Origin of the sequence: Aquiflexum lacus, from assembly GCF_015476655.1 — a bacterium.
In the GTDB taxonomy this organism is placed as follows: domain Bacteria; phylum Bacteroidota; class Bacteroidia; order Cytophagales; family Cyclobacteriaceae; genus Aquiflexum; species Aquiflexum lacus.
Genome location: NZ_JABFHF010000032.1, coordinates 1 through 57,671 on the forward strand (window position 1 = coordinate 1; position 57,671 = coordinate 57,671).

Sequence of the window (57,671 nt, forward strand, 5' to 3'; positions counted from 1 at the left end):
GAAACACTGACTATATTTGAAAAACAAAAGTGTCAACCATTTTCAGGACGAGACAAGAACTAAGAGCCAAGATGCGAGAACCAAGAACTAAGAACCAAAGCCTGTCTCGTACCGGTAGCTATCGTCACGGGAAACCAATAACCAAGACAAAATGAAAACTAGAACAACCACCAACATCCTCCCATGAAAGGAAAACCGGTACTAGAAGCCAAAGGAGTCAATAAATATTTTTACAGTCCTGTCAAAACCCAGGTGCTGAAGGAAGTGACCTTTCAGGTTACAAGAGGAGAGTTTGTGTCGGTGATGGGGAAATCCGGCTGCGGGAAGTCAACCTTACTCTATATTTTGTCCACCATGGATACTGATTATGAAGGTAAATTGTGGGTAGATGAAGAATTGGTGACAGATAAAAGTCCCAATTACCTTTCCAAGATCAGAAATGAAAAAATCGGTTTTGTTTTCCAGTTTCATTACCTGCTCAATGAGTTCTCTGTTTTGGAAAATGTAATGATTCCGGGACTCAAACTTGATCAGAAAACCAGACAGGAACTGGAGCATATTGCCATGGAAAAACTCAGGATATTTGACATGCAGGATCATGCATTGAAAAAAGCCTATCAGCTCTCCGGCGGACAAAAGCAAAGAGTAGCCGTGGCAAGGGCTTTGATGAATGATCCGCTGATTATCATGGGAGATGAACCTACAGGCAATTTAGATAAAAAGAATTCTGATATTGTATTCAATATTTTCAAGGAATTGGCTGAGGAATTTCATCAGACCATGTTGATTGTAACCCATGATCCTGAATTTGCAGAAGGTACTGACAGAATCATTGAAATGGAGGATGGATATATCATCAATCAATAAGGATGCGTTATTGATTAGGAATTTGTTGTTAGAATTAAAAAATGCTTTAATATATTTTATGAGGAAATTCACTTTTGTTTTGCTCGTTATTTTTTTCTCCTGTTCAGAAAAGCATGAACCGATTTCCGGAATTCCGGAAATCTATTTCCCACCCGTTTCGGGTAATACATGGGAAAGTATTTCACCATCTTCATTGGGTTGGAATATTTCCGAAATAGGAAATCTCAAAACTTTGTTGGAGGACAATGGAACCCGTGCTTTCATTCTCCTCAAAGATGGGAAAATTGTCATGGAAGAATATTTCGGAACCCGATTGTCGGGAAGTCAAGCATTTGACCAAAACTCAATTTGGTATTGGGCTTCTGCAGGTAAAACACTGACGGCAACATTGATTGGAATCGCACAAGAGGAAGGGAAATTAAATATTCAACAGCCAAGTTCAGATTATCTGGGTAAAGGGTGGACTTCCCTGACAGCATCCCAAGAGCATGAAATAAGCGTTTGGCATCAGTTGACCATGACCACAGGTTTGGATGATGGTGCGGGTAATTTAGATGATTTTTCTTCGGAAAATTTAAGGTTTCTCGCCGAACCGGGGACCCGATGGGCGTATCACAATGCCCCATACACCTTATTGGATAAGGTCATTGAAGGAAGTACAGGAAGTACGTTTCCCCAGTTTTTTAAGGATAAACTAGCCTCAAAAATTGGAATGACTGGCTCATGGCAAAGGGTTAATTTCAATAATGTTTTTTTTAGTGATGCCCGGTCAATGGCCAGGTTCGGATTATTGATTTTGGCCAATGGAGATTGGGATGGGGTATCAGTCATCAAAGACAAATCATACCTAGCGCAAATGCTCAGTAAGTCTCAAAACTTGAATCAGGGCTATGGATACCTTTGGTGGCTCAATGATTCGGATACTTTCATGATACCGCAGGTTACGGTTCAATTGCCTGGTTCTTATGCTCCAAATGCCCCTGCAGATATGGTCTGTGGCTTGGGTAGAGATGGTCAATATGTCTGTATTATTCCTTCCCAAAATCTTGTTTTGGTAAGAATGGGTTCCAATCCGGATCAGGCTTTGGTGCCTTTCATGTTTTTGAACGATATGTGGCAGATTCTTCGAAATATCATTCCTTCTGCTTAAGACTTCTCTCAATGATTTGTATCTTCGTAAATAAACCTAAATAATTATTTTATGGCCAAAAAGACAAATTACAGCTTATTTGATGATGTATGTGCTTTTGTCGATGATGCAGCAAAACATCTTGATTTACATCCAGGGTTATTGGATCAGATCAAACAATGTAACAGCATTTACAAATTTAATTTTCCGCTAAGAAATGACGATGGAACTTATGAAACCCTGACAGGTTATAGAATTCAGCATTCACACCATAAGTTACCAGTCAAAGGTGGTATTAGGTACAGCGAGCATGTGGATGAAGAGGAAGTCAAAGGATTGGCAGCACTGATGACTTACAAATGTGCCTTGGTCAACATTCCTTTTGGAGGGGCAAAAGGTGGCATCAGTATAGATCCTACCAAGTACAATATCAATCAATTGGAAAGAATCACAAGGAGATATACAGCAGAGTTGATCAAGAAAAAATTCATAGGTCCTGCCATTGATGTCCCCGCACCGGATTATGGCACCGGAGCAAGAGAAATGGCATGGATAGTGGATACTTTTGAGGCATTTAGTCCAGAATTGATCAATGCCAAAGGCTGTGTTACCGGTAAGCCGCTATCTCAGCATGGGATCGATGGAAGAACCGAAGCCACAGGACAAGGTGTGTTTTATGGGATCAGAGAGGCTGTCAACGTTGATGAGGACATGAAATCACTTGGACTTACCAAAGGTTTGAGAGGAAAGAAAGTGATTGTTCAAGGCCTTGGAAATGTTGGGTATTATTCAGCTAAATACCTGAGTGAAGCAGGTGCAAAGATTATTGGAGTTGCGGAATGGAATGGAGGTATTTGGGATGAAGCAGGTATTCATATTGAAGACCTAAAAAATTATCAGTTGAAAAACAAGGGATACAAAGGATATCCACGTGGCGAATTTATAAAAAACGGCAAAGAAATGCTGACCTATGAATGTGATATTTTAATTCCTGCTGCTTTAGAAAATCAGATTACAATTGAAAATGCAGCTCTAATTAAAGCTAAGATCATTGGCGAGGCAGCTAATGGGCCCGTCACAGAGGAAGCTGAAAAAATATTATTGGATAAAGGTGTCATGATAATTCCTGACATGTATCTGAATGCGGGTGGTGTTACAGTTTCTTATTTTGAGTGGCTCAAAAATCTCTCACGGGTTTCTTTTGGGAAGCTTGAAAAAAGATATGATATGGAAAAATATAGAAAATTGATGAGCACCATAGAAAATGCCACCGGAGAGGAATTTACTGAAGAGGAAAGAGATGCCCTTATCAAAGGTGCCTCTGAAAGGGATTTGGTCTTGTCAGGCTTGGAGGAAACCATGGTCACGGCCTATCAGGATATGAACCGTATTAGAAAGGAAAAAGGTATAGAAAGTCTGCGAACTGCAGGTTTTATCCTAGCTTTGGAAAGAATAGCAGTCAGTTATATGGATTTGGGAATTTTCCCTTGATAAAAGTGGTTGGATTACGAACAAACCCTTCAAGGTTCTTCGAGTTTAAATGTCGAACCTTGAAGGGTTTTTGCAAAATACTTCAGTGAATGTTAACAAAAAGAATAATTCCCTGTCTTGATATCAAAGAGGGCAGGACAGTAAAAGGTGTGAACTTTGTGGATTTGAGGGATGCCGGTGATCCTGTAGAACTCGCAAAAATCTATTCAGATGAAGGTGCTGATGAGCTTGTATTTTTGGATATTACTGCGACAGTTGATAAGAGAAAGACTCTTGCAGAGCTCGTCGGAAAAGTGGCAAGGACGATTAATATCCCATTTACAGTAGGAGGAGGGATTTCTACCATAGAAGATGTCAAAGTTCTGCTCAATGCAGGGGCTGATAAAATATCCATCAATTCATCAGCGGTTAAAAACCCGAAAATCATCAACGAAATGGCAAAAGAGTTTGGTTCCCAATGCGTGGTTGTTGCCATTGATACCCGAAATGTGGATGGGATTGATTTTGTCCATACGCACGGAGGCAGAAAACCTACTATTTTAAATACACAATCCTGGGCCAAGGAAGTCTGTGACAGGGGTGCTGGTGAAATACTGCTTACTTCCATGGACCATGATGGTACCAAGGCGGGCTTTGCCAATGAAATTACATCAGAAATTTCATCCATGTTAACCATTCCGGTAATTGCTTCAGGTGGTGCGGGAAATATGGAGCATTTCAAAGATGTCTTTACCTTTGGAAAAGCCGATGCGGCTTTGGCAGCAAGTATTTTCCATTTCAAAGAAATCCCTATCCCCAATTTGAAAACCTATTTGGAAAAGGAGGGGGTTTTTGTTAGGAAATAAATTTGGTAAGAGCCAAGAGACAAGAACCAAGAGGCAAGAGAAAAGAAGCGAGAAACGAGAGACTAGAAACAAGAGACAAGAAGCAAGAGACAAGAAGCGAGAAACGAGAGACAAGATGCTAAGCCTACCCCGAGTATCGGGGAGCTAAGAGACAAGAACCAAGAGGTAGGATATAAGAACCGAGATGCGAGAGAAAGCTTGTCCCGAAGAATTCGTTGGAATACTGGGCACTGGAGCAGCGTTAATTTTGATGCTCAGTAAGTGTATCGACAATCTAAACAATTAGTGTCAAGTTTAACCAGAAAGTGACATTGTGATGTGGGACTTCCGTCTTCCAACCATTGAAAAAGGGAGCAAATACATCAAAAAATATGCAATAAATTATTAGTCACCATCAAGAAAAAATGAACAACTTAAATATAGATTTTGAAAAAGTAAATGGACTGGTACCTGCGATCATTCAGGATGTGGATACGAATGTTGTCCTCATGTTGGGTTATATGAATCAGGAAGCATTGGACAAAACCTTGGAGACCAAACAAGTAACTTTTTTCAGCAGAACCAAACAACGTCTATGGACCAAAGGAGAGACTTCAGGGAATTTCATGCTTGTCGATCACATCACGGTTGATTGTGACAATGATACACTTTTGGTCAAAGTCAAGCCATTAGGTCATGTATGCCATACCGGTGAAGATACTTGTTTTGGAGAGTCCAACAAATCCAAAACCATGTTTATTGATCACCTGAGAGAAATCATTAAAGACCGAAAAAATAATCCCTCAGACCAATCCTACACTGCATCACTTTTTGCCAAAGGCATTAATAAAATTGCCCAAAAAGTAGGGGAGGAGGCTGTGGAAATAGTTATTGAAGCAAAAGATGATAATAAAGACTTATTTATGGGTGAAGCAGCAGATTTGCTTTATCATTACTTAGTCCTTTTAGAAGCAAAAAAGTATGAATTAGATGAAGTAATGGATGTATTGATTGATAGGCATAAAAATAAATAGTTTTGTCCTTTCAAAAAACATTATCGGAACATGTCTTAAACTTTTTGGAGAAAACATCTTTTTATAAATCAAAAAAGTAAATCAAGCAGGCCGATTTCAATAAAGGATTGAATTATATAAGATTTTTGTAGTCTATCAGAAAGTTTATATCTTCCAAAAAAAATATAAGCAATTTTATGAAAACCTTTATTTTAAGTTTATCATTTGTTTTGGTTGCATTTGGAATCAATGCACAATCAATGAGTGTATCAACCAACGTTTCTTCAATCGAAGCAGAAGGTTGTTACGGGGAATACTTCCAGATTTTTTCTGAAAGAGGAGCAAAGGCAATCCCCAATGGAAACCATGATGTAGTCATCAGCATCATTTACAATGGTGAAAGTCAATGTTATTTTGGGAAAGCGAAAATCGAAAATGGAAAATTGATACCACCGGTTCAGATACAAAAAGAAGATTTGAGCTATGCACCGGTGTCTTCCCTCTACAGAAATCTTGATCAGGAATGGTTGAGCAAACAAAATCCAGAAACCATGTATGACGTTGTGGATGGAATGAGTAAAACCTTTTATTCGGAAGACCAACAAGCAGGAAGGGTATTTTTCTACACCTTTATCAATGACAAACCCAAATCAAACCGGAAAGCCCCTTCAGCTTCAACACTGATTAAAAATTAAATAAAAAGGATTTTGAATATGTGTCTAATATCAAATGATTTGTCAAACAACCGCTGAAAGCGACATATATTCCATAATTTGAAAATGAATCTCCCGCAAAAAAGGGAGATTTTTTTTTTTAACTATCCCAATCCCAAACCACTATACTCCAATGTTCCCCTGTTGGATCTACATATTGATGGATTTCCTTAAAACCAATCCGAGAATGAGCCCTGATGGACCTTGGGTTACGGGTAGATATTTCGGTAATGGCAAAATCAAATGCATCTTTGAAAGTTTCCCGGTAGGTAGCATAAATATTATCAAACACCCCCAATCCGCGGTGATTTTGACCAACACAGACCTGACCTACTACCATGTAATTGAATTCTGAAACCTTCTTCCCCTTAAAACTTATCTGGTCAAAAACATCAAACATCGGAATCAATGCAGGAACATCTCCTTTACAATCAACGGTCATTGACAGGGTAAATGCCACTACTTCCTCTCCATCTTTACAGATAACCTGTGGTGCAAAGGATTGCATTTTTATCAAGGTCTCGAGGTCATGTTTTACAAATAAAAAACCATTTTCTATGGCGCTAATGGTACTGAGGTGGTTTTGTTGCTGAAGGTCAAGGATACCTTGTAGATCTTCTGTGGTCTTGGCGGTTTGGAAAGAAAGCGAATCCATGTTTTTGTTTTTTGATAGATAAAAATAAGCACCAATCTGAATATAATTGCTTGGATCAGATTTTCATTTTTTAACCCATTAACATCTTTTCACAAAATATAATTTTTCCACCGGCAACGTCTGTTTAAATTTTAAGGTTCCAACTTTTGAAAACCACAAAATCATTTGGAAGAGCAAGATGTAATAGCAGGTTGCAGACAGAACAACCAAAATCCACAGAGGAACCTCTTCGACAAGTATTACTGGCGCAGCTATCACGTGGTCATGAGGTACCTGTCCAATCATCATGATACCGAAGATGTCCTCTCCATCTCTTTTACCAAAATTTTTAAAAATATAAGTCAATTTGAAAATAGAGGTGACAGTAGTTTTCAAAAATGGATAAATACCATCTTTATCAATGAATCCATTCGTTTCTTTAAAGCCAAAAAAGAACTCCTTTCACTGCAATCTTTTGTGAACGAAAACATTTATAAAAATGGATTAAACTATGAAAAGGTTCTCCCTGAAAAGGAAGATATCATTGATAAGAAACCAATGATCATTGAAGAAACCACTCCAATTGTAAAAAGTGCATTAGCCCATTACAGTCACTTTCGTTTGCAAAGCAAAATTATAATTCCTGCTGTAATTGAGTTTCTCACAAATCTCCTCCTATACTTTATCGAAATTTTGAATCAGAACCTTATATTGGGAGGGTGGATGTTCGATATTGTATCATATGATTCAAATTAATAGGAAAACTATTACCAAAACAATATGAAAACATAGACCAAAACCAAAAAAAAATGGATGCAAAAGAACAACAAGCAGATTTGATAAAGACTGCAAGGATGGCCGGTATCTGGTATCTGGCCCTGGCAATTACTGGGGTATTGGGGTTTTTGGTATTTCATCCGCAGTTATATATTTCAGGGGATCCGGAGCAAACACTTAAAAACCTAGCTGAAAAAGAATCCTTTGCGAGGGTAAGGCTTTTATTGGAAATTGGCGTGGTCGGCTCGCAGGCAATGGCTGCGCTTTGGTTCTACAAGCTTTTTAGAAATATCAATCCTGTGGCAGCTTTGGCGACCGGACTTTGGGGTACGGTGAATGCTGTTGTTATTTTGATCAGTGCGATTTCTATGGGAGTTGCCATTAAGATTGCAAATGGAACCCTTTTGACCCTCGACTTTAAAGTTGCGTCCATTCATCTTTTGGAGCAGTTCAGTTCAAATGCTTGGGGAGTAGGAGGACTGTTTTTCGGGCTTTGGTTGATTCCAATGGGTTATACAATTACGAGTTCGCAACGAATGCCTATCTGGCTTGGCAGGTTATTAATTCTTGGCGGCATTGGATATATCCTGAACACTTTGATTGGTTACTCAGGCATTTCTTCCATTTGGGTGAATATGCTAACAATACCTGCCACAATCGGGGAATTTTGGATGATTGGATATTTATTGGTTTTTGGAATGCGTCCTTCAAAATGAAAGAATTTTGTTTTAGTATTCATTAGTTAAACCTACCTTTTTCAATCCTTTATCCCTAAAGAGATTGCCACGTCGCACGAAGGACTATTCAAAATATCAAAGTTTCTCAAGTGCTCCCTACCAAAATCGGCAGGCAGGTCTACAATCTAAAATCTAAAATCTTCCTTCATCTCTTATCCTTCATCCTTCAATCTAAAATTTTCTCATCCCTCATCCCTTCCCCCAATCTAAAATCATCAATCTAAAATCCCTTCTCACCCAAACCTCAACGTAAACACTGTCTTATCCCCAACCACTGACTCCGCTTCAAGACTACCTTTGTGGAGGTGCATGATTTGTCTGGAGATGGCAAGTCCAATACCGCTGCCTGATTTTTTGGTGGTATAAAAGGGAACAAAAATCCTTTCGATTGCTTCGGGAACTATACCTTCGCCATGGTCAATTACTTGGATGTATGGAATCGATTGGCTGTCAGTACCTGCGGATAATATGATTGTCCTATTTTTTGCCAAGACCATTGCCTCTTTAGCATTTTTGATCAGATTGATCAATATCATTTGGATAAGATCAGGATCAGCAAGAATTCCCAGATCCCTGGGCTGCAATTTGGGGATAAGTTTAATTTCAACTTTGGTGAGTTCCTCTTTGAGCAAGACACAGATGTTTTCAAACATCTCTGCTACAGGAAATCTCCTGATGACCGGTTGCGGAATATTGGTATAATCCCGGTAAGCATTGACAAATTCCACCAATCCGGCACTACGTTTACTGATGGTCTCCAAACCTTCGGAAAGGTCCATAAAACAGTCTCTTTGCATGACTAGGATTCCGTCATCTTTCTCCTCAACATCTTCCTCCAAAATTGTCCCAAGGGAATTGGCCAAACTCGCAATTGGTGTCATGGAATTCATGATTTCATGTCTCAGTACCTTGGTAAGGTTCTGCCAAGCCTCTAACTCATTTTTCTGTAATTCTGATTTGATGTTCTGAAAAGATAATAAGGTCCAGCTATGTCCCTCCATTTTAAAAGATGCTGATTGCACATTCAGGTGGAGGTCTGAATTGATTTTGATGGAAAAAGAGCCCCCTGGTTTTAACTGCAGCACATTACGTAGCAACTCTATAGACAACTTTCCTAAGTCATTGATGTCTTTGAATTGAGGGATTTGCAGCAATTGCTTGGCAGCCCCGTTGATAACACCGATTTTGCCGTCATTGTCAAATGATAAAATCCCGGTATTGATATGCTGAATCATTATTTGGAGAAACAGCATCTGTTCTTCCTTTTCTGCCCTGGTTTTTTTAAAGGCATCAATGACTTCGTTAAATGACATGTTCATTTCACGGAAGGATGCTCCCAATTTACTGTCCTTGGTAAAGGAAGAAGAAAAATCCGAGTATCTTATGGATTCCAGAAAACGGGTAATCTTTCTATTGGTGGTATTGACAAATGAAATCAGGTTTACCGTCAAAACCAACACAATGATTGAAAACATAATACCCTGTAGGAATGATTGTTCTTTTTGAAAAAAGAAAACACCTACATAGGCCACTGCTACTATCAGTATGACACGGAAAATAATTCCGACAGCAAATGATTTAAAGCCCATATCTCTCCAGTCTTCTGTAAAGGGATGATCGTGTCAAGCCCAATTCCTCAGCAGCACGGGTTATATGTCCATTATGCTTTTGAAGGGCTTTTCGGATCAGGATTTTTTCCACATCTTCTATATTCAGATGGTCTAAGCTGACCATTTCCTCCTGTTTCTCTGGTGCAAGTTGCTTTTGCATAAAGAGATCTTCCGGTTGAAGTACACTGTGGGAAGTCATGATAACAGCCCTTTCGATACTGTGCTGAAGTTCACGGATATTGCCCGGCCAATGGTATTTCTGCATTCTTTTGATCAGGGCTTCACCGGCTTTACGGATTTCCTTGTTGTATTTTTTGGAGTAAATTTCAATGAAATGGTTAGCCAGCAAAGGAATATCATCCAGCCTTTCTCTTAAAGGAGGTAGTGTGATTTCAATGGTATTGATCCTGTAAAGTAAGTCCTGTCGGAAGGTGTTTTCATACACCATGTTATGAATATTCATGTTGGTTGCCGAAATCAACCTGATATTTACAGGAATCACTTTATTGGAACCTACCCGCGTGACTTCTCTATTTTGAATAGCTGCCAATAATTTTGCCTGAAGGGGAAGCGGAAGGTTACCTATTTCATCCAAAAATAAGGTGCCTTTGTTGGCCTGTTCAAATCGCCCGGCCCTGTCCTCTTTGGCATCTGTAAATGATCCTCTTTTGTGCCCAAAAAGCTCACTTTCAAATAATGTACCGGTAATTGATCCCAGATCTACCCCCACAAAAGCCTCCCGGTGTCTCTTAGAATATCGATGGATGGCACGGGCAATCAGTTCCTTCCCTGTTCCGTTTTCTCCCAAAATCAGCACATTTGCATCGGTGGCCGCTACGCGATCTATGGTTTCAAAAACCTTGACCATGGGGCCACTTTGCCCAATGATATCCTTGAATTTGCTGTCTATATCCTGATAAAGCTGTTGCTGTTGGTCTTTAAGTTGGGTTATCTCCAATTTGGATTGGCGGAGTTGAAGAGCCGAGTTGAGGGTTGCCAGTAATTTTTCGTTTTCCCATGGCTTCAAAACAAAATCTGTTGCACCTTCCTTGATGGCCTTGACAGCGGTGTTGACATCTCCATAAGCAGTGATCAAAACCACCACAGCCGAAGAATCTAACTCTAATATCCTATCCAACCAATAAAAACCTTCCTGACCACTGCTGACATCTTTGGTGAAGTTCATGTCCAACATGATCACATCATACTGTTCGTTGACGATCAGGATCGGCAGCAAACTTGGGTTGGTTTCAGTATCTACCTGACCAAAATGCCGCTTTAAAAATATTTTGGCCGCTTTGAGCAAATCTTCATTGTCATCGACAATCAGAATTTTTCCAGTTTTTTGTTCTTTCATTTATAGAGGTGAGATGTTAGACGTAAGACATGAGATTTAAGAAACAAGAAACAAGAGCCAAGAACCAAAGCCTGCCCCGAGTATCGGGGAATCAAGATTCAATAAGCAGAGGCGAGAAGCGAGAACCGAGATGATTTTAAACTAATACCAGTTTCGAATGCGGCTTTAAATCTAAAATCTACCTTCCTACCTCTTCCATTAAAACCCACCTACTTCCGACAACTAACCTCGTACTTGGTACATTGTACTTCGTACTTTGTTCATTCTTCTCACATCCTTTTACCAAACTTGTACCGAAATGATACAAACGGACAATGTTTTTTCAAAATCGGGCATTGGATTAAAATTACGCTATTTTTTCACTTAAATCCGAATTTAAAAATGAACTAGCATTGCACCGTTCGCTGTGGATTTTGGTCGCTGGCGGACAATTTTGTTCGATAAAAAAACGATTCTAACTGCCAAGATGCCTTTTTTAGGTTTTTTTGGCGGTTTTGTTCGTGGCATATTAATTGGCAATAACAGATCAATCGAATAAATGGAAATTACCACAATGGATAGAAAGATTGAAAAAAAGACCTGGACCCCTAAGTTTATCGCTATGATAGCAGGAGGTACCTTATTGGTAGGATTTATTGTGTACCAATTGGTATTTGCTGATTCCAGATCTTCCATGAATGTCAACATGGAACGCATCACTATAGCCACTGTCAGAGAAGGTGAGTTTACAGATTATATTCCTGTAAGTGGTACTATAGAACCGGGAGAGGTCTTCTTCCTTGATGCATTGGAAGGCGGTAATATCCAAAGAATTGTCCGTGAATCAGGGGCTTTTGTCAATGCTGGGGATACTATCTTATTGCTCTCCAATTCCAAACTTCAGCTCGAGGTAATGGAAAGAGAGTCAGGACTGTATTTTCAGATAAACAACCTCAGACAGGTCCGGCTCCAATTGGATCAAAATGACCTCAGTCAGCAAGGTCAGCTGGCAGAGATCGATTATCAGATCAGCTTGTTGAAGCCACAATACGAAAGATTTCGAGAGCTGCATGAAAAGAAATTGGTTTCGGACAGGGAGTTTGAAGAAGTCAAAGAACAATATGAATACAATGTCAAAAGAAGGAAATTGACTTATACAGCATATCGAAATGATTCTATGTCCCGTGTAGCGCAGAAACGACAGCTTCAGGATTCTGAAAGTAGGATGAATCAGTCGCTAGATGGGGTGGGACACATACTAGATAACCTGGCTGTAAGGGCGCCGATTACAGGTCAACTATCGACCGAACAAATTGAAATTGGACAATCCATCAGTGCCGGAGAGAGATATGGACAGATTGATATCCTTGATAAGTTTAAAGTACGGGTGCCGATAGATGAACTGTACCTTCCAAGGATTTACACAGGATTGAAAGGAACCTTTTCATTTTCAGGTGATGATTATGAACTTGAGATAGGGAAAATCTATCCAAATGTGACTGCGGGCAGGTTCGAGGTTGATATGTTTTTCCCTGATGAAGTTCCGACAGGAATTCGCCGGGGTCAAACCGTAAGAATCAGGTTGGAATTGGGTGAAAGCAATCAGGCCACTTTGCTGCCAACAGGTGGCTTTTACAAGGATACCGGTGGTAATTGGGTTTTTGTGGTCGATCAACAGACCGGCAAAGCGGAAAAAAGAAATATACGCCTCGGTCGTAAAAATCCAGAATTCTACGAAGTGATTGAAGGCCTTAATATCGGAGAAAAAGTAATCGTGAGTGGTTATGAGAATTTTGGGAAGAATGAGGTGTTGAATTTGAAATAGTATTTGTCAGATGTCGGATGACAGATGACCGATGTTAGGTTTAAATAAATTAAAGAAGTTAGATTATAAAATAAACGATTAAGTTTCAATGTATTTTATTTTCAATGATTTGGTTTTGGTATTTTGACTTGTAAATCTAAATCTAGACCCTGGAAATCATGAAATTTAAATTTGAAAAACTGACCATTTGGCAAAAAGCCATGGATTTTGGAGAAGAGCTATTTGAAATGAGCTCGAGATTTCCAAAAGAGGAAAAGTATAACCTTATTTCTCAGATCAGGAAAGCTTCAGATTCTATTGCCTTAAACATTTCTGAAGGTTCGATTGGACAATCAAATCTGGAATTCAAAAGATTCTTAGGATATGCTATAAGGTCTCTTGCAGAAGTAGTCACCTGCCTGCATAAGTCAAAAAGAAGAAAATATATAAATGAAAGTGATTTCAAAATATTGTATGACGAAGCCTTTTATTTAATGAACATGATGAATTCCTTCAAATCAAAAATCAAATAATTATTCTATAATTTACAATGAAATCATCTGTCATTCGACCCCTGTCATGATTATCAGAAACCCAACATCGGTCATCGGTCATCTGACATCGGTCAAGAAGCAACCAAAACACAAAAAACAACATCTAATAAACAAAACAACTTAACTACCTCAATACAAACCTCAATCCCATGCAAAACATCATCAAAACCGTCAATCTCAAAAAACTCTACACCACTGAAGAAGTAGAGACTACTGCCTTGGATGATATCAATATAGAAATCAAAAAAGGAGAATTTGTGGCAATTATGGGCCCATCAGGTTGTGGCAAATCTACTTTGCTCAATATTATAGGGCTATTAGATAATCCTGATGCAGGTGAATACCATTTTATTGAAAGTGAAGTGGCCAGATTCTCTGAAAGACAAAGATCCCAACTTAGAAAAGGTAACATTGGATTTGTTTTCCAAAGCTTTAACCTGATCGATGAACTCACAGTATTTGAAAATGTAGAATTACCCCTTTTGTACTTAAAGACTCCGTCTGATGAAAGAAAAAGAAGGGTTGAGGAAGTGCTGACCCGAATGGGAATCATGCACAGAAAAGACCATTTCCCGCAGCAACTTTCCGGGGGACAGCAACAAAGGGTAGCCATAGCCCGGGCTATTGTGGCTAAACCCTCCGTGATACTTGCCGATGAACCTACAGGTAACCTTGATTCAGCAAACGGCGAAGAAGTAATGAGATTGTTGGAAGAACTTAACAATGAAGGAACCACCATTGTGATGGTAACCCACTCTCCCCATGATGCTAACTATGCCCACAGAATCATCAACCTGTTTGATGGCAAAGTGGTGACTGAAAATATCAGAGAGCAGTTTCATGTTTAGAGGCAAGAGTTAAAGCCTGCCCCGAGTATCGGGGAACCAAGAACCAAGATGGAGATGCGAGAGACGAGAACCGAGACCTGAGAGATGAGTTGAGAAAGTCGAAAGAATAGAATCTCGCATCAAAGCCTACCCTGAGTATTTCGGGCCAAGAAGAGAAATCCGGGGAGATATGTCCTAACCAAACCCCGATACTGAGGTTAAATCTAAAATCTAAAATTTAAAATCTACCTTCTACCTTCATCCCTCATCCCTTATCCTTCATCCTTTACAACTTCCCACTCCCCAGCTTCCTACCATGTTATCCATCTATCTCAAAACCGCCCTAAGAAGTTTTAAGAAGCACAGAATGACCTTCGGGATCAATCTTCTGGGGCTTACTTTGGGGCTTACCACTGTGATTTTGATCATGTTGTGGGTTAAGGATGAAATGTGTATCAATAGGTATCATGCACTTGGGGATAGGATTTATGCCGTTTTCACCAATCATGATAATTCAGCTGGTATGGTAACCATAGGAGTTACTCCTGCTGAAATGGCTGAAGCCATGGAGGCTGATCTTGCCCAGGTGGAAATGGCAGCAGCTTATTCCCCTTTTATAGAAGGTGTGTCTTTTGATAAGGGTGGAGAAATACAGATTGCGGATGGCTTGTTTGTAGATCAGCAATACTTGGATATCTTCAGTATAGAGTTTCTGGAAGGAGATAAAAACCAAGCTTTGATTGACATCAATGCAGTTGTATTGTCAGAATCAACTGCCAATAAGATTTTTGGCTCCACAAAAGAGGCCTTGGGAAAATCCCTGAAGTGGTCTGTTTTTGAATTTGGGAATGATGTTCTGGTAAGTGGGGTTTATAAGGATTTTGGGTCCAAAGATGTGGATAAGCCGGAATTTCTGATGTCATTTCCCTATTTCAGGAAAATGCTCGGTGATCGTGCTCATTGGGATAATTTCAACGCTGGTACATATCTGTTGTTAAGAGAGGGAACAGATATAGATGGCTTCAATTTTCAGATAAAAGATTATATCAAAGGAAAAAAAGCAGACAGCAATGTAACACCTTTTGTTCAGTCCTTTGAAGATACCTACTTGTATGGAACCTATGAAGATGGAAAAGTGGTCGGTGGTAGGATCAATTACGTTTGGATTTTTTCAGCCATAGCTTTCTTTATTTTGATGATTGCCTGTATCAATTTTATGAACCTAACCACGGCTAGGACCATGAATAGGATCAAAGAAATAGGTGTCAAGAAATCTATGGGTGCAAGTCGTGGCGGGCTATTCAGTCAATTTATGGTTGAAACCATGCTGCTCAGTTTTTTTGCGATGATTTCTGCACTGGTTTTAGCCAAATTATTACAGCCGTTTTTCAATCAGGTGTCGATGAAAGAAATGGTTCTGGATTTAAATTTAAGCTTGGTCCTGTTGCTTGGTTCTATTTGGGTGTTGACAGCTTTGATGGCGGGAATATACCCATCCCTATATTTATCTAAGTTTAGACCCATTCAGATCCTCAAAAGCAATGTTAAAGGAAGTTTCGGAGAGCTTATGGCAAGAAAGGGTCTGGTCGTTTTTCAGTTCTCCATTTCCTTGTTATTGATTATCGGGATTGTAGTGATAGGAAAACAGATGTCTTTTATCCAAAATCAAAATCTTGGCTATAACCAATCCAACTTGCTTCAAGTGAATTCTTCTTCGATTTCTGACGCCCAGCTAGAACTGTTTTTAAATCAGGTAAGAGGATTGCCCGGTGTTGAAAATGCATCAAGTATAGCTCACCCATTGATTGGGTTGATGAGCTCAACTATTGGATTGCATTGGGAAGGAAAAAATCCTGATGAACAGGTCAAATTTGAGAATATTAGCGTGAATATGGATTTGATCGAAACTATGGAATTTGAGATTTTGGAGGGGAGGTCATTTTCAAGAGAGTTTGGAGACGAAAAAAGTAAAATTATCCTAAATGAGGAAGCTGTCAGCGTGATCGGGCTGAAAGAACCAATTGGTACCATAGTCAATCTTTGGGGAAATGATATGGAAGTGATTGGGATTTTGAAAAATTTCCATTTCGAGTCATTGAAAGAAACTGTAAAGCCAGCTTTTTTAAAGTATGGCGATTCATTTATGCAAAAAATTATCCTAAGGATAAACATCGAAAATCAAACTAATTCAATTGCTGCTCTTTCGGGATTATATCAGGATCTTTTTGATCAAAAGATGGATTTCAGCTTTATGGATGAAGATTTTCAGAGCTTGTACAGTCAGGAGCAACGTGTTTCCAAACTGGCTAAGTATTTTGGGGTAGTTGCTGTTTTCCTTTCATGTTTAGGCTTGTTTGGATTGGCAGCTTTTACAGTTGAAAACCGGAAAAAAGAAATAGGTATTAGAAAAGTATTGGGTGCCTCAATCAATTCCATTTTATATATGATCGTGAGGGACTTTGTATTACTTGTTCTGATATCAATTTTATTAATAATGCCTTTGGCATGGTATCTATCCAATTCCTGGCTTCAGGTATATGCATATAAAACAAGTCTTAGCTGGTGGATTTTTGCAGGAGGAGCTACCATAGTCCTGATGATTGCTTTGATTACAGTCAGTTTTCAGGCTTTAAAAGCAGCTAGCAATAATCCGGTCAATTCCCTGAGTTCTGAGTAATTTATTAACCGTATTTCGACAATATTAAAAGTTTGTTCTATCACTATTAATATTTAACTTCCATGTACTCCAACTATTTCAAAATCGCACTTCGTGGCTTTGCCAAGCATAAGCTAACTTTCTTTATCAACCTCTTTGGATTGGCGCTTGGCTTATGGGCAGCCATCCTGATAGGGCTTTGGGTCAAATCAGAGCTAAACACCAATAAGAATTTGGCTGAGATTGATCAGGTTTATAGGATTATGGAACATCAGCGCTATGGCGCTGAGATATTTACCACTTCTTCTACTCCTGGGATATTGGCAAATGAACTTAAGGAAGTCTACCCGGAAATAGAGGCAGCTGCTACCTATTCATGGAATCAAGACAATCTTTTTGTTGTCGAGGATACCAGGATCAAACTAAATGGGTTTTATGCTGGGGAAGATTTTTTGAAAATCATTCAGCATGAAATTCTTCACGGTGATCGTAATAAATCTTTGGCGGAAATAACAAATATTGTACTTACTGCGGAAGCAGCTGTAAAACTATTTGGGAAGACAGATGTAATCGGGGAAACAGTAGTCATGAAAGAAACTGAAGGTGAAAATTCATTTATTGTCCAAGCAGTTTTGGCACCTTTTTCAGATAACTCCGATGCCCAATTTGAATATATTCTTCCTTTCAGATTTATGTTTGATAAACCATATAATGATTGGTTAAAGGATTGGGGAAATAACGGTCCGAGTACAGTAGTAAGGCTGAACAAAGAGTCGAACTGGCAGGCATTTTCGGCGAGTATCGAGGATTTTATATTGGAAAGGAATGAAGGCAGTAACGTAAAACTTTTTGCCTATCCGCAAACTGAACTGTATCTCCATGGTAAATTCAAAGATGGCATTCAGCAAGGTGGCAAGATTGAATATGTTAAGTTGTTTTCGATTATAGGATTGTTTGTTTTGTTGATAGCTTGTATCAATTTCATGAACCTGTCCACAGCCAAATCTCAGAAAAGAGCCAAAGAAGTCGGTGTAAGGAAAGTTGTGGGCGCAGAAAAAGGTGCCTTGGTCAATCAATTCCTGAGTGAATCTCTTTTAATGACACTCTTTGCAACTGTATTTTCTCTTTTGCTGGTGGAGTTGACTTTACCTGTATTCAATACTTTGACAGGAAAAACCATGTCAGTTCCATACTCAGATGGGGTTTTCTGGCTTCAGTTGGTTGGTGTGATGTTGTTCACGGGTTTGATTGCGGGAAGTTATCCGGCATTTTATCTTTCTGCAACAAAGGTGGTTTCTGTTTTCAGAAGTCATACCAAAGCAGGTAGGGGAGTGGTCCTTGCAAGAAAGGGACTTGTAACTTTTCAGTTTATTCTTGCTACGATCTTGATTGTTTCGACGGTAGTGGTTTATCAGCAGATAAATTACGCACTCAACCAAAATCTGGGATATGACAAGGATCAATTGTTAGTGATACCCTTGGAAGGAAAGTTAATGGACAATTATGAAGTATTCAAAAACCGAATTGACCAAAACAATGAAGTAAAATCCATTAGCAGAACAACACATTCTTTATTGGGAAGAAACTCCAACACAGGAGGTGTCAATTGGGAGGGAAAGGATCCTGATTTCAATGCCTTGTTTGAAATCATGAGGGTTGATTATGGATTTTTGGAAACTATGGGTTTCCATTTGATTAAGGGGGAAGATTTCTCCAGAGAGAAAGGTGCAGACTCCATTCAAGGTGCCATCATCAATAGAAGAGCCTATGAACTGATCGTTGAAAATAACCCTGGAGCAACTTCCTTCAACCTTTGGGGAGATGACAGAACTATCACAGGCGTAGTGGACGATTTTCATTTTCAGAGTTTCCATCAGGCAATGGAACCTGTCATTATCTTACTTGACCCATCTTTTGCATCAACTTGTTTTATCAAAGTCGGTACTGATGATATTCAAAATACCATTGCGTCTATTCAGAATCTTGCTGAGGAAATCAACCCTGATTTCCCGTTCCAGTATACCTTTATGGATGAGAACTATGCAAGAATGTACAGTGAAGATGTTAAGGTCAGAGAATTGGCTAAGTATTTCAGCATACTGACAATATTGATTTCCTGTCTGGGACTTTTGGGATTGTCAGCCCATGTGGCAGAGCAGAAAACAAAGGAAATAGGCATCAGGAAAGTTTTGGGCGCTACCACTTTTTCCATATTGAACGTGATCAATAAAGAGTTTATCGCAATTGTGGCCGTTTCGATTCTTTTAGGTTCAGGATTGTCATATTGGGCCATGCAGGAATGGCTTGCAGGATATGCCTATAGGATTGATTTTGAATGGTGGTTTATCCCACTGGCAGCAGGAGTCATATTATCCATTGCTTATCTGACGGTGACCCTACAAGCCCTTAAAGCTGCGCAAGTGAATCCTGCCTCTACTTTAAAAAGTGAGTGATATAAAGGATGAAGGATGACCGTGGTGCGTCATTGCGAGGAGCACTTTGGAAACTTTGGTATTTTGAATAATCCTTCGTGCGACGTGGCAATCTTTTTAGGGAGGAAGGAGAAAGGATGATGGATGAGGGCTGAAGGTGATGCGTCATTGCGATCCTGCCTGCCGGTTTAGGTAGGGAGCACTTGGGAAACTTTGATATTTTAAATAGTTCTTCTGCGACGTGGCAATCTCGTTAGGGATGAGGGAAGAAGTTGTACAATGAACAAAGTACTAAGTACCAAGAGGCAAGCACCAAGAGACAAGCACCAAGAGACAAGACATGCTTCTTCCTTGAAGGTTGGGGAGTTAGGGCAATGACTTTCAATCTCATACTTCCTTGCATTCTACTTCTAACCTAATACTTGGTACATTGTACTTGGTACATCCAACCCTACATCAAAAACCCATTTTCAACCGGATAAGGTGCGGGAATATTTTCATCTTCAAGCATTTCCCTAAGGTCGATTTCTACACTTCGCGCAATTGACGAGATGGGAACATCATTGTAGGCTGCTTCAAAGGGATTTTCGGAATAATCGCCGATCCGGTCCATTAAGAAGAATATCCAGATGATCAATCCACCAAAAGGTATCGTCAGCCAGACATGCAACACTCTAGAGGCTTCAAAAATATTCAAAAGGCCAAAGGGAATCAACGCACAAAAGACGTAATTCATCCAAAGTGCGGTGGAGGCGTACTGTCTGGGTAAAGGAAAGTTTTTGATTCTTTCGCACATTCCTTGGTTGTCATAAAGCTTACCAATGATCTGATGTAACCAAACCTGTTTAAAATCAGAGATATAACCTCCGGATTTTAGTTCCTGGATTACTTCTGTCTGTTTTTTTAGGATATGTGAAGGAATATTGCTTTTGACTTTTAAAGTATCCCATTCTGAACTGCTGATAAAATATTTAATTTCATCTACCAATTCGTTTGTGTAGGTTTCCTTGAAAGTCGGAGTAAAAACCAATCTAGTAGGGTCCTCATCGTGTTCCCAGGTTTTCTTTTGTCGCAATTGGTATTTAAGGGCATGCATCCAGGCAAGGTGACGATAGATGATAGACTTTTTAAGCCGTTTATCTTCATCCTCATCTTTAGCATCTAACAAAGTCAGAATGGCAGTAGTAAATGTTCTGCTGTCGTTGACAATGGCGCCCCAGATTTTTCTTGCTTCCCAGGTCCTGTCATAGGAACTGTTATTTTTAAAACCAAGATAGAAAGCCACTGCAATACCGATAACGCTTATTGGTTCCCAGGGCAGGGTGAATTCCCAATCAGAGAGTTCGTATAGAATGACAATTAAGGTTGAGTACAATAGCCCGTAATACACTGATTTTCGAGACCACCTTAAAGTCATATAAAAACTATAATGTCTTTTTACATACATATCAAATATATCTTTTAAACAATCTTCTGAATCTTTCCCATCATTCCAGAAAATTGAATGTAATGAAAAATTAACGGTTTTATACGGGTCATTCTAAAATTCTATCAAAGAGATACCTACATTTCTCAACCACCTTGTGTGTATGGGACTTTTTATTTGTCTGAAGTCGAGAAAGGAGGTCAAGGTATTTTTTAGCGATATTTTCTTTGTCGGTCAGGTAGAATGATAAATGCTGAATAAAAAGATGGTTTTGGTACCAGTCCAAAAGCGATTGTCTTAATCCTCCCATATGTCCATGAACCTCCTCCACGAAAATTGAGTTGAAACCGGATTCTATCCTTAAATTTTCCAAAGCAATAATGACCCGAAGACCTTCATAGATATCTTTCAAAGCTTTGCTATCCATTTTGTTTTTGTGCTCAAGGTTGAAAAATTCAAGTTCTTCATTGATGATTTGGGTTGTTGCGGTATTGATCATCAAAGGCTTTAATCCTTTGCTATATTCATAAGCCTCTTCATACAATTTATCCCAAATCTGAAAAGGAGTGCTGACAATGAGATCATATACTTCTGCATAAAGCTTCTTTTTGTCGGATTCCAGCGATTTGATATAAGTATTGAAAGCCATGTTTTGGTCTATATTATGCAATCTCACTTGGTCCAATACCATCTTGATGTGCTTAACTTTTTTCAGCCCTTTAAATAAATCCTTGAAAGGCGAAAATAGTTGGAATTTAAGATTTTCTTCTTTGAAATAGATTCTTGAAATCAGATCAATATATATCTCCAAAAAAATAAGTTTTTGCTCCAGTTCAATGGCTTTTTTTCCTTTGAATTGTTTACCCAATGAAGAGAAGGCCGATTTCGCTTCTTCAAATTGAATATGAAAATGTCTGAAAATCGGGGAGATTTTTCCTTGCATGTTTAGGATATTCTGACCAAAGTTGCACCATAGCCAAAGCGGCTTTTTTGTGTGTCCTGAAAATACTTAATATTTCCCAATTGACTCAAATACTTGTGGATTTCTTTTTTGAGTACCCCATTTCCGATACCATGGATAAAAGAAATTTCATCCATTCCAGAGGCCATTGCATAATTGAGATTTTTTTCAAAAGTATCCATTTGAAGCTTTAACATTTCACTGTTGCTCATCAGGAAGTGGTCTTTGGTCAGTTGTTCAATATGAAGGTCTATTTCTTTCGGAGGTCTTTGGAAAGTGATCTTTGCTTCCTTGGTTTGTGGATTAAGTTCCTCATTGAGTTGCTTGATGTCTATCTCTTTGACCTGATCTGAAACCTTAAAAACATATCCTGATTTATCCAACACGGGAACTATACCTTTGCTTTTGAAAAAAGCTGAAGCTTTAAATTTAAGGCGACGTTCAAAAGACGGCTGGGTTTTTTCGATCTTGGGATGTATTGGAAAAAATTGGATCAATAAGGGAGGCCATTCCTCAAAATCCCGAATTGATTTTTCTCCTAACTTCTTACTGGACCTTGTCTGTATTCTTTCAGCAATGATGGTTTGACTGTTGCCGCCATATACTTCTGAGGCCAAGACCATATACTCCCTTCCGGAATTGTTGCACAAGTAAATGCTGTGGTCTTTGTCATTGATAGGGAGATAGGCCAAAAACAATCCTTCTTCTTTAGCACTTTTTGGGGTTTGCTTGCTGTCGATCTTATCTATAACAGGGGCTTTTTCTCCTCCGAAGTATTGTCCTTCCACTGCGGAAATAATCGCAATTTCATTTTTCATCACGGGAATTCTGAAACCGTCCTCAATTTCTACTTCCACTCTACCACCTGATGATATTTTGGTAATAACTCCCTCTTCGTTGCCATGCAGCAACCTTACCCTGTCTCCTATGTTCATGTGTTCAATGCTTTTTTATAAGTTTCTATCGCCCTTTCCCTGGCAAATTTGTGATCAACCATAGGTTTGGGATAATCTGTGGTCCCATATTCAGGAACCCATTTTTTAATATATTTCAGTTCTTTATCAAACTTCTCTGTCTGGGATTCCGGATTGAAAACCCTGAAATAAGGCTGGGCATCTGTCCCCGTTCCCGCAGCCCATTGCCATCCTCCGTTATTTGATGAAAGTTCAAAGTCCAGTAATTTCTTCGCAAAGTACGCTTCTCCCCATCGCCAATCAATCAAAAGATGTTTTGTCAAAAAACTTGCCACAATCATCCGTACCCTATTGTGCATGTAGCCTGTGGAATTCAATTCCCGCATTCCTGCATCCACGATAGGGTATCCTGTCTTTCCTTCACACCATTTTGTGAAATCTTCCTCTGAATTTCTCCAGGGAATTTGATCGTATTGTGGTTTAAACGCCCTGTCCACAACTTTCGGATTGTGGTACAAAATCATCATATAAAACTCCCTCCAGATCAATTCATTCAGAAAGGTGCTGTTTAATTGGACGGCTTCCAATGCAAGTTTTCGCACGCTTATAGTTCCGAATCTTAAATGAATTCCAAGTCTACTTGTGCCTTTTTGTGCGGGAAAGTTTCTCAGTGCGTCATATTTTTTGATCAAAGGCTTATCTATTTCCAAGGGGGGGATTTCTATATCGGATTTTTCAAACCCCATTTCTTCTAACGTTGGAATCGGAATAGGGTCTGACTTGAAAAAATTGTTTTTCTTTTTATCCAACAGCAATAGTTGGATAGATGACTTATTGAACTTGTCTAACCATACCCTGCTATATGGAGTGAATACTTTATAGAACTCACCGCTTCCATTGACTATTTCTTCTTTTTCAAAAATGACTTGATCTTTGAAATCCAAAAGCTGTATTTTATTTTCTTTCAGAAGATTTTTTAATTCAGCATCTCTTTCTTTTGCATAAGGTTCATAATCCCTGTTGGTGTATACATTTTGAATGTCATAGTTTGACATCAGATCCTTGTAGATTTCCAAGGGTCTGCCATATTTGACCATTATGGCGCTTCCAAATTCTTTCAGTTGATCACTCAGATTTTTGATCTGCGCATGTATAAAACCAACCCTAGCATCATGCTTCTCTTCCAGTTTTTCAAGGATGTTTTGATCAAAAATGAATAACGGTAAAACATTTTTTTCTTGGGAATAGGCATAATATAGCCCGGTGTTATCCTCTAACCTTAAATCACGTCTAAACCAAAATATGCTAACTTTTTCCATTTTCTTTTACATGTTTTTAGGCGGATTTGTCATCCGCAATCCAAATCATATTTAGGATGATTAAATCAAATATGGTTTAATTAATCAATTTGCATCGGATGTAGGCAAATGCATGTCAATTTACTATCCATAAATATCCAACCCGACTGATGGGCAGGTATCCAAAAATATCAGATGTATTAGGATTGGATAAAATTGATCAATTTCATGATTTTGGATAACCACTTTATTAATTACCCAAGCAGTGGAATTGTTTCAATCTTCATCCTCTTTTCTTAAATTTTTATTGGGCTGATCCATTTGGTAATCCAAATTACTAATTCGCTTATCAAGGTCATTTAAGGGTATAGATTTCCAGTCCATTTCTTCCTCAAACTGATATCTTAAAAAGTCATCAGTGTCATTTATTCTCAGTTTTTCACGTTCTTTACTTTTTATTTTATCCCACAATTCGCCAAAGGAATTAAAGGCTAAATTTTGGGATACAGAAACACCGTATGTGGCGACATTTCTAGCCAAGGAAAGGGACGTAAAGGTATTGAAGTTATTGCGGTTATAAATCCGCATTCTGTAGCGACCATCCTCTGTCAGCAGGTATTCTGCCTGCCAATCACCTGCGATACTGTTCAGGTCGGCATTGCCCTGAAGATCCGTAAAACCGCCATCACGGGTGACCCTCAACCTACCATCCAGAAATGTATATGCTACCCGTAATTGGAATGTTTCAAGGGCATTTTGATCTAGATTTGCAAGGTCAATATCCACCTCTAGGTTTTGGTCTACCTGGGCTATGAAACTGTTCAGCTGAGATGATAATAGTTGACTGAGGTTGGAAGTGGCAATATTGCTGACACCACTGAATTGGCCTTCAGGTGAAAGTGAACGCATCATGATGACTGAAAAAACCTGACGGTTTTTCTCCTGCTCGTCATTGGCAATCCTATTTTGAAATGCTGAAATATAAGTCTGCACATTACCTTCAGAAGGGAACTCTCCGAAGTCAAAATTGAAAGTAATATCTGGGGAAAGCAATTTGCCCTTCAAGTCCATATTTACTTTTAGTGGCCATCTCCTTCTCATTTGAGGATCTTCAAGTGAGGCATTTTGGTTCGTTTGTAGGTTCTGCAAAGAAACACTTTCCTGATAATAAGCCCTGAGGTCCATTATTCCTTCATAAGGATCCCCAAACCAGGAAATCCGACCACCCGGCTGTACAATAAACTCTCTTCTGATTATGTTGTAAAGTGAAAAATTATATTTGGCTTCGGTGATTTCATAATTGCCTTGCATGGAAAAATTACCTTGGGTATCTATGTTCATAGTCAGCACTCCTCTGCCCCGACCTTGGATATTTTCACCTGTTCTTGGGTCAATTTGGATTTCTGTATAGGCATCAGGAGTAATGTCAAAAACAAAGTTCATGCGTACATTCTGAATGGCAAGCTTTTCAACAGTCTCCTGGGGTTCGACCATCTTGACAGTATCCCTTACATTGATAATCGTGATAAAGTCTTCTTGTGCTTGCACACTGGTAGAACCAAAAGGAATAAATATTCTGGTGCTCGGCTGTGATGTCGCTCTTGCAGTGATGTCTAGGTTGTTGGCAGCTCCAAAAATATCAAGACTACCCGTTACATAGGCTGTTCCATAGAAAACCTCGTTGTCCCGGGCGCCTGTGTTTAGCACTTGGAAATTTTCAAGGTTAGTGCTGATATCCAAAATTAAATCAGAAAAGTAATCATGTGAAATGCCACCTCGCATCCTCGCCCTGTTTCCATTGGTATCCAAAATATTGAGCTCTCTGAAATTGATCTCGCTGGGATTGAATACCAAATTGCCATCAATGGTGTAGAATGTGTTGAGGTAGTTGACCCTAAGTCTGCCGGCATTTACTTTACCAGTTCCCGTTACAATTGGAAACTGTAAAGAACCTTCTATATCGAAAACCCCGGTGACAGTCCCTCCCAAATTGGTAATATAGTCTGACAGGAAAGGTTCAAGAATAGTAAGATTAGCTTCATTCAAATTGGCCTTTAATTCCAATTGATCATCTTCACTTCCCAAATAGCCTTTGATGGAAATGACATCTTTACCCTCTCTTGTATTTGTCAATTCCAAGTTGACCAGCTTATCTGCAAAATATGTTGCTGCTTCAATATTCCCTACAAGAAAACTATTGATATAAAGATCATCTATATTCAGCTGACCATTGATTCCGAAGGTTTCATAAAAATCTGTCAACCCAAAATTACCATTAGCAGTTCCTTCAAATTCCTTTACACTTAGGGTATTGAAAAAGTCCAGGTTTACATCTTTTATTTCTAGTCCAAGAACATCTTCAGGGTCTGGACTGACTGTTCCGTTGAGTGCAATGAATTGTTGATTGTTATAAAGTTTTATATTGTCAAATAGAAAAGATTTATTGGCAATGTAGATACTGTTTTCCGGATCAAAACTCCAGCTTTTATCCAAAATTTTCAATTCGGAAGGTTCAAAAATGATAGTGGTATGGTCGGGATAAATTTTAATTTCATTTTTGATCCTGACGTAGCTGCCTGTGGCCAATTGATCCTGCGAATAGCTGAAATCTATATTTGATTCATCCCAAATCGCCTCTATGGCCAAGTCGTTGAAGGTTAGACCCGTATTCAGTTCCTGTTTTTTAGAAAAAATATAAAATGACGCCAATACTTCATTGCTATTGTTGATTTTGGAAGTGTTGAAATCAAGGTTGGTGTTAAAAAGAAAATTTCCATCAAAATAAATACTGTCAATGCTTGAAAAGAAATTGAGTACGGCATTGTCAGGAGTCTGGTAAAATGCACCCTCTATCAAGGTGTTTTTGGAAATAGTTGCCCTTGGTTCCAATAGGTTAATTATAGGATTGATGTCCAGGAAATTAAGGTTGATGTCTATGCTGTAGGGTTCAGGACTCTTATAAGTTCTAAGAGAAGCTTTTTCTTCTGAATTGGTCAAAATGGAAAAATATTCCATGCTGAGATTTTGGACATCAGTCAGTAATTGTTGGACTTTGAAATTTCCTGAAATCCCTGCCACCAACAAATCTGAATTAAAGGAAATCACCCTTGACTCATCGGTAAATAATGATTGGAAAAAGAAATTGTCTACATACAAATTCCTGCCTTCATAGCTGAGCTTCACATCGCTGAAACGTGCTATTCCTTCTATATCATCCAAAGTAATGCCTTTGGTATCGATGTCTATATTGCCACTTACAAAACCATCATTTTCAATATATTTAAGTTCTTTTAGAAAGGCGGTATCCAATTTGACATTTAACCGGATAGAATCCTTGCCATCCCTGACATCAAGGACTCCTCTTGCCTCACCCTTTAAATTGGGATCATTGACAACAATCTGTCCTCTGAACAGGTCCCTGCCATAGGTAGCGTCGGTTTGGATATTTACATAATTGTAGCCTTTGATGCCGGCACTTTTGATACTTGCATCCACTTCAAGAATGAATGTTTCAAGGTTAAGTCCTGTACCTTTTATCCTGCCTGTCATGGTGACTTTTTGGAATCTTTCTCTATCATCTAGAAGGATTCCCAAATCAAGATTTTTGGTTTCCAATCGGCCATTGAATGTCGGTTCGCCCTGATCTGATCTGAAATTCAATCGGCCAATAACATCTCCAATACCTGTTCTGAAGTTTCCATTCGCAGTGAAAAAATGTAAGTATCCAGAAAAATCTGAATCAAATCGGATGTCCCTGAATTTGTTCAGGTCCTGCTTTGCTTCCTCACTGATATAAGGTGCCAGGTCATTGCTGTTCAATACTGAATTCAACAGAGACATTTGAAAAAAAGTATTGTCAATATCAGGTAATCCTTCAATTTGGAATTTCCCAAACAATGCGCTCCTTTGTCCAAATCTTATCAACAATTCTTCTGATGAAAGATCTTGAACAGTACCTTCAATGTCTCCACTTAGAAAAATCCTGTCCTCAAAATCCGGAATCTGATCCGTGAAATATTTAAGATCCTGAATATCCAAAACGGATTCATCCAACCGGGCCAAGATCATCACCTCTTCATTGAAATTGGACAAAGATCCCGCTGAATCATAGCTAAACTTGAGATAATTCTTGATTTCCGTCTTATTTGAACGCAAAAATAACTTGTCAAACTCCATATAGGTGGGAGCGTAGGTAAAATCTGTTTTCAGTTGTTGAAATACTAACCCTGAGGTAGATTCTAAGCCCCTTAGATAATTCACCTTCATGCCAATGGTGGATCCCTCGGTATAAAAATCATCTGCGTCTGCCACTAGATCTCGGAATAAAAGATTGTTATAATCAAACCCTTCTATGATTGGTACAGCGTTGTAATTGATGATATCCAAGGATGTATTTTTGAAATAAATGTTGCTAATGGAGAATTTACCTGACTTTTTGGTAGGATCTTTTTTGGCAGGAAGCAGATCATTGATCTTACTGAAGAATTCGGCAATATTGAGATATGATTCATCGGTATGGAAAAGTAAGCGAACATTCCCATTTTCCATTTTTATCTGATCGAGAGAGGGGTTTTCACGATCAAAAAGACCTCCAATAGAAAAATCAATATATACTTCTTCCAAATCTACCATCAGACTATCTCGATGGTCGTAAATGACCACATCATTGAGGCTGATAGCATCCCACCATCTGATTCTTACTTTTGATATGCTGGTTTCAAAGCCGGTGTTTTTACTGATATAGCCAGTCAAAGCCTTGCTTACTTGTGTTTGTACATAGGGGATTTGAAGGGAAGCCGCTATTAACAATATTCCAAGCAAAATGAAAAGAACCAACCTGAAGATGACCCTTAAGGCTTTCAGTATTTTTTCCGTAACTTTCGGGTTCTTTTCCAAGGAATAATTGAAATGAGGATAAATATTCTGGCCATTGAATCATCCTGTGATGAAACGTCGGCAGCGGTAATTTCTGATGGCAAAATACTTAATAATATTATCGCCACGCAATCTGTACACGAAAAATATGGGGGGGTAGTTCCTGAACTTGCTTCCCGTGCCCATCAGCAACACCTGATTCCCGTTATCCATGAAGCCATCCAATCTTCTGGTATAGACAAATCCCAACTTTCAGCCATTGCCTTTACCAAGGGACCCGGATTATTAGGCTCTTTATTAGTTGGTGTTTCATTTGCTAAGTCTTTTGCCTATGCATTGGGATTGCCTTTGATTGAAGTCAACCACATGCAAGCCCATATCCTTGCTCATTTTATTGATGACCCAAAACCTAATTTTCCATTTATCTGCTTGACAGTAAGTGGTGGCCATACGCAATTGGTGCTGGTAAAGGATTTTCTCAATATGGAAATCATAGGAGAAACCACCGATGACGCTGTTGGAGAGGCCTTTGATAAAACTGCTAAGTTATTGGGCTTACCGTATCCCGGTGGCCCTTTGATAGACAAATATGCCAAGGAAGGCAATCCCGAAGCTTTCAGGTTTCCGGTATCTGATATGTCGGGATTAAACTTTTCCTTCAGTGGAATTAAAACTGCCGTATTGTACTTTCTTAGAGATAGGATCAAAGAAAACCCTTCCTTTATAGAAGATAATTTAGCGGATATCTGTGCTTCGATTCAATTTACACTTATAAAAATGCTGATGCAGAAACTGAAAAAAGCTTCAAAAGAATATCAGATCATAGAAATAGCCATAGCAGGGGGTGTTTCGGCCAATTCAGGTTTGAGGAATGAGTTAGCCAATGTAGCCAAAAAATCTGGATGGAACATTTATATCCCAAAATTCGAATATTGCACAGATAATGCCGCAATGATAGCCATGGCTGCTCATTACAAGTTTCTGAAGGGAGAGTTCAGCGATTTGGAAGTGGTACCTGAAGCGAGGATGAAGCTGTAGCGTTCAGTTTGAAGTGTTCAGTTCTCAGTAGCGGGTAGAGTTCAGTTTGAAGGAGGAAGTTTCAGTAGACAGTCAGTGTGGGCAGTGTTCAGTTGCGGTGGGCAGGGTTAGAGAAGCAATTAGAAGAGAATCGAGTTAACTAGATCATGACAGTGAAAAAAAATAAATTTGATAAGATCATCAATATCCGAAATAAAAAGGCAAGCCATGAATTTGAGTTTGTCGATACTTATGTAGCGGGATTGATGCTGACAGGAACCGAAATAAAATCAGTCAGAGAAGCAAAGGTCTCTTTGACAGAAGCCTATTGTTACTTTAGAAGGGGCGAACTGTATATAAAGCAAATGCATATCGCTCCGTATTCCATGGCGGCAAGTTACAACCATGATTCAGTCAGAGAAAGAAAGCTCTTGCTAAACAAAAAAGAACTCGATAAATTGGAATCCAAGTTTTCTGAAAAAGGTCTATCTATCATTCCTGTCAGGATTTTTATCAATAACAAAGGTTTGGCAAAATTGGAGATAGCACTTGCTAAGGGTAAGAAACTGCACGATAAAAGACAAGACATAAAGGAAAAAGACGTAAAAAGGGAAATGAACCGAATTGAATTCTAAAACAATCCCTTTACACAGCTCGTTTTTCCGTTCAAAGAGAGAATAAATCAATTATGGAGAAACGTGTTTTGGTATTGAATTTAGACCATAGCCCAGTTGCCGTAGTCACCGTGCAAAAGGCGCTCGTTTTGACTTTTATGGATAAAGTAAGCTGCCTGAGTTTTTATGAATCTTTGGTAGTAAGGACTGTTTCAAGGGAATTCAGGTATCCAGCAGTTATCCGTCTCAACCAATACAAAAACATACCCTACAAAGGTGTGTTACTCAACAGGACCAATCTTTTCAGACGTGATAGCAACGAATGTCAATATTGCGGTTCCAAAAAGCAATTGACAATTGATCATATCATTCCCCGATCAAAAGGTGGAAAAACTAATTGGACCAATCTTATCACTGCCTGTCATCGCTGCAATGTGATAAAAGGGGACAAAACCCCAGATCAGGCAGGGATGCTTTTGAAAACAGAACCTTTTCGACCCACTTTAGGATTTTTTTTGGCAGAGTATGCAGAAAGACATGCTGAGGAATGGATGCCGTTTTTGGAGCTCAGGACAGTTTAGGTTTTGGACAATTTGTTTTGTTTGATAATATGATTTGAATTTCATTCTTTAGGAATGGTTATTGTCTTGATTCTCAGTAAAAAAAAATAGGTTTTGATCAGATCCAAAAGTAAATATCAGGTTGGGAGTAAGGTCATCATGGGCTTCGTTCTTGCAGCCTTCTTGGTCATTGGTGTCAGTTTGGTGACTTATTTCAGTATCAGTAAATTATTGAACACGGTCGAAAACTTATCAGAGCCAAATGAAAAACTCCGTCAAATCAATGGCCTCATGGCTGATGTATATCTTTTGGATATGTCCAAAACGGAGAGAACTTCCGACAAAGATTCTGTTTTGGAGGAAACCTTGGATAGGGTAAAAAAAAGACTGGATTGGTTGAATCAAAATTCTAAAGATTCCGAGGAGGTGCAAACTTTTGAAAGAATTGGGTTGAACATCAGTGAATTGATGGTAGTATATGCCGGTTTGGAAGAATTGAGGTATAATCTCACCAACAGAAATTTCAGTGAGGAAGCTCTTATCAATATTGAAAGAAGAATTCAGCGACAGGATGAGTTGAATGAAATGCAATTTTTAGGAAAAATAAAAGACAGGGATTTCCTTTCTGAAATATCACCAAGAAGTCAACAGGAAAATAGAAATGCAGTAAATGAGAATAGATCTGTATCACCATCTGTTAAATCTGAAATAGAAGAAAGCCTCATTGAAATCGTAAGGGATTTTGAAGAATCCAGAAATTTGGATTCAATTTCGAAAATAGCAAATACTGAGTCGACGCTTCTCGCACTGCGTAGTTTTGTTGCAGGAATGTATCAAGACGAGCAAAAGCTTCAGGAGAATTTTGTCCAGATTGAAAGTAGGCTTTTGGATAAAAACAAAGAGGTTTTTTCCCAGATTCAGGATCTGATCTCCAAAATGCAAGGTGATTTGCTGATAGAATATAAAAGTCAAAATCAATCAGCATATGATCTTACCTATAGAGTTTCTTTTATTTTGGCACTGTTGGTATTTTTAGGAGTTGTAGGTTCCCTTGGTTTGGTTTATAGTATTCTGAATGAAGTCAAAAAAGCAAATACATACAGAGAAAAGCTTGAAGAAGCCAAAAAACAATCAGATAATCTCGCCAAAGCAAAACAGGATTTTTTGGCCAATATGAGCCATGAGATTAGAAATCCACTACATGCTATCCAAGGATATCAAAATGCATTGGAGCAATCGGACATTTCCGATCAGCAAAAGGAATTTGTAAAAATGATAGGCTTTGCTTCGGATACTTTGATTTCAATCGTCAACGACATTCTGGATTTTTCTAAACTTGAGGCAGGTAAAATACAAATTGAACAACAGCCTTTTGACCCTTTCAAGCTTTTTTTATCCATCAAAAGTTTTTTTGCTTTTAAAGCCGAAGAGAAGAAATTGTATTTTGACTGGACAATTGATTTGCCCAAAGACAAATGGCTTATTGGAGATCAGTTACGGATCAATCAGATCATGAGTAATCTTTTGAGCAATGCCATCAAATTCACCCAGGAAGGGGGGATTGAGGTAAATGTCAGATTCGATTCAGCAAAAAAACTTCTGATTCTGATCAAGGATACAGGAATGGGAATGACCCAGGAAGTCAAGGAAAATATTTTTCAGGAATTTAAGCAGGGTGATACTTCTATCACCAGAAAATTCGGTGGAACCGGTTTAGGATTGTCAATTATCAAAAAACTGATTGATCTGCAAAAAGGTAAAGTGGAAGTTGAAAGTAAATTGGGAGTTGGCACAATCATTACAGTTGAGTTGCCAATACAATTGACAGAAGTAGGATTAAAGGTACTTGATAAGGAAGATGCTTTGGTATATACTTTGGTAGATAAAAAGATTTTAGTGGTTGATGATGATGCTATTGGATTAAAACTCATCAAATTACTTTTGGAGTCAAAAGGTGCCAAAGTGGAGGAATATCTTGGGGGGTTGAATTTCAAAAATAACTATCCTAACACTGATTTTGACCTTGCCATTCTTGATATTCAGATGCCCGAGATAAGTGGTTTCGAAGTCTTAAAAATTTTGAAATCTAATTTTACAAACTCCCCAAAACCTGTATTAGCCATGTCCGCCAATGTATTTGCGGATGAAAAGAAAGCACTGACCGAAGCAGGTTTTAATGCTTTACTATTGAAACCCTTCAATGAAAAACAGCTCTTATCTAGTATTGGAAAATTGGTGACTCTTGTTGGGAGCAAATCAGGACAAGATGAGATTATCAAAACTGTTGGAGAAAATGAATCAGATAGTTCCTATGATCTTTCTGATTTAATGAAGTTTTGTATGGGAGATGAAGAAATGCTTCGGGAGGTTCTTTTGGATTTGATCAACATAACCGAAGCAGATTTAAAGCAATTAGAAACCGCAACTTCTTTACAGAACCTTAACAAAGTAAGGGAAATTACCCATCAGCTTTCAAGTCGATTGGCTCAGATTAGAATTGGTGCATGGTCTAAAGCAAAAAATATAGAGATGTCACTCAAAAATGGGAATTCTGAGGGGATTGAAAATCAGGTCAATGATTTGATAGTTGAAATTACATTGGCCATGGAAAAAATTAAATCTGATTTAAACCAACCTGTCAAGAGTTAATTGGTCGAATAGCATACTTTTCCATTTTATTATAGAGAGTCTTTCTGTCTATACCCAAAAGTTTTGCTGCTTTGGTTTTATTGAATTTCACTTTTTCCAAGGTTTTTATGATCAATTCCTTTTCATGGCTGTTCAAGGAATTTTTTATTTCCAGTTCATCCGGAAGCAAATGATCAATTTTACTTACTCTCGTTAATTCTTCCGGTAATATATCCTGATCAATGAATTCAGCTTGGCAAAGCAATACTGATCTACGGATAATATTTTTCAATTCCCTCAGATTTCCAGGCCAAGGATATTTTTTAAAAATCTTTTCCACACCAGGAGAAAATCCCTTTACATTCTTCCCAAGTTTGAGATTGCTTTGAGTCAAAAAATTTTGAGCAAAAATCATCAAGTCCTCTCCGCGTTCCCTTAGAGGAAGTGCAGTAATGCTGAATTCATTGAGGCGGTGGTACAAGTCTTCTCTAAATTCGCCTTCCTTTACCTGAATCTGAAGGTCTTCATTGGTAGCGGCGATGACCCGGACATCAATTGGAATTTCAGTGTTACTACCAGTCTTTTTGATTGTTTTTTCTTGGAGTGCTCTCAATAATTTGATTTGAATGTCATAGCTGAGGTTGCCAATCTCGTCCAATAAAATGGTCCCGCCTTTCGCAGTTTCGAAATGTCCGGTTCTTGTGTCTGTAGCTCCGGTAAATGCACCCTTGATATGCCCAAATAGCTCACTTCCAGCCAGTTCATTGGACAATGCGCCACAATCTACAGCGATGAATGGACCGGCATTTCTATTGGATAGGAGGTGGATTTTTTTGGATATGTATTCTTTTCCCGTGCCTGTTTCACCAAGTACAATTACACTGAGGTCCGTAGGCGCTACCAATGAAATATACGCTTCAAGTTTCTGAGAGGCTTCAATATTGCCAATGATGTAATCATCCTTTGTAGTTTCAGGTGAAGTCATTGACCTCGGTCTAGGATCCTCCGAAAGTGTTTCCTTCACAGTGGCCAATAATTCATCGGGGTTGATGGGTTTGGTAATGTATTCTACAGCACCGATCTTCATTGCTTTGACAGCAATCCTGATATCAGAATAATTGGTAATCAGGATAACAGGAATGGGTTTGGACAGGGAATTACTAAAGTTCAAAATATCCAAACCTGTACCATCAGGAAGCCTATAATCAGTGATAATCAGATTGACTTGGTTGGTATTTAGGAAAGAAATGCTTTCAGCAATCTTTTCTTTTGAGACGATTTCAAAACCATTTTTATCCAGAAAATTCTTAATGATTCTGGAATAGCTGATATCATCTTCTACCAATAAAATTTTTCGCATGCGAGAATAAAAATTTTAACTAAAAGTAGACAAAAATAAAGCACCGGGAAAGGACCCGGTGCTTTTAAGTAATCAATAGGGCAAAAGATTATACTTGGGTATCTTCTATTACATTACCCTGAGTATCGTATTTTCTAACAAAATCCTCACCACCCATGTCAAAAGTGACTTTGTAATGGACTTCTCCTTCTTCTTCAATATGCCATGCCTCTTTGATGGTCAAGGCAGCAGCAGTGTCGTCTTTTTCAATTGCATTTTTCAACACCTCAGGAAGATTCTCAAGATCCAATTTGGTTTTTTCACCAGCTACTATCTCAGTTGTGCACAGTTGGATTTCTGAACTGTTTGCAACGAAAGGCGAAAATGCCAAAGCACAGGCAAACATTGCGGGAATCATGATTTTAGTTTTCATTTTTAAATTGGTTTAGTTTAATATAATTGGTTTTTAATTTTATGGTCAGTGTATTTTTTTCTGATTAATCTGTGAAATATTAACCTTATCTATTGTCACGGGTTTTTGTTGACTTGATGTAACTTATTCCTATGGCTAAGATGAATATTTATCCTAGAGAACTAGAATTATTATACACATTGCATATTTCTTACATTGACAGAATCTATACCACTACGAAAAAGGCCCAATGAGCCATTTAAACAAAGTATTCTGAATTTAATGATGTGGAATTTTTGCCCACTTGGGTATAAAATCCTCATAAATCCCCAATTCTGACAGCATGAAATATTTGATGGGTTTCTTGAATTGAAAAAATCATCTCGTGAAATTTGTGAGTTTTGATTGAACCACTGAATTAGAAAAATTTTGTAATAAACGGAAAAATAGACTATTTCATTTAAAGCGCAGGTAGGAGGGGGAGGTACGCAAAATAAAAATTAAATAGAACTTTTTTTACTTCTATTACCTTCTAAAAAAGAGTTAACTTTGTTGACTTAATGAAACCCCCTGTACTGACCCAATGAGTGACCAAATCAAACATGAGTGTGGTATTGCAATGCTAAGGCTAAGAAAAGAGCCGCAGTATTACATTGAAAAATATGGATCTCCCCTGTATGCTCCCAATAGATTGTATGTGCTGATGCAAAAGCAGATCAATAGAGGGCAGGATGGTGCTGGATTGGCAAATATAAAAATCAATACCAAGCCGGGGACACGCTACATCAGTCGTTACAGGTCAATTGAACCACAAGCTGTAAATTATATTTTTGATAAAATTTACAAAAAGTATAAAAAGGCAAAGAAGCAAGGTGGTGAAAAGGGATTGTTTGATGCGGAATGGCTAAAGGAAAATATCGCTTTTTCAGGAGAAGTTTGGTTGGGCCACCTGAGGTATGGTACCCATGGGGAAAACAGCATTGAAACCTGCCACCCATTTTTGAAGCAAAATAACTGGAGAAGCAGGAATCTGGTCATGGCAGGAAATTTCAACATGACAAATGTAGAGGAGCTTTTTGACAGACTTGTCGAATTGGGTCAGCATCCAAAAGAAAAGACGGATACAGTTACTGTCATGGAAAAAATAGGACATTTTTTGGATGAAGAAAACCAACGCATTTTTGATAAATACAAACATCAATACTCCAATGAACAGATCACAGCAGTAATTGAAGACGAACTGGACGTCGCAAGAATCCTTAGGAGATCCTGCAGGGATTTGGATGGAGGATATGCGATGGCAGGTTTGATAGGTAATGGATCAAGTTTTGTGGTAAGGGATCCGACCGGAATAAGACCGGCATATTATTATGCAGATGATGAAATTGTAGTCGTAGCGTCAGAAAAACCTGCGATTAAATCCGCCTTCAACATAGATTACAAGGAGATCAGGGAAATTCAACCTGGTCATGCATTGGTCATCAACAAAGACGGGTCATATGCAGAGCATGAGATCATGCCGGCAAGGGAAAAGAAATCATGTAGCTTTGAAAGGATATATTTTTCAAGAGGTACAGATCCCGATATATATAGAGAAAGAAAATTATTGGGAAAAGCATTGATTCCTCAGGTACTTCAGGCCATAGATTTCGACTTAAAGAATACTGTATTTTCATATATTCCCAATACTGCGGAAACTGCTTTTTTGGGGATGATAGAAGGCTTGGAAGATTACCTCAGTGCCAAAAGAAGAGAAGTGCTTTTAGAGGGGAAACCACACCTTGAAGACTTGGAGGAGCTATTGAATTTCAGGCCCAGGGTTGAAAAATTGGTCAGTAAAGATGTCAAATTAAGAACCTTCATCACCAATGACTCTGACCGGGATGCCATGGTGGCTAATGTTTATGATACCACTTATGAAGTGGTCAGGGCAGGGATAGATACTTTGGTTGTCATAGATGACAGTATTGTACGAGGGACCACTTTGGAAAAGAGTATCCTCACCACATTGGACAAATTGAATCCAAAAAGAATCATCATTGTTTCTTCAGCACCGCAGATCAGGTATCCGGATTGTTATGGAATTGACATGTCCAAACTTAAGGATTTTATTGCTTTTAGAGCAACAATCCAACTGCTTCAAGACCAAGGTTTATCTAATCTTCTAGACGATACCTATGATAAATGCGTAGCCAAACAGGTTTTGACTGAAAATTATGTCAAGGATATTTATGCGCCATTTACTGATCAGGAGATCTCTGATAAAATCGCCGAAATTATCACATCAAAAGAGATCAATGCGCAGGTAAAGGTGATTTATCAGACTGTAGAAAACCTGAATAAATGTATTCCCGACCATCAAGGAGATTGGTATTTTACGGGAGATTTCCCTACAACAGGGGGAATGAGGGTTGTGAATAGAGCTTTTGCCAATTATATGGAAGGAAAAGTAGTCAGAGCTTATTAGTCGTACAAAGTACCGTCCGTTCCGGCAGACAGGTTGTACCGAGCACTATCTATCCCATACGTGGCTTAATCTTTGGGGTATCATACTTTGTACTTTGTACATTAATTCAGATTTTTGATTACTTCTAACAACTCATCGGGATTGATAGGTTTTGAAATAAACGCATCTGCTCCGGCGGCTATGGCTTTGCTTGCTACTTCTTGATCCCCGTATCTGGTAATCAATACTACCTTGGATTCTGGCTGTTTTTCCTTTAGCGTACGAAGTATTTCTATTCCGGTCATGTCAGGAAGTCTGTAATCCAAAACAGCCAGTTTAAAGACGTTTAGCTCCATGAGTTCAAAAGCATCTTTTCCGTTTTGGGCATCCATAACTTCAAACCCATTTTTGGACAAAAATTTGGTCAGCAGTTTGCAGAAAATTACATCATCCTCAACTATCAATATCTTTACATTCATGTTCACAGCTTTGATTTGGTAAATTAAAACAATGTGTTTAAAGTTTGCTTTTTATTTTAGGAAAAAATTCCTCAAGTTAGGGAGTCATACAATGGTTAAATTATGGAATTAGATATAAAACTACTTAAAAAGATTTGTGAAATACCTGGTGCCCCGGGTTTTGAAAAAAGGATTCGGGATTTAGTGATAAATATAGTGACTTCACTTGCTGATGAGGTGAAAATAGACAATCTAGGTAATGTCATTGCCATTAAAAAAGCCAAAAATAACTCTGATGGCAAAAAAGTGATGGTAGCCGCCCATATGGATGAGATTGGTTTCATTGTTACCCATATAGATGATAAGGGATTTGTCCGCTTCCACACGCTTGGTGGATTTGATCCAAAGACCCTAACCGCACAAAGGGTAATTGTCCATGGGAACAAGGATCTGATCGGTGTCATGGGCAGTAAACCCATCCATGTGATGACTGCCGATGAAAAGAAAAAGCTTCCAGAGATTACAGATTTTTTTATCGATTTGGGGATGTCCAAAGAGGAGGTAGAAAAATACATCAAAGTAGGTGATCCGATTACGCGGGATAGGGAATTAATAGAAATGGGTAATTGTGTCAATTGTAAATCAATTGACAATAGGGTGGCGGTTTTTATTCTGATTGAAGCGCTTAGGATTTTGGAAAATCCAGCTTATGATGTATATGCCACATTTACGGTTCAGGAAGAAGTCGGAATCCGCGGTGCCAATGTGGCTGCCCATGGCATCAATCCTGATTTTGGAATTGCTTTGGATACTACGATAGCTTTTGATGTGCCCGGGGCACAGCCTCATGAAAGGGTCACCGAGTTGGGTAAAGGCACGGCCATCAAAATCATGGATGCCTCTACCATCTGTGACTACAGGATGGTGTCATTCATGAAGCAAACTGCGGAGAAATATAATATAGCCTGGCAACCGGAAATCCTGACAGCAGGAGGTACGGATACTGCAGGTGTACAGCGAATGGGCAAGCAGGGAGCAATTGCGGGTGCAATTTCCATTCCCACAAGACATTTGCATCAGGTCATTGAAATGGCTGATAAATCCGATATTTCAAACAGCATACTTTTATTGAAGGCCTGTCTGGAAGATATGCATAGCTATGATTGGAGTCATTGAAAAGATTTAGCGAAAAAAACCATAATTAGGTCTGATTATTCAGGCCTTTTTTTTCTATTGACGTTAGTCTTTCATTCAAAAAGAAAATCCAATGGTTTAAATTAATTTATATCGCAAGAGATATAAATTAATCCCTATATTTGTATCGTGCACGATATAATGAAAATTAATACTTAGATTTATGAAAAACAGGTTTTATGATTTCTCCGCCAATAACCTTCAAGGCAAAGAAGTACCCATGTCAGAATTCAAAGGAAAGACGGTTTTGGTAGTGAATACGGCAAGCCAATGTGGACTTACACCGCAATATGAAGGATTGGAGAAACTCAATCAAAAATACAAAGACAAAGGCTTGGTCATCCTTGGATTTCCCTGCAACCAATTCGGCAATCAGGAGCCCGGGGATTCCAAAGACATTGCAGAAGGATGCCTACTGAACTATGGTGTTACCTTTCCCATGTTTTCCAAAATCGAAGTCAACGGAAAAAATGCCCATCCCGTATTCAAATACCTCAAAAATGAATTAGGTGGCTTACTTGGGTCAAGGATTAAGTGGAACTTCACCAAGTTTCTGCTGGATGCAAACGGCAAACCCGTCAAGAGATTTTCACCCATTACCAAGCCTGAGGAGATCGATAAATACCTTAGAAAAATTTTAAAATAAAATGCACCTTAGCAATTTTCCCGATTTACGATGTCAGACAATCCATTAAACCGTCCATTTACTTTTCCAAGCGGGGTATTGGTGAAAAACCGACTGTTCAAATCTGCCATGAGCGAAGGTCTTGGCAGCAAGGATGGTTCGCCCAAACCGATGCTCGATCTGCTTTACCGAAAATGGGCGGATGGAGGTATTGGTCTTTGTGTCACAGGAAATGTGATGATTGACAAAAAGGCACTTGGGGAGCCAGGAAATGTGGTCATAGAAGATGCCTCAGGCTTTGAGGGATTGAAATCCTGGGCCAAAAACGCCACAGCCAACGGGACTCACTGTTGGGTTCAGTTGAACCATCCCGGAAAGCAGGCGCCGAAAGGGCTGAACAAAGAAACAGTTTCTCCCTCGGCTATTCCGTTTAGGAAAGACATGCAGTCTTTTTTCAACACTCCAAGAGAACTGACCGAAACGGAAATCCAGGACCTGATCAAAAGATTTGCTTTTGCAGCGAAAATGGTAAAAGAAGCCGGATTTTCAGGGGTTCAGATTCATGGTGCCCATGGATATTTGGTCAGCCAGTTTCTTTCTCCCCATCATAATCAGCGGACGGACAAGTGGGGCGGGGACTCGGAAAGACGCAGAAGGTTTGTTTTGGAAGTTTATCAGGCCATGCGGGATGCTGTCGGAACGGACTTTCCTATAGGAATAAAACTTAATTCTGCTGATTTTCAGCGTGGTGGATTTACGGATGAGGAATCTTTGGAAACCATCAAGGCATTGGAATCGGCTGGTATTGACCTGATAGAAATATCAGGAGGAACTTACGAAGCCCCTGCAATGATGGGAGCAAAATGGAAAGAAAGCACCCGAAAAAGGGAAGCCTATTTTATGGATTTTGCGGTCAAAGCCAGGAAAGCGGTAAAAATTCCTTTGGTGGTAACAGGTGGATTCAAAAGCTATGAACGCATGGCTGAAGCCATCGAGTCAGGAAATGTGGATTTTGTGGGTTTGGCAAGGTTGATCGCCGTGGAGCCTGATGCACCTCTCAGACTCCTGAGTGGGCATTCTCCAAAGATATCTATCCAACCAATCAAAACCGGAATCGGCCCCATCGATAAAATGAGCGTCATGGAGACTGTGTGGTACCGTGAACAGTTGGAAAGAATGGGTAAAGGAATGGAACCAAAGCCAAACTTATCGGCCTTTGTTGTATTCCTGAAATTCGCTTATAAGTTGATATTCAAAAGAAAAGGGGCACTTAAGGAAAGGGCCTCCTGATTTTTATTTTCAATCCAAAATCTTCAATATCATGGAATCAATATTCAATCCCACCATTCAGCCCAAAACCAACATCGGACAGACTATCGTCAGGGTCCTGCTAGGCAGTTTTCTGCTTTTTGCTGGTATAAGCCACCTATCTTTCAATAGGGCAGAATTTTTGGCGCAGGTACCACCTTGGGTTCCCATGGATCCGGATCTGGTTGTAATCCTGTCAGGAATAGTGGAAATCCTGCTTGGAGCATCCTTGCTTTTTCTTTCTTCGAAAAGGGTTCAGGTCGGTTGGGTGGCAGCACTTTTCTTTGTCCTGATTTTTCCAGGTAATATTTCCCAGTATGTCAATGGGATTGACGCCTTTGGGTTGGATACTGACCGCGCCCGGTTCATCCGTTTATTTTTCCAGCCGGTTTTGATTTTTATGGCAATATGGTCCACGGGTGCATGGCAGGTTTGGAGAAACAGAAACAAATAATAAGATGGATCAGCTAAAACTTGCTAACCAGATTTGCTTCCCGGTGTATGCCGCCTCAAGGTTGATCATCAGGGAATACCAGCCTCATTTGGACAAAATTGGGATCACCTACCCCCAGTATTTGGTGTTGTTGGTTCTTTGGGAAAATGACGGAATGGCGGTCAATGACATTGCCCATAAGTTGATTTTGAATACCAATACAGTGACGCCACTATTGAAGCGGATGGAGACATTGGGATTGGTATCCAGGATTCGCTCTGAAGAAGATGAAAGGAAGGTCATTGTCAGACTTACTGCTAAAGGAAGTGAAATGAAAGTAGAAGCTGCACATATTCCTTTCAGCTTGATGGCCGACATTTCGCCTGATGAGCTCAAGATGGAGGAATTGCTGGCAATGAAAAATAAACTGGAAGAGTGGATTGAATTTTTGAAGAGAAAGGGGTAGAATCCCGATCAAGCCAGTTACTGAGTTTGGTTTTTTATTTGATTTCCTCTTTATATAATTCTTTCATCACTTTTATCTTCTCCGGATTCTCGACAAGTGATTGATCGGAAAACATCATAATGCCTGTTGACGGTGATCTGGAACCTTCAATCATTACCTGTCGGAATTCTTCGGGGCTAATTATTCCGGGATTGTTGTGCGCCTGAACGATGGGCCAGATCAAAATATTTTCAATCTTTTCAGTTTGGATTGTTTTTCCAAGCCAGTCAACATATTCTCCCACCCAAGCAGTTGGTCTACCTTTCATATGGTGAAAAAGCATGGGAGAAAGCACATCTGCTCTTTCTGCAATTGCCACCGGATCAATTCCAAGATTGCGGTACAAAGCCGAATCATAATCCGTCGGATACCATGAACAATAAAATACACCCAATTTGGCTTCAGGTTGCTTTTCCTTGAGGATACTTCCCATATCTTCAATCCAACCATTCAAGATACCAACTCTCCATTTTCTCCATTCAGGGTCACGGTTGGTAAGGATCCAAGATGCTTTTTGGGAAATGTTTTCTCCAGGGATTTCCTGTTGGATTTCTTCACTGAATATGCTTGTACAGCGATTGCAAAAGCAGGTTTCTGGTAGTATGGGTTCAGTGGTTTCAAATTGCGCATGCCAATGCACATAATCCAGAAAAACACCATCAACCGCATAGTTGCCCAAAATATCCAGAAGTTGTTTTTTCCGGTAATCTTTGAAACCTTCATGCGTAGGGCAAATTCCCATAAACCAATCAGCAGGAGGGGATTGTTCTCCTTTTTCATTGATAGGCCATGCATTGGGATGATCCTGAAGGTATTCCTTGCCATTTAGAGTCGGGAACTCCACGAATACTTTTATTCCCTGTTCCTTGGCTGTTTTATAGAACTCCTGATTCAAAGAAATACTTCTTACAAACACAGCATTCATCCCCAAGGAATCAAATCTATATCCGGCTTTGAGGAGGGTAGCAGGATTGCCATATACCCCTTTGATAAATTCAGACTCCTCTATGGTTTGGTTAGGAGTTTGGCAGGAAAGAGTAGAAACAGAAAATAGGATGATGAGAAGAAAAGGAAAGGCTCTCATAAGGATTAAAATGGTTTTTTGATTTGGATAGGAATCCAATTTAGGGATTTCGATCCAATTAATCACCTTAAGTCAAAATTCAAAAGTTCAATTATAAATCAACCCATCTTCGGTCTTCGGTCTTTCGTCTTCTGTCTAAAAAGAAAATGAATAGTGGGTCCAATTATCCTTTCCGCTAATCATTCTACCTCTTGCTGATTTTATTGAGTGCGATACCTTTTTGCATCCTTGATCTAAAAGTTTTCATGTCCTCCTGAGACAAGGCTTTATGCTTCGTGCTTCTTCCCTGAACACGTTTTCGCCACATTTTAAAAGAGCTTTCTTTCATTTCCCTGCGCATAAGGTTGATGACTTCTTTTTCGGGGATTCCAAATTGTGCTTCGATGGCATCAAAAGGCGTGCGGTCCTCCCAAGCCATTTCTATGATTCTGTCAATTTCCTCGGCTTGAAAGTCTGTTGTTTTCTTCATCATTTAAAAACTTTAGATTCGATCCATTGTTTTGATCCCGATGGAAAAAGTCAATTTGGTGTGGTTCAAAAGAGATCTGAGGTTAAGGGACCATGCCCCATTAAAGGCGGCTATTGAAAATGGGCTTCCTGTGATTTTGGTGTATTGTTTTGAACCTGAACTGATAGCATCCCCTAAATCTGATATTCGGCATTGGAGGTTTGTTTGGCAAAGTTTGGTGGATCTGAATTCCCAACTCCAGGCCTATGATACCAAAATCCATATTTTTTATATGGATCCGCTGATGTTATTTCAGGAATTATCCAAAATCTACGACATACAAACAGTTTTTTCCCATCAGGAAACAGGTATCAAGATTACCTATGACAGGGATAAAAGGGCTGCGGGGTTTTTTAAAAAGGAGAATATCCAATGGAAGGAATATGCGCAACAAGGAGTAAAGCGGGGCAGGAGTGATAGAAAAAACTGGTCAAAGGATTGGTACAGCATGATGGCTGCCCCACAGGAAAATCCTGATTTATCCAAAGGGGCTTTTTATACCTTGTCCAATCAATTTATAGAAAGTCTGGAATCCAATAGCATACCTGAAGCTTGGAAATTCCCTCATCCCAATATGCAGAAAGGAGGAGAGGTTACAGCCATGAAATATTTTCATTCTTTTTTTGAGGAAAGGGTCAAAAACTACAACCGACACATTTCAAAACCCGAATTGAGCCGGAAAGGCTGTAGCAGGTTGTCCCCATATCTTGCTTGGGGCAACATGTCCATCCGGCAGGTTTATCAGGCTGCAGAGGTGAAAAAGAAGGAGAAGTTCCAAACCAAAAACCTGACGAATTTCCAATCCCGGCTGAGGTGGCACTGTCATTTTATCCAAAAATTTGAAATGGAATCCAGAATGGAGTACGAACATGTCAATAGGGGATTTGATGATTTCATAAAACCAAAAGATGAAAAAAAGATCAAGGCATGGGAAGCAGGTAAAACAGGAATACCGCTCGTGGATGCCTGTATGCGCTGTCTTGCTGAAACGGGTTACCTCAATTTCCGGATGCGGGCCATGGTTGTATCCTTTTTGACCCACCATCTCTTTCAGGATTGGCGGGTGGGTGCCAACCATTTGGCAAGGATGTTTCTGGATTTTGAGCCGGGGATCCATTACCCGCAATTGCAGATGCAGGCAGGGGTGACAGGGATCAATACCGTCAGGATTTACAATCCCCTCAAGCAATCCACAGACCATGATGCGGAAGGGGTTTTTATCAAAAAGTGGGTTCCTGAACTTGCGTGCTTACCAATTCACATCATGCACGAACCATGGAAAATCACAGGTATTGAATCAGAGCTTTATGGTTTTCATTTGGGCAAGGATTATCCCTATCCTGTAGTAGATGTGGAGGCTTCTGGAAAATTTGCAAGAGATCATATCTGGAAAGCTCAGAAAATGGTCGCAGTAAAAGAGGAAGCGGAAAGGATTTTGAATAAGCATACGGTGCCGGATAGGTGGCCTTAGGGAGAGGATTATCGAATCCCGTTTTTGGTCCTTTCAATTATTAGAATTTTGGCTATCCTGTTTACTTTAAATTATATATGCAATGAAAGCAAATGTACTGATTTGAGGTGCCAAATATTTAGGCTGTATATCCTACTTTGACTTTAAAAACTCTTTGGCTGTCAGAATTGGGATGGTTGCTTTCTGAAAATCTTTTTTGTTTCTGGTGATAATGATTTCAATTTGATGTTCAAGAGCGGTATAATATTGAATAGCATCTTCAAAATCTTTAAAATCTGATGCTAGAGACAATTCAATGATCTTATCATCAAGGGGGAGAACTGTCACCAAAACCTTGAATTTTGTCAGGATCTTTCTTGCCTCAGTTGCATTATAATGCTTTGATAGTAGATAGTTGGCAGTGGTGATTGTTAATGAAGAAATGAAAATATCAACCTTCTTTTTGTCTGCTAAAGTAAATAGTTCTTGCGCTTCTTTGAAAAAATCTTCCCTTCTTTGAAGCAGGTCAATCACGATATTGGTATCTACAAAAAGTCTTTCCATTAGGAGTATTTTTTATTTAGATAGTCGTAATACTCTTTTTTAATATCGACTTCACTTTCTTTAGGTATAACTCCAGTCAAACTTTCTACTAATGGACTAACTTTACCTGATTTTTCCTCTCTTTGCGTCAAGGAGTTTAAATAATTTTCAATCAATCCCGATAGGCTAAGATTTTGATTTTTGGCATAATCTTTTGCTCTTTCTATTATTTGTTTGTTAAGACTTAATGTGAGTTTAGAATTCATGGCAAACTGATTTTTATACGTGTAAATTTAAAATTTATTTACGTAAAATTCAAGAGAGTTCTCCCACTATCTACGGTCCTTTAACCTTCCTAGAAATAATTGTTTCTGAATGTCTCACTTATTTTGTGTAAGCCCCTGAAGAATAAGTGAGTTCATAGCTGTGGCTGTAAACTTCAAATACAATCCCAAAAGGATCTTCGACATAACACATGCTGAAAGGTTTTTTACCTGGGTAATACTCCCTGATGGGCATGCGTTGTTTTCCGCCTTGGGCTACAATTTTTTCCACCAATCCTTCAATGTCGGGATCCTGTACACAAAAGTGAAACAAACCTATCTGAAAAGGATTGAATTCAGGCTTTTTCATTTCTGTATTTGGAAAAGAAAAAAGTTCTATTCCTATTCCGTCTGAAGTGGCCAAATGGGCGATTTCGAAATAATCCCAGCCCTCACCGAATACATCCATGCACATTTGTCCTATAGCAGATTCAGTTTCTTCCTTGACCTTACTTGGCTCCATGATAATATACCAACCCATCACTTCTGTGTAGAATTTTACAGCCAAATGGATATCAGGAACAGTAATGCCGATATGTGAAAATGATCTTGGGTAGCTTGTTGGTGCGGGCATAGCTTGAGATTTTGTTTTTAAAAATAGGGAAATTGGGTTGGGATAAAAAGGGATTTTTGAGTGCTTTCAAACAAAGGTTGGAAAGGAAATTAAAGCGCAAACAATCAAAAATATTGATTTTAAAAAATAAATTAAATATTTAATTTATCGCCTTTAACCTCTATAAGCCTTTTATAATGAAACAAACTTTCGAGAACCTAATTGCCTATCTAAAATTCCCATACCACTCGGAATCCTATAAAGATATAAAAGGAAAGGATTTTATTTACCTGTTACTGATTATGTTATTCCTCGTCATTCCCTATGCTTTAATTCTTGACTGGGCAGGAATGGATCAGTTTGACCATCATGGTATGAAATGGGCCATTATTTTCCACGGGGTTTATAATGCGGTTTTGGTAATTCCAGCAATTTATTTTTATGAGCCTTGAGCAATGAGGGTTTTATAATAATCCATTAAAAATTAAGATCATGCTTCTTTTTATCAGAGGTATAGAATTGTTAGTTTTCATTCAAAAGCTTTTTAAAACAAGAAATTCTTAAAAAAACTCAGACCTGCTGGTCATAAGGACGGATACCCATCTCTCAACATTAGGCTTTGATCAAATTAAAAGTCCATTAGATAGATTGGACTTTTAAAAAATTAATTACTTTTAGATAACCCCAAAATATCCTCCACTTATGAAGCAAAGCAAAATTTTGGGCCTCATTTTAACATTAAGGACATTGAGAAGAATAAACATGAAAAGATTAATTGTTGCATTAGTTGTGCTGAATTGTTCGATGAATTATTCCTTCGCTCAGATTAAAGTCAGCCCGGTAAATGTTGACCGGATCGTTACACAATTTATGCATGTTGATAAAGTCCCCGGAGTTGCCATTGCCATCCTTCAACGCGATTCGCTGCTTTACAAAAACACTTATGGTTTATCAAACCTTGAGCTACATACACCTGTTACATATAACACCGTTTTTAATTGGCATCTGTAACAAAGCAAATGACTGCTTCAATTATTACAACACTTGATTATCAGGGCAAGCTTTCTCTTGACGATAAAATATCAAAATATATTGACAGTATTCCATCAGCATGGGAAACAATTACAGTCCGTAAATTACTTGGTCATATGGCCGGTTTGAACCATAGTTTTGAGCCACAGGTAAACGGTTCATACCTGCTTAATTACAGCAAGGAATATATGCTTGAAGCCGCCAAGAATACACTCATGAAGTCTGTTCCGGGAACGGATTGGGAATACAGTGATCAAGGTTATTTTCTTGCGGGTTATGTTGCAGAAAAAGCAACAGGGAAAATATTTGATTCATTAATGACAAATGAATTTTTTAAACCTATGGGTATGACAAATACAAGATTTTTAAGCCAAGATAATATTATCCCAAACCGTGCCGCAGGTTATATTATAAAGAATGGTGAATATAAAAATAATCGTCGGCAATGGCAGTTTGAACTAACACCACATTTTGGCGTAATGTCAACAATTGATGATATGATAAAATATGACAAAGCCATCACGCAGGGAATCATTAATGAAAAAGTATTCGAAGAAATAACAACTCCTAACAGGATTTTTTTTAAAGACAATGTTCAGCAGTATTCATATGGTTTGGGCTGGCAGGTTCATGATTTTGACAACCGGCGGATTGTGGCTCACTCTGGTTACACAGGAACAGTATATTTAAAAGATTTGAAAACAGGTTTAAGTATCATTGTTTTAACTAATCGTGATGCTAACCAAGGTACATCACAAGATGTATTAGCTAAACGAATAGCAAAAGAAGTAGATAAGTCATTTCCAAATTTTTGATAAAAAAAAACTATTGACATTGTATAAGCGTACTGCGGGCTGAAGTGCTAAATAGAAACGATTTGACTATTAACAAACCTATCGGAAAACGAAAAGTGAAGTGATTCAAATCCCGTACTACGCTTAAACTTGACCGTTACCAACTACAAAATATAATGCAGCTTAAAAAAAATGTTTGCCGTTTTAATAACTGTTGTAATAAGCAGTTCAGTTTGCCCGGCACAAGAACAATTCCTTTACAAACAGATTGATACCACCAAGTTATTCATGGAGTTGTATTATCCTGTTCAAGTTGATTCATCCACAAGCTATCCTGCTATGGCATTCTTTTTTGGAGGAGGCTGGGTTGGTGGTGATAGAACCCAATTCATAAAACACGCCCAGTACTTTTCCAAGAGAGGTATGATCTGTTTTTTGGTTGATTACAGGACTAAAAGCAAAAATAATACGCCTACAAAAGCTTTTCTCCTCTTCACAATATAAAAATTGGAGCACCACCAACTATTTTGTTTTTGGGAACAAACGATAATCTCATACCGGTAGAAACTGCTAAATATTATCAAAAAATAATGGAGAAGATCAGCAGCCGCTGTGATCTTCATTTATAAGAAGGACAAGGTCACGGATTTTTCAATTATAAAAACTTTGAGTAATACAAAAAACAGTTTCTGAAGCTGATGGGTTTCTGCAATCACTCGGCTACTTAAACAAAGAGCCAACAATAGAAATTGAATAATAGCACTTGGTAACAAGCAATATCGCAAAAAGCAAAAAATGCTGGTTTCGAATGAAGTGCCTTAATGTTTTAGGCAATCTATACTATTTGAAATCCTCAATACCTCCACGCATCAAAATATTCATCCCTTTAAATTTAAAGGGAATTACGGACTGTATTTCAGAATATCGGATAGATTGATGGGTACAGAACCCTCCGATTAGTTGAAAGAGTACGGCAAAATTTAAGAACGCAGATTTTAGAGAACATAGAATTGATTGATTAAGAAACCGGCATATACCACCTAAGAGCCAGGCTTCAATACTTATTGATGAAGAGTTGGCTAAATTTGGATAATCGGAGAAAAAGTAGTACAAATGATTTTTCTTGGATAAGGTAATTTCGATGTATCTGAATGTTTCCAAAGCGACATAGTTTGGTCAGTTTTTGTTGGCACCTACCTGTAATTTGCCCAAAAATCCGGACAGTTCGCAACTGCTCTCGCAAGTAATTGTCAAGGCCATTTTCACCATCTACTCACTATCGGGATCTGCGTCGCAGGATTGACATCACCTCTAGGGTCTATGGCTATCCCTCCCTTGATTTTCAACAAAACAGGCACTCCTATTTCATCCAGACATAAATCGGTATTGTTGTCATTATCGCCCAAATCAGCCAATTGAAAAGGGCTTACTTTAATCGTGTCTGAATCCTGCATCAGTGTGATTTCAAAGCTTCCCAGTTCATTATCACCCAATTCTTCCCCATTCACTGCTCTAACCCCTCCGGACCAAACGGCCTTGACCACCTGTTTTGTTTTTTCCTTCGGACAATCGCATCCATTCCCCGAGTCTACATAAGGATAATCCTCGGTGAAGCTGAAATATTCAGCATAGCTCAAGATTGGACCTTCTTCCAAGGGAATGACTGATAAAAACTGACCTTTGAAATTTACTCCGGTTCTACTAAGTAAGTCATCCACGATTTTCACCGAAACAGGTGGGTTGTCCGGATGATTTCCGTACTCCCCGATAAGCAAAACAGTCCGAAGCTCATAAGCTTCCCTTGCTGGCAATAAGGAGACCACATCTGGTGTGAATAAAGTTCCATCCATCGATATCACTTCAAAATCACCTGGATCCAAGGTGCCGGGATCAATTTCCAAGGAGAAAACAAGAGGCATTCCGTCTTTTCCGGGAGTACTCCAGTGTATCGCTAAGGCCTGAGGCGTCAATGCATTATCCAAACCAAAAAAGGCAGTTAAAATTTTTGCCTCCTGTGTTTTGTCAATTTCCGGAACGGAGTCTGATAAAGTGACCTCCCGATTGACACATCCAAAAAGAATGAGAATTGAAAAGCAAAGGATTGCCAAACCCAATCGGCTGCTAGCTGGATATTCCCTCTTTGATGCGTTGTTTTTCACGTTTCCAATTTCCTCTGATATAATCAATAATCGGCTGAAAATTAAGTTTTAGCGGATTATTACTGTAAAAGCCCGTGGTGACTCCGTAGGTTACTTTTTCAGTCTCGGGCTCATACGTGCCAAAGAGTCGGTCAAAGATAATGAGCATGCCTCCATAATTTTTATCAATATATTTTTCGTTGGACCCATGATGCACCCGATGGGCCGAGGGGGTATTGAAAAACAATCCTTCCAGGAAGCCCAACTTTCTCACCGCTTCGGTATGCAGGAAATATTGAAAGAATAAATTGACGAGCAAGCTGACAATAATCAGATCTGCAGAAAAACCAAGGAGGACAAAAGGAACATAGATCAATGGACTCAAGAATGTGCCAATCCAATTTAATCGAACTGCCGTGGATAGGTTCATTTTCATGCCGGAATGATGGGTATGATGAAGGGTCCACAGCAAGGGGACCTCATGGCTCAGCCTGTGGTACCAATAAAACCCAAACTCCGTAACAAGGAAGGTCAAAACGATGGTGAAGAAATTGGTAGGAATACTTAAAAACTGAAAGGATTCTACCCATCCAAGTGCAAAATATTTCCAAGCCAAAGAGAGCGGTTTCAGGAGGGTATTTCCAATAAATATCCCAAGATTAGCCAGACTTTCTCTCGAGCTGAAAACCTCTTTCTTTTTGACTTGAGACCAAATGATCTCCAGAAAAAGGGCAAGAATTACAAAACCCGCAAATATCAATTCCATGTTCATGTTATTGCAGTTTGGTCCAGTTGACTTTTCGTTCTACCCAACCGACTTTGATGGTGACTTCACAATCATTTGACTTCTGTAAAAAGGAAGCATCAAACCATTTGTCAAATTTAGGGCTATACAATTTACCTTTCAGCAGATTCTCCTCTCGGCGGAGCTCTTTGAGTATTAGCTTGCCGAGAGGTGCTTTTGGATGGTCAGATGAGATGACTCTTCCTTCCATTTTGCCATCGGTTTCTTTGATTTCAATTACGGTATTTTCCTGTCCGGTATTCCAGTGTCCAAGGATGGATTCCTGAGCCATCAGTGAAATTGAGCTCAACAGAAATATACTTATCATAATTAGTGTTCTCATTTTATATTCTCTTTTGATTATACTGTTAATCTATTGCGAAGGCTTTGACCCATTACTTAACAAAGGATAATAAGCGCGCTTCTTCATTAACATAATTTGATACTCTCAAGGGATTTTCCAGAGCCATGATCAAAGGGTCCAAGTCAGGTGACCCTAGGGCATGGCTGGTACTGGGATAGGATGTTTGATTTTTTCATTATTCTAATTTTTATCTTTTGCCATTGAGGTCAAATCTTTTGAAGAATGCACAGGTTTCTTCGCATCCCTATTGAAATTAGTTGCTTACCCGCATCGGATTATCTAAGGCCATGATCACGGGTTCCAGATCGGCCGGGCCTGGTGCAGTATAACTGGCAGTGGGATAGGGTGTTGGCCCAGGGCCTCCGGGGTTATAAAACGCGGCGTAGCCACCTGCCAAACTGGGAATTTCTACATGGGTAATATTCCGCATCGCCGCATCATCACCTACTAATATGATGTCAATGTAGTTATCGCCATCTTCATCATAACAATCATCATACAGCACCCCATTCTCCCCTTCTTTTCCGCCTAAATCTGAAAGTCCAATTACTTTCAATGAACCACCTTGCACCGCATGATCTACATTTTCCTGCTCCAGTAACACAGTAGTTCCATCCGCCCCTTTTACATGCACCCTAAAGAATTTTTCATAGTCTGTAGGTAGCACTCCCTGAACGCCATTAGGTGAAAAACCTCCGGTAGTCAGTACCCTCAACCTACAAGCTTTCTTCCCGTCAGCTTCAGCCTGTGCCAATAGATCACCATAAAGTGCATACTCATCATTGCCCGGTTGTTGTACGGGAAGTTGTATAGATGCGCCATCAGCTGCATTGGGGTCGCAGTAATTCAGTTTTGCGCCAACCAGTCGTGGGCCGTTGTTTTCATCGTACGGACTAGAAAATGTTTCTTTGAACAAGCCCTGTGCGTTGAACTCCAGCCCATTAGGGCCGACCAGTATCAGTTCTCCCACTATTTCCACTTTGGTTACATACCTAGCATCAGGGTCGGTGCTTGGTTTTTTGTTCGCAAATTCACCAGCAAGTACAATCACGTTGCGTTCATTGATCTCCACATTAGGGAATACGCCAGCCGCAGAGGGTATCACCACATCTCCATTGCTTACCGTGATCCTGAAGTCGCTTAAATCAATGGTATTGGTTCGAACCGGCCAGGAGATCACCATAGGCAAGGCGTCGAGACCGATGGCTCCTTCTTTGAATTCATCTGCGTAAGGGTTTTGAACTATAAAGACCTGTTCCATATTTGTTCTTGTAGTAGTAAAGGTTCTGTCAGCCGCATCTTCACAGCCGATGTTAGAAGCCCATGCCCCGCCAATACTTTCTACTAGCGCTTCAGTAATTTCATCCACTTCTATACCCACAATATCAGCAAAGCCCAAACCTGCAGAAAGGATTTCAGGTTGGTCAGACCAATAATCGGCATCAGCTAAGCGCCCATCAAAAAAAGAACTTGCGGGAAAGCCAGGGGTACTAATGGTAACCACCTGAGGCGTTACATTCACCGTCATTATTGCCTCAGCATTGTTACTGCCATCGGTTACCTGAACCGTAAGGAAATAGGTGCTAGTAGATTTATCATCTAGCGTTTTTGCAAGCGTTAGTACTCCCGAAGTACTCTCCAATGAAAAGGTGGCATCTGTATTACCCGCAGTAATGCTAAATGTAAGTGGGTCATTATTAGCATCTGATGCCACAATAGTCCCGATAGACGTTCCAATATTTGCATTTTCTGCAACTGAAAATATTTGGGCAGAAATGGAGGGGGCTGTATTTGTCGGTTCCATTTCTTCATTTTCGCAGCCAATTAATAAAGCCAGTATTCCAACTATCGTTATGAATTTTATTTTCTTCATTTTTCTGATTTTTATCTTTTCCCGTTTACATCAAATTTTTTAAAGAACTCCCATGCCTCTACACTGGCATTGATGTCATAGCTGGTGCCCGGCTCACCAAACCAATCGTGTACACCTCCTATCACTTCCAGATGTTCTATTTCTACCCCGTTTGTACCCCTTTGATACAAGTAACTTACCACCGTACTTCCATTACTTGGATCGAGATCAGGTAGGTTGGATACGATGGGTTCGGATTCTGTTTGATTGAATTCAGCCCAATACTGAAGAGTAGGTAATACGCCTTCGTATGGGACAAGCGGATCCTCGTTTCCATGCATCTGAAGAATAGGAGTTGGCTTTGAAGGGTTGCAATTGGTTATCTGATCCGGGGACATATACCCCTTGACAGCAGCTGTGGCGGCAATTCTGTGATTTAGCTGACAGTTGATTTCCAGTGCCATAAAGGCGCCGTTTGAAGAGCCTGCCAGGTAGACCCGCGCCAGATCAATTCGATACCTGCTTGCTACCTCATCAATTAAGACATTGATAAAATCGACATCATCCGGCAGATTGGGCATACTTTGCTGGTTCCAAAATGTGAGGTTGTTTCCCCTCAAAGATGTCGCTTGTGGAGTCACCAGAATGAAGGCCTCTTGATCGGCCAGTAGATTGAATTGACTCAAATTATACTGACTTTCTTTGGTCCCTCCTGCCCCGTGCAAGCTGAAAACAAGGGGTACGGGTTCGTCACCTGGGTAGCTTTCCGGGATGTACAAGAGGTATTCCCGCTGAAGGTTACCGTGGCTGATGGTCTCATCGAAAAGACCTTTCTCGGGAGTTTCTGCAATCACGGGCTCATCTGCTTCTGCGCAACTGGTAACTAGTGCCAGCATCCCTAACAGGGCGATTATCTTGATATTGGATTTTTTCATTGGTTTTCAGTTTAGAATGTATGGTGATTTAAAAAGAGAAATAGATCATCAGGTCCAGTTTGTGATTCCCAAACTGATCCAGTGCATTCTATCCCTCCACTTAAGTGATTCAGAAGTCTAGTTCCTTTCAAACTTTTTAAAGAATTCCCAGATCTCTTTCCCGGCTTTTATATCCTTGTTGGTGTCTTCAAAAAGTGCCGTAGGTCGGTTATTTATTGGAAGACCAGGCCAAGTATGTCCACCCCCATTGATGCGGTAAAACTTCACCTCCGTACCACCTGTCCCATTGGAATATTCCAATACAGTAACCGTTGAGTTATCACCTGAATCGGAGTCGGCCAGGTCAGTTTCTTTTGGAGTTGTATTGCACCCATTTATCCCTACCCAATAGTCAACTGCAGATTCAATAGCTAAAGCCGGAACCGTCCAGCCATCGACATTGAAAGCTGTAGGCGGAAGGCCACCGTTTTCGTAGTTGGTAATGGGATCATCCGTGCCATAGATGTATAGCATCGAGATTGGATTGGGACTAGTATTTGCAAATGTTTCATGTAAAGAAGCCGATACCGTGGCCATTGCTGCAAAACGGCTATTGTCTTGGTTGGCCACATTTTGAACCATAAAGCCCCCATTGGAAAATCCGCACAAATACCTTTTGGATGGATCTATTTTTAATTCCTCAGTTACTGCGTCAACCAACGCATTGATATAACTGACATCACTGCGAGCGTCTGCAATACCCCCTCGACCCTCTGCCCAAATAAATCCTCCGGAACCTGCATGGCCCGCCTCTGGGTATAACATGATGAAGCCCTGTGATTCAGACACATCAATAAAATCGGTAGATGACTGTGCAAGCTCTTTGTTCTCTGGTGCACCATGCAAGTAAACTACTAGAGGTACTTCTTCATTGCCAGTGTAAGAAGTTGGAATGTACAAGGCATATTCAAGCTGTTTATTTTCGTGGAAAAATGTCCGGTTTAAGAGTCCAGTCTCTACAGGCGCCAGAATTGGCGAGGAATCCAGATCCTCCTGACAAGAAACCAGGAATGAAACGATGGATAAGAATAGAAGTAGGGGTTTGAATTTTAGCTTTTTCATAAAATTTGAATTTTTTTTATCGTTAAATTTTTGATACAAAAGGGTACCCAAGGGCTCTCTTGGATAGAATAAGAAGTTGGTGGAAAACAGCTTTGAATCAGCTTTTGAGATCATACTATAACCTGCTCCCATTTGACTGTCTCATTTACCATTTCGGCAAACTTTAGCCTCATGGCTGTGGTAAAATTCATCCAGAAACAGGAATGATGGGTATGGTGCTAGGTCCATAAAGTGGGCACTTCATGGCTCATAGGAGGGGCTTTACCTCAAATTAGAAATTGCCATAAAATTCAACCAATCTAGTGGCTATCTCTACACCCTGATCATGCTGCAGAAAATGGCCGGCTTCAGGAAGACGGTCATGCGGCTGCCCTTCAGCCCCTGGAACCTCATCAATAAACTTTTGCTGCGTTTCGCAACTGCCTAAGTTGCCAGGATCATTCCCTCCCCAAATAGTCAGGAATGGCTTCTCGAATGAAGTAAGACCCGCCCAGGCATCCTGGTTGAGACCGGGCATTTGATTGATCAATGACGGGAAAGTACGGACACCCGCCATGTATTCGCGGCTGGGGAATGGCGCATCGTAGGCCGCTTCTTCTGATTCTGATAAAGGGAACCAAGTGCCACTTTCTACTACCTCAGAAGCATGAAAGGCAGTGTCTTTCATGGCATAGTTTATCCATTCTCCAAAGCCCTCCTGCGGACTTCCTCCTCCAAAGAGCAATTCACAACCATTATAAAAGGGAAACTGTTGATCAGGAACGATTGCAAGCGGGAAGTTTAAATCTTCATGTTCATTTGGATTTTCTACAGGTGGAAAGGGTTGAACGCCTTCAGGAATCAGTATTAAATCTCCATTTCCGACACTTATCGTGGCAAACCAGTCCGGATTAAGTCCGGCTACCCGCAGACCGATCAAGCTGCCCCAGTCCTGTACAAACAAGTTGATGTCGCTTAACCCAAGGGTCTGAATAAATTGCCCTAAGCGATCAGCATGACCCAGATAGCTGTAGTAGTTGATATCGATGGGTTTGTCAGAGCGTCCCATACCGATGTGGTCCATTGCAATGACCCGGTATCCGGCTTCAGCCAGTACAGGAATCATTTTCCTGTAGAGGTAGGACCAACTTGGTTGGCCGTGGAGCAATAATACAACTTCACCATCTGCTGGCCCCGCTTCTGCATAGGCTTGGCGTAATCCGTCTATTTCAACATACTTATAATCGTAAGGCCAGTCTGGTAAATTTTCAAATTGGGCTTCAGGAGTCCTGACGAATTCAATGCCACCTGCTGAAGTTAATATTTCAACTTCTGTTTCTTCTAGAGGCGAAACATCAATGTCATCATCATCTTGGCAAGAAACCATAAATAAAGCAATGGATAAGAATATAACTACTGGAATGAATTTGAGCTTTTTCATAATTAAATCGAATCTATTTTAACATTAAATTTTTGAGGTAAATGATTATCAAACATCCATCTTCGATGGAAAATAATTATTGGGAAATGCTTTTTAGATAAGTTTTTTTTTTATTCAATAACTGTTTCCCAACCCGCGCTTTCATTGATCATATTGGCAAGCCATTGCCTCACGGAGATGCCTCCTATTTCAAGATTGAAACTTCTGATGATATAGGTGTGTGCATCACCATTATCGATCAAACTTTGGAAGCGTTCGGGGTGGGCGTTGTTAAGTTCTATGGAAGCTTCGAGGAGTTGTGCTTCGAAGACTTGCCCGCCCATAGAAGCTGAGGTCACTGAGTCTTGTTTTGAGGAAATATACGCCATGCGGA

General features: G+C 39.5%; 52 protein-coding genes (1 of these 52 running past the window's edge). 28 read left to right on the forward strand and 24 right to left on the reverse strand.

Features of this window, described 5'->3' with window-relative positions; translation table 11 throughout:
- Nucleotides 1–183 precede the first annotated feature (183 nt).
- From HMJ38_RS21190 to HMJ38_RS21215, 6 genes are all read left to right on the forward strand, one after another.
- Entirely contained in the window at nt 184–867 is a 684-nt protein-coding gene (locus HMJ38_RS21190) for an ABC transporter ATP-binding protein (protein ID WP_194976447.1), read from the forward strand.
- A 58-nt stretch (nt 868–925) separates the two neighbouring features.
- On the forward strand, nt 926–2,017 hold the full coding sequence (locus HMJ38_RS21195) for a serine hydrolase domain-containing protein (protein ID WP_194976448.1): 1,092 nt from the start codon (nt 926–928) through the stop codon (nt 2,015–2,017).
- A gap of 51 nt (nt 2,018–2,068) precedes the next feature.
- Entirely contained in the window at nt 2,069–3,487 is a 1,419-nt protein-coding gene (locus tag HMJ38_RS21200) for a Glu/Leu/Phe/Val family dehydrogenase (protein ID WP_194976449.1), read from the forward strand.
- 89 nt (nt 3,488–3,576) lie between these two features.
- A complete protein-coding gene (gene hisF / locus HMJ38_RS21205) occupies nt 3,577–4,332 on the forward strand; it encodes an imidazole glycerol phosphate synthase subunit HisF (RefSeq protein WP_194976450.1) in 756 nt (251 codons plus the stop codon).
- Nucleotides 4,333–4,736: 404 nt separating this feature from the next.
- Complete coding sequence (gene hisIE / locus HMJ38_RS21210) at nt 4,737–5,345, forward strand: bifunctional phosphoribosyl-AMP cyclohydrolase/phosphoribosyl-ATP diphosphatase HisIE (RefSeq protein WP_194976451.1); 609 nt, start codon at nt 4,737–4,739, stop codon at nt 5,343–5,345.
- Nucleotides 5,346–5,521: 176 nt separating this feature from the next.
- Nucleotides 5,522–6,019 (forward strand): hypothetical protein, encoded by a 498-nt coding sequence (locus HMJ38_RS21215; RefSeq protein ID WP_194976452.1) that lies wholly within the window; start codon nt 5,522–5,524, stop codon nt 6,017–6,019.
- A 118-nt stretch (nt 6,020–6,137) separates the two neighbouring features.
- On the opposite strand, the gene HMJ38_RS21220 is transcribed toward HMJ38_RS21215, so the two are convergent.
- Nucleotides 6,138–6,692, reverse strand: a complete 555-nt coding sequence (locus HMJ38_RS21220; RefSeq protein WP_194976453.1) for a GNAT family N-acetyltransferase — start codon at nt 6,690–6,692, stop codon at nt 6,138–6,140.
- 165 nt (nt 6,693–6,857) lie between these two features.
- Here HMJ38_RS21220 and HMJ38_RS21225 point away from each other — a divergent pair, with 165 nt between their 5' ends.
- Together HMJ38_RS21225 and HMJ38_RS21230 are read left to right on the forward strand one after the other, a co-directional pair.
- Nucleotides 6,858–7,427, forward strand: a complete 570-nt coding sequence (locus HMJ38_RS21225) for an RNA polymerase sigma factor (protein WP_194976454.1) — start codon at nt 6,858–6,860, stop codon at nt 7,425–7,427.
- A gap of 53 nt (nt 7,428–7,480) precedes the next feature.
- Entirely contained in the window at nt 7,481–8,164 is a 684-nt protein-coding gene (locus HMJ38_RS21230; RefSeq protein WP_194976455.1) for a DUF4386 domain-containing protein, read from the forward strand.
- Between the two features lie 254 nt (nt 8,165–8,418).
- Here the strand turns inward: HMJ38_RS21230 and HMJ38_RS21235 are convergent, their stop codons facing one another.
- Nucleotides 8,419–9,774, reverse strand: a complete 1,356-nt coding sequence (locus HMJ38_RS21235; protein ID WP_194976456.1) for a sensor histidine kinase — start codon at nt 9,772–9,774, stop codon at nt 8,419–8,421.
- Nucleotides 9,764–11,152 (reverse strand): sigma-54-dependent transcriptional regulator, encoded by a 1,389-nt coding sequence (locus HMJ38_RS21240; RefSeq protein ID WP_194976457.1) that lies wholly within the window; start codon nt 11,150–11,152, stop codon nt 9,764–9,766. The genes HMJ38_RS21235 and HMJ38_RS21240 overlap by 11 nt, the downstream gene beginning before the upstream one ends.
- A 538-nt stretch (nt 11,153–11,690) precedes the next feature.
- Between HMJ38_RS21240 and HMJ38_RS21245 the strand changes: the two genes are divergently transcribed.
- The 5 genes from HMJ38_RS21245 (at nt 11,691) to HMJ38_RS21265 (ending at nt 19,425) form a co-directional block, all read left to right on the forward strand.
- Nucleotides 11,691–12,956 (forward strand): efflux RND transporter periplasmic adaptor subunit, encoded by a 1,266-nt coding sequence (locus tag HMJ38_RS21245; RefSeq protein ID WP_228780192.1) that lies wholly within the window; start codon nt 11,691–11,693, stop codon nt 12,954–12,956.
- Between the two features lie 158 nt (nt 12,957–13,114).
- On the forward strand, nt 13,115–13,468 hold the full coding sequence (locus HMJ38_RS21250) for a four helix bundle protein (protein WP_194976458.1): 354 nt from the start codon (nt 13,115–13,117) through the stop codon (nt 13,466–13,468).
- A gap of 170 nt (nt 13,469–13,638) precedes the next feature.
- A complete protein-coding gene (locus HMJ38_RS21255) occupies nt 13,639–14,337 on the forward strand; it encodes an ABC transporter ATP-binding protein (protein ID WP_194976459.1) in 699 nt (232 codons plus the stop codon).
- Between the two features lie 295 nt (nt 14,338–14,632).
- Complete coding sequence (locus HMJ38_RS21260; protein ID WP_194976460.1) at nt 14,633–16,993, forward strand: ABC transporter permease; 2,361 nt, start codon at nt 14,633–14,635, stop codon at nt 16,991–16,993.
- A gap of 62 nt (nt 16,994–17,055) precedes the next feature.
- A complete protein-coding gene (locus HMJ38_RS21265) occupies nt 17,056–19,425 on the forward strand; it encodes an ABC transporter permease (RefSeq protein WP_194976461.1) in 2,370 nt (789 codons plus the stop codon).
- 430 nt (nt 19,426–19,855) lie between these two features.
- Here the strand turns inward: HMJ38_RS21265 and HMJ38_RS21270 are convergent, their stop codons facing one another.
- From HMJ38_RS21270 to HMJ38_RS21290, 5 genes are all read right to left on the reverse strand, one after another.
- On the reverse strand, nt 19,856–20,851 hold the full coding sequence (locus HMJ38_RS21270; RefSeq protein WP_194976462.1) for a bestrophin family protein: 996 nt from the start codon (nt 20,849–20,851) through the stop codon (nt 19,856–19,858).
- Nucleotides 20,852–20,939: 88 nt separating this feature from the next.
- Nucleotides 20,940–21,773: a hypothetical protein gene (locus HMJ38_RS21275; protein WP_194976463.1), complete on the reverse strand. Its 834-nt coding sequence runs from the start codon at nt 21,771–21,773 to the stop codon at nt 20,940–20,942.
- Between the two features lie 2 nt (nt 21,774–21,775).
- A complete protein-coding gene (locus tag HMJ38_RS21280; RefSeq protein ID WP_194976464.1) occupies nt 21,776–22,726 on the reverse strand; it encodes a Smr/MutS family protein in 951 nt (316 codons plus the stop codon).
- The gene (locus tag HMJ38_RS21285) at nt 22,723–24,024 is read right to left on the reverse strand and encodes a cryptochrome/photolyase family protein (protein WP_194976465.1); all 1,302 of its coding nucleotides are present in this window, start codon (nt 24,022–24,024) and stop codon (nt 22,723–22,725) included. Before HMJ38_RS21285 ends, HMJ38_RS21280 begins: the two co-directional genes overlap by 4 nt.
- 255 nt (nt 24,025–24,279) lie before the next feature.
- Nucleotides 24,280–28,899, reverse strand: coding sequence for a translocation/assembly module TamB domain-containing protein (locus tag HMJ38_RS21290; protein WP_194976466.1), 4,620 nt, complete (start codon nt 28,897–28,899; stop codon nt 24,280–24,282).
- A 12-nt stretch (nt 28,900–28,911) separates the two neighbouring features.
- Between HMJ38_RS21290 and tsaD the strand changes: the two genes are divergently transcribed.
- From tsaD to HMJ38_RS21310, 4 genes are all read left to right on the forward strand, one after another.
- Entirely contained in the window at nt 28,912–29,916 is a 1,005-nt protein-coding gene (gene tsaD, locus HMJ38_RS21295; protein WP_194976467.1) for a tRNA (adenosine(37)-N6)-threonylcarbamoyltransferase complex transferase subunit TsaD, read from the forward strand.
- Nucleotides 29,917–30,062: 146 nt separating this feature from the next.
- Nucleotides 30,063–30,530 (forward strand): SsrA-binding protein SmpB, encoded by a 468-nt coding sequence (gene smpB / locus HMJ38_RS21300; RefSeq protein WP_194976468.1) that lies wholly within the window; start codon nt 30,063–30,065, stop codon nt 30,528–30,530.
- A 53-nt stretch (nt 30,531–30,583) separates the two neighbouring features.
- Complete coding sequence (locus HMJ38_RS21305; protein ID WP_194976469.1) at nt 30,584–31,090, forward strand: HNH endonuclease; 507 nt, start codon at nt 30,584–30,586, stop codon at nt 31,088–31,090.
- 93 nt (nt 31,091–31,183) lie between these two features.
- Nucleotides 31,184–33,718, forward strand: a complete 2,535-nt coding sequence (locus tag HMJ38_RS21310) for an ATP-binding protein (protein ID WP_228780193.1) — start codon at nt 31,184–31,186, stop codon at nt 33,716–33,718.
- Here the strand turns inward: HMJ38_RS21310 and HMJ38_RS21315 are convergent.
- Both HMJ38_RS21315 and HMJ38_RS21320 read right to left on the reverse strand, forming a co-directional pair.
- The gene (locus HMJ38_RS21315) at nt 33,708–35,057 is read right to left on the reverse strand and encodes a sigma-54-dependent transcriptional regulator (RefSeq protein ID WP_194976470.1); all 1,350 of its coding nucleotides are present in this window, start codon (nt 35,055–35,057) and stop codon (nt 33,708–33,710) included. The two genes, HMJ38_RS21310 and HMJ38_RS21315, sit on opposite strands and share 11 nt — an antisense overlap.
- Nucleotides 35,058–35,145: 88 nt before the next feature.
- The gene (locus HMJ38_RS21320; RefSeq protein WP_194976471.1) at nt 35,146–35,469 is read right to left on the reverse strand and encodes a hypothetical protein; all 324 of its coding nucleotides are present in this window, start codon (nt 35,467–35,469) and stop codon (nt 35,146–35,148) included.
- A gap of 562 nt (nt 35,470–36,031) precedes the next feature.
- Between HMJ38_RS21320 and HMJ38_RS21325 the strand changes: the two genes are divergently transcribed.
- A complete protein-coding gene (locus HMJ38_RS21325; RefSeq protein ID WP_194976472.1) occupies nt 36,032–37,915 on the forward strand; it encodes an amidophosphoribosyltransferase in 1,884 nt (627 codons plus the stop codon).
- A 101-nt stretch (nt 37,916–38,016) separates the two neighbouring features.
- Here HMJ38_RS21325 and HMJ38_RS21330 read toward each other — a convergent pair whose 3' ends face one another.
- Nucleotides 38,017–38,373 carry a response regulator gene (locus tag HMJ38_RS21330; RefSeq protein ID WP_194976473.1) on the reverse strand — a complete coding sequence of 119 codons (357 nt, stop codon included), beginning with the start codon at nt 38,371–38,373 and terminating at the stop codon, nt 38,017–38,019.
- Nucleotides 38,374–38,475: 102 nt separating this feature from the next.
- On the opposite strand from HMJ38_RS21330, the gene HMJ38_RS21335 reads away from it, so the two are divergent.
- The 5 genes from HMJ38_RS21335 (at nt 38,476) to HMJ38_RS21355 (ending at nt 42,378) form a co-directional block, all read left to right on the forward strand.
- The gene (locus HMJ38_RS21335; RefSeq protein WP_194976474.1) at nt 38,476–39,528 is read left to right on the forward strand and encodes a M42 family metallopeptidase; all 1,053 of its coding nucleotides are present in this window, start codon (nt 38,476–38,478) and stop codon (nt 39,526–39,528) included.
- 181 nt (nt 39,529–39,709) lie between these two features.
- Nucleotides 39,710–40,192: a glutathione peroxidase gene (locus tag HMJ38_RS21340; RefSeq protein WP_194976475.1), complete on the forward strand. Its 483-nt coding sequence runs from the start codon at nt 39,710–39,712 to the stop codon at nt 40,190–40,192.
- Nucleotides 40,193–40,222: 30 nt separating this feature from the next.
- Nucleotides 40,223–41,461: an NADH:flavin oxidoreductase/NADH oxidase family protein gene (locus HMJ38_RS21345; RefSeq protein WP_194976476.1), complete on the forward strand. Its 1,239-nt coding sequence runs from the start codon at nt 40,223–40,225 to the stop codon at nt 41,459–41,461.
- Between the two features lie 31 nt (nt 41,462–41,492).
- Nucleotides 41,493–41,933 carry a DoxX family protein gene (locus HMJ38_RS21350; protein ID WP_194976477.1) on the forward strand — a complete coding sequence of 147 codons (441 nt, stop codon included), beginning with the start codon at nt 41,493–41,495 and terminating at the stop codon, nt 41,931–41,933.
- A 4-nt stretch (nt 41,934–41,937) separates the two neighbouring features.
- Nucleotides 41,938–42,378, forward strand: a complete 441-nt coding sequence (locus HMJ38_RS21355) for a MarR family winged helix-turn-helix transcriptional regulator (protein WP_194976478.1) — start codon at nt 41,938–41,940, stop codon at nt 42,376–42,378.
- A 34-nt stretch (nt 42,379–42,412) separates the two neighbouring features.
- Here HMJ38_RS21355 and HMJ38_RS21360 read toward each other — a convergent pair whose 3' ends face one another.
- Both HMJ38_RS21360 and HMJ38_RS21365 read right to left on the reverse strand, forming a co-directional pair.
- Nucleotides 42,413–43,501 (reverse strand): glycoside hydrolase family 10 protein, encoded by a 1,089-nt coding sequence (locus HMJ38_RS21360; RefSeq protein WP_194976479.1) that lies wholly within the window; start codon nt 43,499–43,501, stop codon nt 42,413–42,415.
- Between the two features lie 184 nt (nt 43,502–43,685).
- Nucleotides 43,686–43,970, reverse strand: coding sequence for a TIGR03643 family protein (locus tag HMJ38_RS21365; RefSeq protein WP_194976508.1), 285 nt, complete (start codon nt 43,968–43,970; stop codon nt 43,686–43,688).
- 40 nt (nt 43,971–44,010) lie between these two features.
- On the opposite strand from HMJ38_RS21365, the gene HMJ38_RS21370 reads away from it, so the two are divergent.
- The gene (locus HMJ38_RS21370; RefSeq protein ID WP_194976480.1) at nt 44,011–45,480 is read left to right on the forward strand and encodes an FAD-binding domain-containing protein; all 1,470 of its coding nucleotides are present in this window, start codon (nt 44,011–44,013) and stop codon (nt 45,478–45,480) included.
- 132 nt (nt 45,481–45,612) lie between these two features.
- Here HMJ38_RS21370 and HMJ38_RS21375 read toward each other — a convergent pair whose 3' ends face one another.
- The 3 genes from HMJ38_RS21375 to HMJ38_RS21385 form a co-directional block, all read right to left on the reverse strand.
- Entirely contained in the window at nt 45,613–46,023 is a 411-nt protein-coding gene (locus tag HMJ38_RS21375) for a type II toxin-antitoxin system VapC family toxin (protein ID WP_194976481.1), read from the reverse strand.
- A complete protein-coding gene (locus tag HMJ38_RS21380; RefSeq protein WP_194976482.1) occupies nt 46,023–46,268 on the reverse strand; it encodes a DUF6364 family protein in 246 nt (81 codons plus the stop codon). The genes HMJ38_RS21375 and HMJ38_RS21380 overlap by 1 nt, the downstream gene beginning before the upstream one ends.
- A gap of 118 nt (nt 46,269–46,386) precedes the next feature.
- Nucleotides 46,387–46,899, reverse strand: a complete 513-nt coding sequence (locus HMJ38_RS21385; protein ID WP_194976483.1) for a lactoylglutathione lyase family protein — start codon at nt 46,897–46,899, stop codon at nt 46,387–46,389.
- Nucleotides 46,900–47,075: 176 nt separating this feature from the next.
- Here HMJ38_RS21385 and HMJ38_RS21390 point away from each other — a divergent pair, with 176 nt between their 5' ends.
- From HMJ38_RS21390 to HMJ38_RS25395, 4 genes are all read left to right on the forward strand, one after another.
- Nucleotides 47,076–47,330: a hypothetical protein gene (locus HMJ38_RS21390; protein WP_194976484.1), complete on the forward strand. Its 255-nt coding sequence runs from the start codon at nt 47,076–47,078 to the stop codon at nt 47,328–47,330.
- 352 nt (nt 47,331–47,682) lie between these two features.
- On the forward strand, nt 47,683–47,889 hold the full coding sequence (locus tag HMJ38_RS25670) for a hypothetical protein (RefSeq protein ID WP_317174581.1): 207 nt from the start codon (nt 47,683–47,685) through the stop codon (nt 47,887–47,889).
- A complete protein-coding gene (locus tag HMJ38_RS21400) occupies nt 47,877–48,725 on the forward strand; it encodes a serine hydrolase domain-containing protein (RefSeq protein WP_194976486.1) in 849 nt (282 codons plus the stop codon). The genes HMJ38_RS25670 and HMJ38_RS21400 overlap by 13 nt, the downstream gene beginning before the upstream one ends.
- 171 nt (nt 48,726–48,896) lie before the next feature.
- Nucleotides 48,897–49,208: a hypothetical protein gene (locus tag HMJ38_RS25395; protein WP_228780194.1), complete on the forward strand. Its 312-nt coding sequence runs from the start codon at nt 48,897–48,899 to the stop codon at nt 49,206–49,208.
- 758 nt (nt 49,209–49,966) lie between these two features.
- On the opposite strand, the gene HMJ38_RS21410 is transcribed toward HMJ38_RS25395, so the two are convergent.
- The 8 genes from HMJ38_RS21410 to HMJ38_RS21445 form a co-directional block, all read right to left on the reverse strand.
- Complete coding sequence (locus HMJ38_RS21410) at nt 49,967–50,863, reverse strand: hypothetical protein (RefSeq protein ID WP_228780195.1); 897 nt, start codon at nt 50,861–50,863, stop codon at nt 49,967–49,969.
- Nucleotides 50,826–51,614, reverse strand: a complete 789-nt coding sequence (locus HMJ38_RS21415) for a sterol desaturase family protein (RefSeq protein ID WP_194976487.1) — start codon at nt 51,612–51,614, stop codon at nt 50,826–50,828. The genes HMJ38_RS21410 and HMJ38_RS21415 overlap by 38 nt, the downstream gene beginning before the upstream one ends.
- A 1-nt stretch (nt 51,615) precedes the next feature.
- A complete protein-coding gene (locus tag HMJ38_RS21420; protein WP_228780196.1) occupies nt 51,616–51,969 on the reverse strand; it encodes a hypothetical protein in 354 nt (117 codons plus the stop codon).
- A gap of 274 nt (nt 51,970–52,243) precedes the next feature.
- Nucleotides 52,244–53,863, reverse strand: a complete 1,620-nt coding sequence (locus HMJ38_RS21425; RefSeq protein WP_194976489.1) for a cadherin repeat domain-containing protein — start codon at nt 53,861–53,863, stop codon at nt 52,244–52,246.
- A gap of 11 nt (nt 53,864–53,874) precedes the next feature.
- The gene (locus tag HMJ38_RS21430) at nt 53,875–54,777 is read right to left on the reverse strand and encodes an alpha/beta hydrolase family esterase (protein WP_194976490.1); all 903 of its coding nucleotides are present in this window, start codon (nt 54,775–54,777) and stop codon (nt 53,875–53,877) included.
- 117 nt (nt 54,778–54,894) lie between these two features.
- Nucleotides 54,895–55,878 (reverse strand): alpha/beta hydrolase family esterase, encoded by a 984-nt coding sequence (locus tag HMJ38_RS21435; protein ID WP_194976491.1) that lies wholly within the window; start codon nt 55,876–55,878, stop codon nt 54,895–54,897.
- A gap of 271 nt (nt 55,879–56,149) precedes the next feature.
- Complete coding sequence (locus HMJ38_RS21440; protein ID WP_194976492.1) at nt 56,150–57,298, reverse strand: haloalkane dehalogenase; 1,149 nt, start codon at nt 57,296–57,298, stop codon at nt 56,150–56,152.
- A gap of 110 nt (nt 57,299–57,408) precedes the next feature.
- A protein-coding gene (locus HMJ38_RS21445; protein WP_194976493.1) for a pectin acetylesterase-family hydrolase crosses the window boundary here: on the reverse strand, nt 57,409–57,671 show its end. Its footprint extends 784 nt past the window's final position; 263 of the gene's 1,047 nt are visible here — the last part of the coding sequence; the start codon falls outside the window, past its right edge — the gene reads right to left on this strand; it ends in the stop codon at nt 57,409–57,411.

What these genes read in the sequence shown, in the direction of transcription:
- HMJ38_RS21190 (WP_194976447.1), top strand. Translation starts at nt 184, where the DNA reads ATGAAAGGAAAACCGGTACTAGAAGCCAAAGGAGTCAATAAATATTTT.
- HMJ38_RS21195 (WP_194976448.1), top strand. Translation starts at nt 926, where the DNA reads ATGAGGAAATTCACTTTTGTTTTGCTCGTTATTTTTTTCTCCTGTTCA.
- HMJ38_RS21200 (WP_194976449.1), top strand. Translation starts at nt 2,069, where the DNA reads ATGGCCAAAAAGACAAATTACAGCTTATTTGATGATGTATGTGCTTTT.
- hisF (WP_194976450.1), top strand. Translation starts at nt 3,577, where the DNA reads ATGTTAACAAAAAGAATAATTCCCTGTCTTGATATCAAAGAGGGCAGG.
- hisIE (WP_194976451.1), top strand. Translation starts at nt 4,737, where the DNA reads ATGAACAACTTAAATATAGATTTTGAAAAAGTAAATGGACTGGTACCT.
- HMJ38_RS21215 (WP_194976452.1), top strand. Translation starts at nt 5,522, where the DNA reads ATGAAAACCTTTATTTTAAGTTTATCATTTGTTTTGGTTGCATTTGGA.
- HMJ38_RS21220 (WP_194976453.1), bottom strand. Translation starts at nt 6,692, where the DNA reads ATGGATTCGCTTTCTTTCCAAACCGCCAAGACCACAGAAGATCTACAA.
- HMJ38_RS21230 (WP_194976455.1), top strand. Translation starts at nt 7,481, where the DNA reads ATGGATGCAAAAGAACAACAAGCAGATTTGATAAAGACTGCAAGGATG.
- HMJ38_RS21235 (WP_194976456.1), bottom strand. Translation starts at nt 9,774, where the DNA reads ATGGGCTTTAAATCATTTGCTGTCGGAATTATTTTCCGTGTCATACTG.
- HMJ38_RS21240 (WP_194976457.1), bottom strand. Translation starts at nt 11,152, where the DNA reads ATGAAAGAACAAAAAACTGGAAAAATTCTGATTGTCGATGACAATGAA.
- HMJ38_RS21245 (WP_228780192.1), top strand. Translation starts at nt 11,691, where the DNA reads ATGGAAATTACCACAATGGATAGAAAGATTGAAAAAAAGACCTGGACC.
- HMJ38_RS21250 (WP_194976458.1), top strand. Translation starts at nt 13,115, where the DNA reads ATGAAATTTAAATTTGAAAAACTGACCATTTGGCAAAAAGCCATGGAT.
- HMJ38_RS21255 (WP_194976459.1), top strand. Translation starts at nt 13,639, where the DNA reads ATGCAAAACATCATCAAAACCGTCAATCTCAAAAAACTCTACACCACT.
- HMJ38_RS21260 (WP_194976460.1), top strand. Translation starts at nt 14,633, where the DNA reads ATGTTATCCATCTATCTCAAAACCGCCCTAAGAAGTTTTAAGAAGCAC.
- HMJ38_RS21265 (WP_194976461.1), top strand. Translation starts at nt 17,056, where the DNA reads ATGTACTCCAACTATTTCAAAATCGCACTTCGTGGCTTTGCCAAGCAT.
- HMJ38_RS21270 (WP_194976462.1), bottom strand. Translation starts at nt 20,851, where the DNA reads ATGTATGTAAAAAGACATTATAGTTTTTATATGACTTTAAGGTGGTCT.
- HMJ38_RS21275 (WP_194976463.1), bottom strand. Translation starts at nt 21,773, where the DNA reads ATGCAAGGAAAAATCTCCCCGATTTTCAGACATTTTCATATTCAATTT.
- HMJ38_RS21280 (WP_194976464.1), bottom strand. Translation starts at nt 22,726, where the DNA reads ATGAACATAGGAGACAGGGTAAGGTTGCTGCATGGCAACGAAGAGGGA.
- HMJ38_RS21285 (WP_194976465.1), bottom strand. Translation starts at nt 24,024, where the DNA reads ATGGAAAAAGTTAGCATATTTTGGTTTAGACGTGATTTAAGGTTAGAG.
- tsaD (WP_194976467.1), top strand. Translation starts at nt 28,912, where the DNA reads ATGAGGATAAATATTCTGGCCATTGAATCATCCTGTGATGAAACGTCG.
- smpB (WP_194976468.1), top strand. Translation starts at nt 30,063, where the DNA reads ATGACAGTGAAAAAAAATAAATTTGATAAGATCATCAATATCCGAAAT.
- HMJ38_RS21305 (WP_194976469.1), top strand. Translation starts at nt 30,584, where the DNA reads ATGGAGAAACGTGTTTTGGTATTGAATTTAGACCATAGCCCAGTTGCC.
- HMJ38_RS21315 (WP_194976470.1), bottom strand. Translation starts at nt 35,057, where the DNA reads ATGCGAAAAATTTTATTGGTAGAAGATGATATCAGCTATTCCAGAATC.
- HMJ38_RS21320 (WP_194976471.1), bottom strand. Translation starts at nt 35,469, where the DNA reads ATGAAAACTAAAATCATGATTCCCGCAATGTTTGCCTGTGCTTTGGCA.
- HMJ38_RS21325 (WP_194976472.1), top strand. Translation starts at nt 36,032, where the DNA reads ATGAGTGACCAAATCAAACATGAGTGTGGTATTGCAATGCTAAGGCTA.
- HMJ38_RS21330 (WP_194976473.1), bottom strand. Translation starts at nt 38,373, where the DNA reads ATGAATGTAAAGATATTGATAGTTGAGGATGATGTAATTTTCTGCAAA.
- HMJ38_RS21335 (WP_194976474.1), top strand. Translation starts at nt 38,476, where the DNA reads ATGGAATTAGATATAAAACTACTTAAAAAGATTTGTGAAATACCTGGT.
- HMJ38_RS21340 (WP_194976475.1), top strand. Translation starts at nt 39,710, where the DNA reads ATGAAAAACAGGTTTTATGATTTCTCCGCCAATAACCTTCAAGGCAAA.
- HMJ38_RS21345 (WP_194976476.1), top strand. Translation starts at nt 40,223, where the DNA reads ATGTCAGACAATCCATTAAACCGTCCATTTACTTTTCCAAGCGGGGTA.
- HMJ38_RS21350 (WP_194976477.1), top strand. Translation starts at nt 41,493, where the DNA reads ATGGAATCAATATTCAATCCCACCATTCAGCCCAAAACCAACATCGGA.
- HMJ38_RS21355 (WP_194976478.1), top strand. Translation starts at nt 41,938, where the DNA reads ATGGATCAGCTAAAACTTGCTAACCAGATTTGCTTCCCGGTGTATGCC.
- HMJ38_RS21360 (WP_194976479.1), bottom strand. Translation starts at nt 43,501, where the DNA reads ATGAGAGCCTTTCCTTTTCTTCTCATCATCCTATTTTCTGTTTCTACT.
- HMJ38_RS21365 (WP_194976508.1), bottom strand. Translation starts at nt 43,970, where the DNA reads ATGAAGAAAACAACAGACTTTCAAGCCGAGGAAATTGACAGAATCATA.
- HMJ38_RS21370 (WP_194976480.1), top strand. Translation starts at nt 44,011, where the DNA reads ATGGAAAAAGTCAATTTGGTGTGGTTCAAAAGAGATCTGAGGTTAAGG.
- HMJ38_RS21375 (WP_194976481.1), bottom strand. Translation starts at nt 46,023, where the DNA reads ATGGAAAGACTTTTTGTAGATACCAATATCGTGATTGACCTGCTTCAA.
- HMJ38_RS21380 (WP_194976482.1), bottom strand. Translation starts at nt 46,268, where the DNA reads ATGAATTCTAAACTCACATTAAGTCTTAACAAACAAATAATAGAAAGA.
- HMJ38_RS21385 (WP_194976483.1), bottom strand. Translation starts at nt 46,899, where the DNA reads ATGCCCGCACCAACAAGCTACCCAAGATCATTTTCACATATCGGCATT.
- HMJ38_RS21390 (WP_194976484.1), top strand. Translation starts at nt 47,076, where the DNA reads ATGAAACAAACTTTCGAGAACCTAATTGCCTATCTAAAATTCCCATAC.
- HMJ38_RS25670 (WP_317174581.1), top strand. Translation starts at nt 47,683, where the DNA reads ATGAATTATTCCTTCGCTCAGATTAAAGTCAGCCCGGTAAATGTTGAC.
- HMJ38_RS25395 (WP_228780194.1), top strand. Translation starts at nt 48,897, where the DNA reads ATGTTTGCCGTTTTAATAACTGTTGTAATAAGCAGTTCAGTTTGCCCG.
- HMJ38_RS21415 (WP_194976487.1), bottom strand. Translation starts at nt 51,614, where the DNA reads ATGAACATGGAATTGATATTTGCGGGTTTTGTAATTCTTGCCCTTTTT.
- HMJ38_RS21420 (WP_228780196.1), bottom strand. Translation starts at nt 51,969, where the DNA reads ATGAGAACACTAATTATGATAAGTATATTTCTGTTGAGCTCAATTTCA.
- HMJ38_RS21425 (WP_194976489.1), bottom strand. Translation starts at nt 53,863, where the DNA reads ATGAAGAAAATAAAATTCATAACGATAGTTGGAATACTGGCTTTATTA.
- HMJ38_RS21430 (WP_194976490.1), bottom strand. Translation starts at nt 54,777, where the DNA reads ATGAAAAAATCCAATATCAAGATAATCGCCCTGTTAGGGATGCTGGCA.
- HMJ38_RS21435 (WP_194976491.1), bottom strand. Translation starts at nt 55,878, where the DNA reads ATGAAAAAGCTAAAATTCAAACCCCTACTTCTATTCTTATCCATCGTT.
- HMJ38_RS21440 (WP_194976492.1), bottom strand. Translation starts at nt 57,298, where the DNA reads ATGAAAAAGCTCAAATTCATTCCAGTAGTTATATTCTTATCCATTGCT.